Origin of the sequence: Brevundimonas sp. UBA2416 (assembly GCF_002343105.1) — a bacterium.
Taxonomy (GTDB): domain Bacteria; phylum Pseudomonadota; class Alphaproteobacteria; order Caulobacterales; family Caulobacteraceae; genus Brevundimonas.
Map to the genome: position 1 here is coordinate 201,657 of NZ_DDRM01000019.1, position 45,637 is coordinate 247,293.

46 protein-coding genes are annotated in these 45,637 nt (G+C 68.4%); 22 read left to right on the top strand and 24 right to left on the bottom strand.

What is annotated here, in order from left to right; all coding sequences use genetic code 11:
• Positions 1-1,324, bottom strand: a 1,324-nt coding sequence (gene aspS, locus B3E43_RS07415) for an aspartate--tRNA ligase (protein WP_292028035.1), incomplete at its 3' end; no start/stop codon positions are given.
• A 388-nt stretch (positions 1,325-1,712) separates the two neighbouring features.
• Here aspS and B3E43_RS07420 point away from each other — a divergent pair.
• Both B3E43_RS07420 and B3E43_RS07425 read left to right on the top strand, forming a co-directional pair.
• Positions 1,713-2,396: a DnaA ATPase domain-containing protein gene (locus tag B3E43_RS07420; RefSeq protein WP_292028037.1), complete on the top strand. Its 684-nt coding sequence runs from the start codon at positions 1,713-1,715 to the stop codon at positions 2,394-2,396.
• Between the two features lie 105 nt (positions 2,397-2,501).
• A complete protein-coding gene (locus tag B3E43_RS07425; protein ID WP_292028039.1) occupies positions 2,502-3,116 on the top strand; it encodes a hypothetical protein in 615 nt (204 codons plus the stop codon).
• Between the two features lie 6 nt (positions 3,117-3,122).
• On the opposite strand, the gene B3E43_RS07430 is transcribed toward B3E43_RS07425, so the two are convergent.
• Together B3E43_RS07430 and gatB are read right to left on the bottom strand one after the other, a co-directional pair.
• Positions 3,123-3,731 (bottom strand): hypothetical protein, encoded by a 609-nt coding sequence (locus tag B3E43_RS07430; RefSeq protein WP_292028041.1) that lies wholly within the window; start codon positions 3,729-3,731, stop codon positions 3,123-3,125.
• Between the two features lie 298 nt (positions 3,732-4,029).
• Complete coding sequence (gatB, locus tag B3E43_RS07435) at positions 4,030-5,532, bottom strand: Asp-tRNA(Asn)/Glu-tRNA(Gln) amidotransferase subunit GatB (RefSeq protein ID WP_292028043.1); 1,503 nt, start codon at positions 5,530-5,532, stop codon at positions 4,030-4,032.
• Between the two features lie 181 nt (positions 5,533-5,713).
• On the opposite strand from gatB, the gene B3E43_RS07440 reads away from it, so the two are divergent.
• Complete coding sequence (locus tag B3E43_RS07440; RefSeq protein ID WP_292028045.1) at positions 5,714-7,330, top strand: leucyl aminopeptidase; 1,617 nt, start codon at positions 5,714-5,716, stop codon at positions 7,328-7,330.
• A gap of 16 nt (positions 7,331-7,346) precedes the next feature.
• Here B3E43_RS07440 and gatA read toward each other — a convergent pair whose 3' ends face one another.
• From gatA to B3E43_RS07455, 3 genes are all read right to left on the bottom strand, one after another.
• A complete protein-coding gene (gatA, locus tag B3E43_RS07445; protein WP_292028047.1) occupies positions 7,347-8,825 on the bottom strand; it encodes an Asp-tRNA(Asn)/Glu-tRNA(Gln) amidotransferase subunit GatA in 1,479 nt (492 codons plus the stop codon).
• A 1-nt stretch (position 8,826) separates the two neighbouring features.
• A complete protein-coding gene (gene gatC / locus B3E43_RS07450) occupies positions 8,827-9,114 on the bottom strand; it encodes an Asp-tRNA(Asn)/Glu-tRNA(Gln) amidotransferase subunit GatC (protein WP_292028049.1) in 288 nt (95 codons plus the stop codon).
• 81 nt (positions 9,115-9,195) lie between these two features.
• On the bottom strand, positions 9,196-9,711 hold the full coding sequence (locus tag B3E43_RS07455; RefSeq protein WP_292028051.1) for a hypothetical protein: 516 nt from the start codon (positions 9,709-9,711) through the stop codon (positions 9,196-9,198).
• 72 nt (positions 9,712-9,783) lie between these two features.
• Between B3E43_RS07455 and ruvX the strand changes: the two genes are divergently transcribed.
• The 7 genes from ruvX (at position 9,784) to topA (ending at position 17,938) form a co-directional block, all read left to right on the top strand.
• Positions 9,784-10,248: a Holliday junction resolvase RuvX gene (gene ruvX, locus B3E43_RS07460; RefSeq protein WP_292028053.1), complete on the top strand. Its 465-nt coding sequence runs from the start codon at positions 9,784-9,786 to the stop codon at positions 10,246-10,248.
• Positions 10,245-11,165 carry an AEC family transporter gene (locus B3E43_RS07465; protein ID WP_292028055.1) on the top strand — a complete coding sequence of 307 codons (921 nt, stop codon included), beginning with the start codon at positions 10,245-10,247 and terminating at the stop codon, positions 11,163-11,165. The genes ruvX and B3E43_RS07465 overlap by 4 nt, the downstream gene beginning before the upstream one ends.
• Positions 11,166-11,227: 62 nt before the next feature.
• Complete coding sequence (locus B3E43_RS07470; protein WP_292028057.1) at positions 11,228-12,211, top strand: aspartate carbamoyltransferase catalytic subunit; 984 nt, start codon at positions 11,228-11,230, stop codon at positions 12,209-12,211.
• Positions 12,208-13,494 (top strand): dihydroorotase, encoded by a 1,287-nt coding sequence (gene pyrC / locus B3E43_RS07475; RefSeq protein ID WP_292028059.1) that lies wholly within the window; start codon positions 12,208-12,210, stop codon positions 13,492-13,494. Before B3E43_RS07470 ends, pyrC begins: the two co-directional genes overlap by 4 nt.
• Positions 13,495-13,508: 14 nt before the next feature.
• Positions 13,509-14,150 carry a glycerol-3-phosphate 1-O-acyltransferase PlsY gene (gene plsY / locus B3E43_RS07480; RefSeq protein ID WP_292028060.1) on the top strand — a complete coding sequence of 214 codons (642 nt, stop codon included), beginning with the start codon at positions 13,509-13,511 and terminating at the stop codon, positions 14,148-14,150.
• Positions 14,147-15,238: a DNA-processing protein DprA gene (dprA, locus tag B3E43_RS07485; protein ID WP_292028062.1), complete on the top strand. Its 1,092-nt coding sequence runs from the start codon at positions 14,147-14,149 to the stop codon at positions 15,236-15,238. Before plsY ends, dprA begins: the two co-directional genes overlap by 4 nt.
• Positions 15,239-15,319: 81 nt before the next feature.
• Complete coding sequence (gene topA, locus B3E43_RS07490; RefSeq protein WP_292028064.1) at positions 15,320-17,938, top strand: type I DNA topoisomerase; 2,619 nt, start codon at positions 15,320-15,322, stop codon at positions 17,936-17,938.
• Here topA and B3E43_RS07495 read toward each other — a convergent pair.
• From B3E43_RS07495 to B3E43_RS07505, 3 genes are all read right to left on the bottom strand, one after another.
• Positions 17,935-18,354 carry a molecular chaperone DnaJ gene (locus tag B3E43_RS07495; protein WP_292028065.1) on the bottom strand — a complete coding sequence of 140 codons (420 nt, stop codon included), beginning with the start codon at positions 18,352-18,354 and terminating at the stop codon, positions 17,935-17,937. The genes topA and B3E43_RS07495 overlap by 4 nt on opposite strands.
• Before the next feature lie 4 nt (positions 18,355-18,358).
• Positions 18,359-19,198 (bottom strand): division plane positioning ATPase MipZ, encoded by an 840-nt coding sequence (locus tag B3E43_RS07500; protein WP_292028066.1) that lies wholly within the window; start codon positions 19,196-19,198, stop codon positions 18,359-18,361.
• A gap of 117 nt (positions 19,199-19,315) precedes the next feature.
• The gene (locus B3E43_RS07505; protein WP_292028067.1) at positions 19,316-19,966 is read right to left on the bottom strand and encodes an SPOR domain-containing protein; all 651 of its coding nucleotides are present in this window, start codon (positions 19,964-19,966) and stop codon (positions 19,316-19,318) included.
• Between the two features lie 75 nt (positions 19,967-20,041).
• Here B3E43_RS07505 and panC point away from each other — a divergent pair, with 75 nt between their 5' ends.
• Positions 20,042-20,914, top strand: a complete 873-nt coding sequence (panC, locus tag B3E43_RS07510) for a pantoate--beta-alanine ligase (protein WP_292028068.1) — start codon at positions 20,042-20,044, stop codon at positions 20,912-20,914.
• A gap of 9 nt (positions 20,915-20,923) precedes the next feature.
• On the opposite strand, the gene B3E43_RS07515 is transcribed toward panC, so the two are convergent.
• From B3E43_RS07515 to B3E43_RS07540, 6 genes are all read right to left on the bottom strand, one after another.
• Complete coding sequence (locus B3E43_RS07515; RefSeq protein WP_292028070.1) at positions 20,924-22,621, bottom strand: hypothetical protein; 1,698 nt, start codon at positions 22,619-22,621, stop codon at positions 20,924-20,926.
• 64 nt (positions 22,622-22,685) lie between these two features.
• Positions 22,686-22,952 (bottom strand): peptidase inhibitor I78, encoded by a 267-nt coding sequence (locus B3E43_RS07520; protein ID WP_292028072.1) that lies wholly within the window; start codon positions 22,950-22,952, stop codon positions 22,686-22,688.
• 2 nt (positions 22,953-22,954) lie between these two features.
• On the bottom strand, positions 22,955-23,251 hold the full coding sequence (locus tag B3E43_RS07525) for an I78 family peptidase inhibitor (RefSeq protein WP_292028074.1): 297 nt from the start codon (positions 23,249-23,251) through the stop codon (positions 22,955-22,957).
• 22 nt (positions 23,252-23,273) lie between these two features.
• The gene (locus tag B3E43_RS07530) at positions 23,274-23,579 is read right to left on the bottom strand and encodes a hypothetical protein (protein ID WP_292028075.1); all 306 of its coding nucleotides are present in this window, start codon (positions 23,577-23,579) and stop codon (positions 23,274-23,276) included.
• Between the two features lie 5 nt (positions 23,580-23,584).
• Positions 23,585-24,046 carry a DNA polymerase III subunit chi gene (locus tag B3E43_RS07535; protein ID WP_292028077.1) on the bottom strand — a complete coding sequence of 154 codons (462 nt, stop codon included), beginning with the start codon at positions 24,044-24,046 and terminating at the stop codon, positions 23,585-23,587.
• 22 nt (positions 24,047-24,068) lie between these two features.
• Positions 24,069-25,544, bottom strand: coding sequence for a leucyl aminopeptidase (locus tag B3E43_RS07540; protein WP_292028079.1), 1,476 nt, complete (start codon positions 25,542-25,544; stop codon positions 24,069-24,071).
• Positions 25,545-25,678: 134 nt separating this feature from the next.
• On the opposite strand from B3E43_RS07540, the gene B3E43_RS07545 reads away from it, so the two are divergent.
• The 7 genes from B3E43_RS07545 to B3E43_RS07575 all read left to right on the top strand — a co-directional run bounded on the left by B3E43_RS07545 (position 25,679) and on the right by B3E43_RS07575 (position 34,447).
• Positions 25,679-26,812 (top strand): LptF/LptG family permease, encoded by a 1,134-nt coding sequence (locus tag B3E43_RS07545; protein ID WP_292028081.1) that lies wholly within the window; start codon positions 25,679-25,681, stop codon positions 26,810-26,812.
• Positions 26,809-27,939 carry an LPS export ABC transporter permease LptG gene (lptG, locus tag B3E43_RS07550; protein ID WP_292028083.1) on the top strand — a complete coding sequence of 377 codons (1,131 nt, stop codon included), beginning with the start codon at positions 26,809-26,811 and terminating at the stop codon, positions 27,937-27,939. The genes B3E43_RS07545 and lptG overlap by 4 nt, the downstream gene beginning before the upstream one ends.
• Positions 27,940-27,996: 57 nt before the next feature.
• Complete coding sequence (locus tag B3E43_RS07555; protein ID WP_292028085.1) at positions 27,997-30,417, top strand: LPS-assembly protein LptD; 2,421 nt, start codon at positions 27,997-27,999, stop codon at positions 30,415-30,417.
• Positions 30,418-30,516: 99 nt separating this feature from the next.
• Complete coding sequence (locus B3E43_RS07560) at positions 30,517-31,854, top strand: peptidylprolyl isomerase (protein ID WP_292028087.1); 1,338 nt, start codon at positions 30,517-30,519, stop codon at positions 31,852-31,854.
• Entirely contained in the window at positions 31,854-32,858 is a 1,005-nt protein-coding gene (gene pdxA / locus B3E43_RS07565; RefSeq protein WP_292028089.1) for a 4-hydroxythreonine-4-phosphate dehydrogenase PdxA, read from the top strand. Before B3E43_RS07560 ends, pdxA begins: the two co-directional genes overlap by 1 nt.
• 130 nt (positions 32,859-32,988) lie before the next feature.
• Entirely contained in the window at positions 32,989-33,867 is an 879-nt protein-coding gene (gene rsmA / locus B3E43_RS07570) for a 16S rRNA (adenine(1518)-N(6)/adenine(1519)-N(6))-dimethyltransferase RsmA (protein WP_292028091.1), read from the top strand.
• Between the two features lie 181 nt (positions 33,868-34,048).
• On the top strand, positions 34,049-34,447 hold the full coding sequence (locus B3E43_RS07575) for a host attachment family protein (RefSeq protein WP_292028093.1): 399 nt from the start codon (positions 34,049-34,051) through the stop codon (positions 34,445-34,447).
• A gap of 36 nt (positions 34,448-34,483) precedes the next feature.
• On the opposite strand, the gene gmk is transcribed toward B3E43_RS07575, so the two are convergent.
• The 8 genes from gmk to fabD form a co-directional block, all read right to left on the bottom strand.
• Positions 34,484-35,125 (bottom strand): guanylate kinase, encoded by a 642-nt coding sequence (gene gmk, locus B3E43_RS07580; protein ID WP_292028095.1) that lies wholly within the window; start codon positions 35,123-35,125, stop codon positions 34,484-34,486.
• The gene (locus B3E43_RS07585; RefSeq protein WP_292028098.1) at positions 35,115-35,999 is read right to left on the bottom strand and encodes a YicC/YloC family endoribonuclease; all 885 of its coding nucleotides are present in this window, start codon (positions 35,997-35,999) and stop codon (positions 35,115-35,117) included. Before B3E43_RS07585 ends, gmk begins: the two co-directional genes overlap by 11 nt.
• Positions 35,996-37,135, bottom strand: a complete 1,140-nt coding sequence (gene mltG, locus B3E43_RS07590) for an endolytic transglycosylase MltG (RefSeq protein WP_292028099.1) — start codon at positions 37,133-37,135, stop codon at positions 35,996-35,998. The genes B3E43_RS07585 and mltG overlap by 4 nt, the downstream gene beginning before the upstream one ends.
• The gene (gene fabF, locus B3E43_RS07595) at positions 37,135-38,415 is read right to left on the bottom strand and encodes a beta-ketoacyl-ACP synthase II (protein WP_292028100.1); all 1,281 of its coding nucleotides are present in this window, start codon (positions 38,413-38,415) and stop codon (positions 37,135-37,137) included. The genes mltG and fabF overlap by 1 nt, the downstream gene beginning before the upstream one ends.
• Positions 38,416-38,522: 107 nt before the next feature.
• A complete protein-coding gene (locus B3E43_RS07600) occupies positions 38,523-38,762 on the bottom strand; it encodes an acyl carrier protein (protein ID WP_055830235.1) in 240 nt (79 codons plus the stop codon).
• 149 nt (positions 38,763-38,911) lie between these two features.
• The gene (locus B3E43_RS07605; RefSeq protein WP_292028101.1) at positions 38,912-39,112 is read right to left on the bottom strand and encodes a hypothetical protein; all 201 of its coding nucleotides are present in this window, start codon (positions 39,110-39,112) and stop codon (positions 38,912-38,914) included.
• The gene (gene fabG / locus B3E43_RS07610) at positions 39,112-39,852 is read right to left on the bottom strand and encodes a 3-oxoacyl-[acyl-carrier-protein] reductase (protein ID WP_292028102.1); all 741 of its coding nucleotides are present in this window, start codon (positions 39,850-39,852) and stop codon (positions 39,112-39,114) included. The genes B3E43_RS07605 and fabG overlap by 1 nt, the downstream gene beginning before the upstream one ends.
• 172 nt (positions 39,853-40,024) lie before the next feature.
• Entirely contained in the window at positions 40,025-40,969 is a 945-nt protein-coding gene (gene fabD, locus B3E43_RS07615; RefSeq protein ID WP_292028103.1) for an ACP S-malonyltransferase, read from the bottom strand.
• Between the two features lie 175 nt (positions 40,970-41,144).
• On the opposite strand from fabD, the gene B3E43_RS07620 reads away from it, so the two are divergent.
• Entirely contained in the window at positions 41,145-41,948 is an 804-nt protein-coding gene (locus B3E43_RS07620) for a helix-turn-helix transcriptional regulator (RefSeq protein WP_292028105.1), read from the top strand.
• Between the two features lie 69 nt (positions 41,949-42,017).
• The gene (locus B3E43_RS07625; RefSeq protein ID WP_292028108.1) at positions 42,018-43,118 is read left to right on the top strand and encodes a serine hydrolase domain-containing protein; all 1,101 of its coding nucleotides are present in this window, start codon (positions 42,018-42,020) and stop codon (positions 43,116-43,118) included.
• Here the strand turns inward: B3E43_RS07625 and B3E43_RS07630 are convergent.
• A complete protein-coding gene (locus tag B3E43_RS07630) occupies positions 43,115-44,521 on the bottom strand; it encodes an FAD-binding oxidoreductase (RefSeq protein WP_292028110.1) in 1,407 nt (468 codons plus the stop codon). The two genes, B3E43_RS07625 and B3E43_RS07630, sit on opposite strands and share 4 nt — an antisense overlap.
• Positions 44,522-44,577: 56 nt before the next feature.
• Between B3E43_RS07630 and B3E43_RS07635 the strand changes: the two genes are divergently transcribed.
• Positions 44,578-44,988, top strand: coding sequence for an NUDIX hydrolase (locus B3E43_RS07635; protein ID WP_292028112.1), 411 nt, complete (start codon positions 44,578-44,580; stop codon positions 44,986-44,988).
• A gap of 94 nt (positions 44,989-45,082) precedes the next feature.
• Positions 45,083-45,637: SPFH domain-containing protein (locus B3E43_RS07640; RefSeq protein ID WP_292028114.1), on the top strand; the 555-nt coding region annotated here is incomplete at its 3' end.

Here is a 45,637-nt window from a genome sequence, read left to right on the forward strand (position 1 = left end):
TCCACTCGAACATCGGGAAGTCGACGATCCAGCAGAATTTGAACTCGTCGTCGGAGATCAGGTTGAGGTCCTGGCCCAGTTTGGTGCGGGCGTTGCCGGCGAATTTGTAGAAGACGGCCGGGTCGCCGGCGGCGAAGAAGGCGGCGTCGCCCTTGCCCATGGCCAGGGACTTCATCAGGGCGTCGGTCGCCTCGGCGCCGAGGTTCTTGGCGATCGGACCGCCCCAGGCGCCCTGGTCCTCGGACCAGAAGATGTAGCCGAGGCCCGGCTGGCCCTCGCCCTGGGCCCAGGAGTTCATGCGGTCGCAGAAGGCGCGCGATCCACCCGTGGGGGCCGGAATGGCCCAGACGGCGTTCTTCGCGTCAGCTCCGAGGATCTTGTTGAAAAGACCGAAGCCGCCATCGCGGAAATGGTCCGAGACGTCCTTCATCTCGATCGGGTTGCGCAAGTCCGGCTTGTCGGTGCCGAACAGGCTGATGCTCTCCCGGTAGGGGATGCGGACGAAGGGATAGGGGTCGACCTTCTTGCCGTCGGCGAACTCCTCGAACACGCCGTGCATGACGGGCTCGATGGCGGCGAAGACGTCTTCCTGGGTGACGAAGCTCATCTCGACGTCGAGCTGGTAGAATTCCAGCGAGCGGTCGGCGCGCAGGTCCTCGTCGCGGAAACAGGGGGCGATCTGGAAATACCGGTCAAAGCCCGAGACCATCAGCAGCTGTTTGAACTGCTGAGGCGCCTGGGGAAGAGCGTAGAATTTGCCGGGATGCAGGCGCGACGGCACAAGGAAGTCGCGCGCGCCTTCGGGGCTTGAGGCCGTCAGGATCGGGGTCTGGTACTCGAGGAAGCCCTGCTGAACCATCCGCTGGCGGATCGAGGAGATCACACGCGAGCGCAGGACGATGTTCTTGTGCAGGGTCTCGCGGCGCAGGTCGAGGTAGCGGTGCTTGAGGCGGATGTCCTCAGGGTATTCGGGCTCGCCGAAGACCGGCAGCGGCAGTTCGGCGGCTTCCGACAGGACCTCGACGCCGGTGACGCGCAGCTCGATCTCGCCGGTCGGCAGGTTGGGGTTCACGACCGAGGCCTCACGGGCCACGACCTCGCCGTCGACGCGGATGACGCTCTCGGCGCGCAGGCGTTCGACGGCCTCGAAGCCCGGCGTCTCCGGGTGCAGCACCAGCTGGGTCAGGCCGTAGTGGTCGCGCAGGTCGATGAACAGCAGGCCGCCGTGGTCGCGCTTGCGGTGGACCCAGCCCGACAGGCGGACATTCGAGCCCGCATCGGTCAAACGGAGGGCGCCGCAGGTGTGTGAGCGGTAGGCGTGCATGGTCGGTTCGTCTTGGATTACAGGCCGCAAGGGGCGCAATTCGGGAGGCCGGAAGGGCGCATCATCGCCCCGGAAAGTCAAGGTTTGCGGGCCTGACAGGGGTCAAAAGACACGCCCCGTCCGAAAATCCCGAAAAGCTGTCTTGTCGATACATTCGCCCCTGCCCCGCGCTGCTGATTGACCGAGGCTAGCGGAACCGTGCGTCAGGAACGGACGCAGGCCCTGTTCGGGCCGGGGCTGGACCGGCTTGAGGGGCGAGACGGCAGGATCGGGGGTCGGGAAGACGCGGAAGATCGGGGTCCGGAAGACAGTCCGCGCGTCCACAGGCGCGCAAGCTTGTCCACGGGCATACGAGCCGTGCCGGTCCGCGTCTGCTATGAGGGGCTCAATGACCGCCCGCCCCTCACCCGCCGACCAGATGCGACTGCCGCTGCAACGCGACCTGCCCGACGGGGCCGAGGGCTTCGTCGTATCCGACTGTAACCGTGCGGCGGTCGAGGCGCTGGCGGACTGGCCCAATCTGATCGGCGGGGTCATGGCGATCTGCGGGCCGGCGGGCTGCGGCAAGAGCCGGCTGGGGCAGATCTGGGCCGAGCGGGTCGGGGCGGTGGCGATTCACGGCGCGGAGGCCGCGCTGATCGATCCGCTGGAGCTGGACGGACGTCCGGTGCTGCTGGACCCGGCGCGGGAGGTCGATGACGAGACCCTGTTCCACCTGATCAACCTGGTCCACGCCCCGGGCGGGGCGCTGCTGCTGGTCGCGCGTTCGGCACCGTCGAGCTGGGACGCCGCCCTGCCCGACCTGCGTTCGCGGCTGGACGCGGTCCTCAGCGTGCCGATGGAGGTTCCGGACGACGCCGTCCTGTCGGCCATGCTGGAGGCGCGGTTCGCCGAACGTGGCATCCGTCCGCAGAAGGACGTCATTCCGTATCTGCTGCGCCGGATCGACCGGTCGGCCGCGGCGGCGGCGGAGGTCGTCGAGCGGCTGGACGCCCTGCACAGGCCGGTGACGCGGTCGCTGGCGCGGGAAGCTGTGGAGGGGGCGGAGGAGAGCGGGGAGTTGTTTGAATAAGCAACCCTGCACTGACGGCCGCTTCTGTATCCGGTCGAGGTTAGTGCGAAGAGCAACTCTGCATCGCGGCCATCTCCGCATAGACTTAGCGCTAGAGGTTAGTGAATGGATTCGCCAAGTCCCGATATCGTCTTTGCCTATGAGGGCAGCCCCTATAGCGACGAGGTATGCGCGGAATTCCGAGAAGCCGTAGCAGCGGAAGGACTTGACCTAGCCTTCCAGCGATTGCCCTCAACCCGTGTATGGGCAGGACTGGACTGGCTGCTGCCCACGGCTTTTATGGTCTGGGTCGCCAAGCCCTATTTTGACGGCTTCCTAGAGGAAGCTGGCCGCGACCACTACGTCGCCTTGAAGAAGGGCATCAAGCTGGTCGCTGAGCGCTTGAGCCGCGTGACGGTCACCAAGATCGGAACGCCGGGCAAAGTCGCGCCCATCCAGCCTTATTCACTGGTCTTTTCTGTTTGGTTCAAACGGGATGAGGAGTCGCAGTTCAAGTTCCTAATCCCGAACAGCTTGTCACCCGAGGAAACCGAGACGGCGCTGGAAAGCTTCTTCGCCTTCCTTGATGGATGGCATGCGGGCACGCTAGCCCAAGCCGAACGTGCTGCTTTTGAGACGGCGCGTGGAATGGGCCGCGTCGTCCTTTTGGCCTACTCCGCCGAGACGAAACAAATTGAAGTCGTGGATCCGATGGCTGCTCATAGCGATCAGCCGATATGAGGTCCGTCATCCCCTGATTTGGCCGACGGCTACATGGTAGGTTGGCATCTCTAGTACGCCAAGTATTCGAACCCTAACCGCCAGGATGGACGGATCAACCGACGCTGCTGGATCAAAGGCGAGTTCATGAACATCGATGCTCGCCGGTTGATTTCCCCTTCCGCCTCCAATGAAGTCTGCCCGGTTAGAAAGATCGCGGTCCCGGATCACGGGATTTAGAAAGGGCTCGAACCCACCAAGGCCAAGTTCAGCAACAGCGAAAGCATGCGCTACCTTGGCCACGGTCAGGCAAACCGCTTTCGTGGTCATATGTGCTGTTGGCATAATCTCAACCGCTCCAAGCGCTTGACAGAGCCATTCCATGTGAGCGTCACGGTCACGCCAGAAGCCACCGCCCCTGATCCACATTTGGCTGCATCCGTCGCCACGCTCGGCGGACGCTGTTTGTCCGGTAAGCCTGTCAGGCAAAGGGTAGAGCGGCATCCCAATCAGAAACGGACAGATTGCCCTGTCGACATACGCAATCTCCCAATCTGTGCTGTGTGGGTATTTCACCTTTAGTTCTAGATGTTTCGGGCGGTCCTTCTGCCGGCGCGTCGGCATATCGTAGAGCATTCGAAGAGGGCCAAGGACCGTCCTCGAAAGCTCGCCTTCGAAGGCACTCGTCACCGCACTGCATCGCCCACAACTGGCTTTTGGGAGAATCCAGTTTCCTCCAAGGGAACGGGGAATGATGTGCTCATCGCCGAGACCATCTTTCGCCCCGCAATAGATGCACTGTCCGACGGGGTCATAACGTCGGGCTGTATGCGCTGGCAGCTTCAAGGAGGTGTTTCTGGTCAAGGCTGTAAGCCAAGTCTGTTGAGCGGAAGCGGTAAGATGAGCCGCCCCAATTACTCACCCAAGGTCGCAGTTACACCCCCAGCTTCGCCTTCAGGATGTCGTTGACCGCGGCCGGATTGGCCTTGCCGCCCGTGGCCTTCATGACCTGGCCGACGAACCAGCCGAGGGACTGGGGCTTTTCGGCGACGCCGGCGGCCTTGTCGGGGTTGGCGGCGATGATCTCGTCGATGGCCTGTTCGATCGCGCCGGTGTCGGTGACCTGTTTGAGGCCGTGCTTCTCGACCACCTCGGCGGGCGAACCCTCGCCGTTCCAGACGTGGTCGAAGACCTCCTTGGCGATCTTGGACGAGATGACATTGGTCTCGATCAGCTCGACCAGCTGGGCCACGTGGGCGGCCGGGACCGGGCTCTGATCGAAGTCGAGGTGGTCGGCGGCGAGACGGGCCGACAGCTCATTGGTCACCCAGTTGGACACCAGCTTCGCATCCCTGCCCTTGGCAGCGGCTTCGAAATAGTCGGCCTTGGCCTGTTCCGAGATCAGGACCACGGCATCGTATTGCGACAGGCCGTAGTCGGCCATCAGCCGGCGGCGCTTGGCGTCGGGCAGTTCCGGCAGATTCGCCTTGATGTCGTCGATCCAGGCCTGCTCCAGCTCGAGCGGAAGCAGGTCGGGGTCGGGGAAATAGCGATAGTCCATCGCCTCTTCCTTGGACCGCATCGAGCGGGTCTCGCCGGCCGTCGGGTCGTAGAGGCGGGTCTCCTGGTCGATCTTGCCGCCATCCTCGAGGATCTCGATCTGGCGCCGGGCCTCGTAGTTGATGGCCTGGGAGATGAAGCGGAACGAGTTGACGTTCTTGATCTCGCAGCGCGTGCCCAGATGGCTGAAGTCGCCTGTGGCCTTGTATTTGGCGTACTGGCCCTCGCGGCAGACGGAGACGTTGACGTCGGCGCGCAGATTGCCCTTCTCCATGTCGCCGTCGCAGGTGCCGAGATAGATCAGGATGGTGCGGATCTTCTTGACGTAGGCGACCGCCTCTTCCGGCGAGCGGATGTCGGGCCGCGAGACGATCTCCATCAGGGCCGTGCCGGCGCGGTTCAGGTCGACGTAGGATTCGGTCGGCGACAGGTCGTGGATCAGCTTGCCCGCGTCCTGTTCCAGGTGCAGGCGTTCGATGCCGACGTTGAAGAAGGAACCGTCCTCGGCCTCGACCTCGACGACGCCCTCGCCGACGATGGGGAAATAGAGCTGGCTGATCTGATAGCCGGTCGGCAGGTCGGGGTAGAAATAGTTCTTGCGGTCGAACTGGCTGCGCCTGTTGATCTGCGCATTGAGGCCGAGGCCGGTGCGGACGGCCTGTTCGACGCAGTATTTGTTGAGCGTCGGCAGCATGCCGGGGAAGCCGGCGTCGACGAGGCTGACCTGTTCATTGGGGCCCGCGCCGAAGCCGACAGCGGCCCCCGAGAACAGCTTGGCCTTCGACGCCACCTGGGCGTGGATCTCCAGCCCCATGACGATTTCCCAGGCGCCGGTGCGGCCCTGGATGAGTTTGGAGGTCGTGGTCGTGTCGGTCATGGACTTCACATAGCGGCTGTCGAGCCAGGGTGGGAGGGCAAAGCGGCGCGCGCGGCGCGGAATTGTTGCGGATCGTTCATGTGCAGCGCGACGCACTTGGTCGCATTGTCCCGGCCGGACGCCGCATCGCAAAGTCGGCGAACACCGCGCATTCATCCACCCATCAGAGAGTGTTCCCGACATGACCCGCCCCCGCTCACTCGTCGTATCCGCCGCCGTCCTGGCGGGCGTTCTCATGATGACCGCCCCCCAGGCGGCCTCCGCCCAGACCAACGCCCGCGCCGCCCAAGCGGCCGCGACCCCGTCACGCGCGGTGACCTTCGCGGAAAGCGCGCCCGAGGCCGGTGGAACCCTGGTGCTGCCGCTGGGCGCGGCGGGGGATCTGGCGACGCGGGGCGCCGGACTGGACGAGGCGACGCGGCAGGGCGTTGAGCGAGCCGCCGCTTCCGCCGAGTTCGGCTATCGCGCGCGTCAGACCATGACGCTTCGGGGCATCGGCGCCTGGGATCGCATTCTGCTGGTGGGTCTGGGCGCGGCCCCGGACGCAGGCGAGGCCCAGTGGAGCGGCGCCGTGGCGGGGCGGGCGTTGATGAGCGACGACGGGCCGATCACGGTGCTGGCCGGCGGTCTGCCGGCGGAGACCGTCGCCGGCTTCGCCACAGGGATGGGCATCGGCCACTATCGTTCGGACCTGTACCGCTCGACGCGGGAGGCGACGGCGACGGGCGGGACCGTGACCTTCGTCTCGGACGCGGCCGGCGCGGCGCGGTCCGCCTTCGAAGGGCGTGGCGCGGCGCTGGTCGAGGCCATGACCTGGACGCGCGACATCGCCAATGAGCCGGCCAATGTCGTTTATCCCGAGACCTTCGTTGATCGCGCGCGGGCCGCCTTCGCCGGGGTTCGCGGCGTGACCATCGAGGTTCTGGACGTGCCGGCCATGGAGCGGCTGGGCATGGGCGCCCTGCTGGGCGTCGGCCAGGGGTCGGAGCGTCCGCCCCGGCTGCTGGTGATCCGCTATCGCGGCGCGGGGGCGCCCGAGGGCGGCCCGATCGCCCTGGTCGGCAAGGGCATCACCTTTGACTCCGGCGGGATCTCGATCAAGCCGGGCGCCGGCATGGGCAATATGAAGATGGACATGTCCGGGGCCGCCGCCGTCACCGGCGCGGTGCTGGCCCTCGCCCGGTCCGGGGCCCCGGTGAACGTCGTCGCGGTCTCGGCCCTGGCGGAAAACATGCCCGACGGCGGCGCGACGCGTCCGGGCGATGTGCTGACGGCCATGAACGGCAAGACCATCGAGATCGTCTCGACCGACGCCGAAGGACGGCTGGTCCTGGCCGACGCCCTGGTCTGGACCGAGCGCAACCTGAACCCGGCGGTCGTGGTGGACGTGGCCACCCTGACCGGATCCGTCGGCGGGGCGCTGGGCGACGACTATGCGGGACTGTTCAGCCGGCACGACGCCCTGGCGGAGCAGCTGGACGCAGCGGGACGGAGCACCGGCGAACTGTTGTGGCGACTGCCGCTGCACGCCAGCTATGCGCAGGACACCTCGTCGACCATCGCCGACATCATCAACTCGGGCGCGGGCGGCGCGGGCGCGGGGACGGGCGCGTGGTTCATCGGGGAGTTCATCAGCCGCGACATCCCGTGGGCGCATCTGGACATCGCCAACATGGCCTATGGCGGTCCCAACGACTGGAAGCCCGCGGGCTCGGCCGGGTTCGCCGTGCGGCTGCTGGAGCAGTTTGTGCGCGACTGGCGGCCGGTCGCGCGCGGGGCGGGCGACGGCGGAGGGTGATCCCTCCCTCAGCCAATCACCACCACTTCTCAGGCTTCGCCACAAACCCCGCCGCGTCTTCCAGCGCGCTCGCCACCTGGAAGACGGTCGCCTCGTCCAGCGCCTTGCCGATGACCTGGAGGCCCAGCGGCAGGCCGCCCTTGTCGACGCCGGCGGGCACCGAGATGCCGGGCAGGCCGGCGAGGTTGGCGGTGACGGTGAAGATGTCGTTGAGGTACATCTGCAGCGGATCGATCTGCTTGTCGCCCAGCGCGAAGGCGGCAGAGGGTGTTGAGGGCGTCACAATGGCGTCGACCTTGTCCCAGACGGCGTCGAAATCCATGGCGATGCGGCGGCGGACCTTGAGGGCGCGGACGTAGTAGGCGTCATAGAAGCCGGCCGACAGGACATAGGCGCCGATGGTCAGGCGGCGCTGGACCTCCTTGCCGAAGCCCTCGGCGCGGCTGGTCTCATAGAGGTCGGCGAGCGAGGTCGTGCCCTCGGCGCGGTGGCCGAAGCGCATGCCGTCGTAGCGGGCCAGGTTGGACGAGGCCTCGGCCGGGGCGATGATGTAATAGGCCGGCAGGGCGTATTTGGTGTGCGGCAGGCTGATCGGAACGATCTCGCAGCCGGCGGCCTTGAGCCATGCGATGCCCTGGTCCCACAGGGCCTGGATCTCGGCGGGCATGCCGTCGACGACATATTCCTTCGGCACGCCGATGCGCAGGCCCTTGACCGACTGGCCGAGCGATCGGGTCCAGTCGGGCGTCTCGACGTCGAGGCTGGTGGCGTCCTTCGGGTCGTGCGAGCACATCGAGCGCAGCAGGATGGCGGCGTCCTCGACCGTCTTCGTGATAGGGCCGGCCTGGTCCAGCGAACTGGCGAAGGCCACCATGCCGAAACGGCTGGCGCGGCCGTAGGTGGGCTTGATCCCGACGGTCCCGGTGAAGGCGGCCGGCTGGCGGATCGAGCCGCCGGTGTCGGAGGCGGTGGCGGCCAGGCAGAGATCGCCGGCCACGGCCGACGCCGAGCCGCCCGAGCTGCCGCCAGGAGTCAGGTCAGCGTTTGAGGTCGTTGATTTCCAAGGATTCACGACCGGATCGAAGGCGCTGGTTTCGTTCGACGAGCCCATGGCGAACTCGTCCATGTTGAGCTTGCCCAGCATGACCGCGCCGTCGCGCCACAGGTTGGCGGTGACGGTCGATTCATAGGGCGGGACGAAGCCGCGCAGCATGTTGGAGCCGGCCGTGGTCTGGACGCCGTCGGTGCAGAACAGGTCCTTGATGCCCAGCGGCGCGCCTTCGAGAGCGCCGCCCTCCCCTTTCGCCAGCCGGGCGTCGGAGGCGCGGGCCATGGCGAGGGCCTTGTCCGTGGTCTGGACGACATAGGCATTCAGGCGCGGGTTGGCGGCGTCGATATTGGCGACGAAGGCGCGGGTGATTTCCTCGGACGAGAAGTCGCGGGCCTTGAGGCCGTCGAGGGCGGCCTTGAGGGTGAGTTTGGTCAGGTCGGACATTCTATTCGACCACCTTGGGCACGACGAAGAAGCCATCGGCGGAACGCGGGGCGTTGCCGAGCACGTCGGCGACCCTGTTCCCGTCGGTGACGACGTCGTCGCGAAGGCGCATGGGCTGGGCGACATTGGACGTCATCGGCTCGACGCCCGTGACGTCGACCTCGTTGAGCTGTTCAATCCAGGCGAGGATGCCGTTCAGCTCCGCGGCGAGCGGCTCCAGCCGGTCTTCCGGGGTCTTGATGCGGGCGAGGTGCGCCACCCGGCGCACGGTCGCGGCGTCGATGGCCATGCGGCCCTCCAATGCGAAACCAGAACGGGCGGGATTAGCCGCCCAGCCCCGGTTTCACAAGGATTCTGACGCGCTTCGCCGCTATCGCGCGGGTGTGACCGTCACCGTGGCCGGGACCGAGCCGTCGGTAGCGACGGCCCAGCCGACGATCACCCGACGCGTACGGCTGCCGATATTGCCCGTCGCCTCGTCCATGGTGCTTTCGTCGATCTCCAGATCGACGCGGCCGGGCGCCTCGGACAGGACGCGATAATCGAGGAAGTCGCCGATGCGGAAGATGCGCCACCCCTCGGCCGGCGAATCGAAGAAGGCGACGTGGGTATAGAGGCCGTTCATGGCCGGATCGCCGCCGGCGGTGCCGAACAGTTTGACGGTGCGGTCGCCCTGACGCGTCAACTCGGTCAGCTCGACCACGGCGGCGGCCCACTGATTGCCCTCTTCGGCGTCGGGCTGGACGGTGGCGGCGGGCCCGGCGGCGGTCAGGGGCGCGGCGGCGGGCGCGGCGTGTTCGGCCGGCAGAGCGGCCTTGCGGCTCTCGACCTGGGCGTCGCAGGCGGTCAGTCCGAGCAGGGCGGCGAGGAAGGTGACGGGCTTCATCGGAGATTCTCCCAACAGCAACGGCGCAGCTTGCACTTTGACAGGGCGGCTCGCCAGTCCTACCGCCAAGCCGTGACAGTTCTATCGCTCGAAGACCTCGCCGCCTCCACCCCGCCGGGCACGCCCTGGCTGGGGCTGGATCTGGGCGAGAAGACCATCGGCGTGGCGGTCAGCGACACGACGCGGATGATCGCCAGCCCGCTGTCGCTGGTCCGCAAGACGAAATTCACTGACGACGCCCATGCGGTGCTGAAACTGATGGACGGGCGCAAGGCGTCCGGACTGGTGATCGGCCTGCCGCTGAACATGGACGGCAGCGAGGGGCCGCGGGCGCAGTCGTGCCGGGCCTTCGCGCGCAATCTCCAGCGCATCCGGGCCGTGCCCTGCGCCTTCCAGGACGAGCGGCTGTCGACCAGCGCGGTGGAGCGGTTCCTGATCGAGGAACTGGACCTGAACCGCAAGCGGCGCGCCAATGTGATCGACCGCACCGCCGCCGCCTGGATCCTGCAGGGCGCGCTGGACCGGCTGAGGATATGACCGCCCTGCTCACCGGGGTCGTGCCGGTCTTCGCCATGATCGCCCTCGGCTGGGGGCTGAAGTGGCGGACGTTCCTCGATGACGACGGCTGGCGGGCCATCGAGCGGCTGACCTATTTCGTCTTCTATCCGGCCTTTCTCATCCCGGCGGTGTGGCGGGCGGATTTCGCCGGCGGCGCGGCCGGGCCGGTGGCGCTCGGGACCGTGGGGGCGGCAATGGTCGTGGCCGGGCTGACGGTGCTGGCCAAGCCGGCGCTGAAGATCAGCGACCCGGCCTTCACCAGCGTGTTTCAGGGGGTGATACGCTGGAACGGCTTTGTCTTCCTGCCCGTCGCGGGGGCGGTGTTCGGGCCGACGGGTCTCGGCATCGCGGCGGTGGCGTTCGGGGTCCTCGCCCCGGCGTTGAATGTGGTGTGCGTGCTGGTGCTGGCGCGCTGGGGCGCCGGTCAGGGCGGCGGCTGGCGACTGGCGCTGTCGTCGCTGCTGAGGAACCCGATCATCTGGGCCTGCGGGATCGGGGCGGCGCTCAATCTGGCGGGGGTTCCGAAGCCCGATCTGGTGATGGGTGTGTTCGATCTGATGGGGCCCGGCGCGATCGCGCTGGGGCTGATAACGGCGGGCGCGGGGCTGAGCTTCCGCTATGCGGCGTCGCGGCCGGTGCTGATGCTGAGCGTGACGGTGATCAAGCTGATCCTGCTGCCGATGGGCATGTTCTGGCTGACCGGCGTGCTGGGCGGGGACCGGATGGCGCAGGGGCTGGCGCTGCTGGCAGGCGCCTCGCCGGGGGCGGCGGCGTCGTACGTCATGGCGCGGCAGATGGGCGGCGACGCGCCGCTGATGGCCGGGGTCGTGGCGCTGACCACGGTGGTCAGCGCCTTCACCATTCCGATCCTGCTGGCCGCGTTCGGCTATATCTGAACACAGGATGTGAACATGGGCCGCTTCCGTTCGGGCGCGAGCGGCCCTATAGGCGGGCCTCGATGAGCCAGCCTGCCGCACTCACCGATCTGATTCTCGAGCGGCTGGCGCCGTTTCCGCGCAGCCATTTCCTGTCGGCGGGCGATCTGAACGCCGCGACCACGCCGCCATTACTGGATCTGGCCGACGCCTTCGTCGACTTCAATCGCCAGTCGTCGAAGTCTCTGGACCTGATGCGCGGGCGCACGGTCATGAACCTGTTTTTCGAGAATTCGACGCGGACCAGCGCCTCGTTCGAGATCGCGGCCAAGCGACTGGGGGCAGATGTGACGGCGCTGAGCCCCCGCACGTCGTCCACGGCCAAGGGCGAGACCCTGATCGACACGGCGGCGACGCTGAACGCGATGAAGCCGGATGTGCTGGTGGTGCGCCACGGAGCCTCGGGCGCGGCGGCCCTGCTGTCGCAGAAGGTCGGTTGCGCCGTGGTCAATGCGGGCGACGGGCGGCATGAACATCCGACCCAGGCCCTGCTGGACCTGTTGAGCCTCCGCCGGGCGTTCGGGGATGTGGGCGGGCTAACGGTCGCCATCTGCGGCGACATCGCCCACAGCCGAGTGGCGCGGTCGAATGTGTCGATGCTGCAGATGATGGGCGCGCGGGTGCGGCTGATCGGGCCGCCGACCCTTGTGCCGGGCGACGCCGACCGCTGGGGCTGCGAGGTCTTCCACGACATGCGCGAAGGGCTGAAGGGCTGCGATGTCGTGATGATGCTCCGCCTGCAGCTGGAGCGGATGGAGGGGGCGCTGGTCCCCTCGACCCGCGAGTATTTCCGCTTCTGGGGGCTGGACCGCGAGAAACTGTCATGGGCCAACGCCGGGGCGAAGGTGATGCACCCGGGGCCGATGAATCGCGGGGTCGAGATCGATTCCGACGTAGCCGACGATCTGACCGTGTCGCTGATCCAGGATCAGGTGGAGATGGGCGTGGCGGCGCGGATGGCGGTGCTGGCGGCGCTCTCCGCAAGGCTGGATGGAGACGCGGCATGAGCGCCATCGCCATCCTTAACGCCCGGCTTCTGGACCCGGCCACGGACTATGACGGTCCCGGCGCGGTGCTGGTCGAGGACGGGCGGATCACCGAGGTGATCCACGGCGGTGGCGCGGTCGCGCCGGCCGGAGTCACGGTCATCGACGCCGCTGGCCTGTGCCTGTCGCCCGGCCTGATCGACATCCGGGTCAAGACCGGCGAGCCGGGGGCCGAGCCGAAGGAGACGCTGAAGTCGGCCAGTCTGTCGGCGGCGGCGGGCGGGGTGACCACCATCGTCATCCAGCCCGACACCGACCCGGCCATCGACGATCCGGCGATGATCGAATTCATCCTGCGGCGCGGCGCGGCGCTTGGGCTGGTCAATGTCCGGGCGGCGGGCGCGGCGACCCGGGCCCGCGACGGCGTCCACATGGCCGAGCTCGGCCTGATGGACGAGGCGGGGGCCCTGTATTTCACCGACGTGGACCGGGTCATTGCCAACACCCGCACCCTGCAACGGGTGATGAGCTACGCCGCCGCCTTCAATGCCCTGATTTCCTGCCGTCCGGCCGATCCGTGGCTGAGCGAGGGCGCGGTGGCGACCTCGGGCGAACTGGCCACCCGGCTGGGGCTGGCCTCGGCGCCGGCCATCGCCGAACGCATCCAGCTGGAGCGCGATCTGGCGCTGGTCGAACAGACGGGCGCGCGGTTCCTCGTGGACCAGGTCTCGACCGAGGGCGCGCTGGAGACGCTGGCGCGGGCCCGGGCCAAGGGGCTGGAGGTCGCCGCCTCGGTATCGATCAACCACCTGTGCTTCAATGAGATCGACATCGGCGACTACCGCACCTTCTACCGGCTGGATCCGCCACTGCGCCCCGAGAGCGACCGGCAGGCGCTGATCGAGGCGGTGCGCGACGGACTGATCGACGCCATCACCAGCGCCCACGCCCCGGCCCCGGCCGAGGACAAGCGCCGGCCGTTCGCGGAGGCGACGCCGGGCGCGGTCGGGCTGGAGACCCTGCTGCCGGCCGCCCTGACCCTGCATCATGAGGACGGGCTGGAGTTGCTCGATATCCTGCGGCCCCTGACCCAGGGGCCTGCGACCCTGCTGGGGCTGGAAGCCGGGGTGCTGAAGGCCGGGGCGCCGGCGGACCTGATCCTGTTCGATGCGGGCGCGCCGGTGGTGATCGACGCGGACGCACTGAAGTCCAAGTCGAAGAACTCGCCCTTTGACGGACGGCGGCTGCAAGGCAGGGTCTTGCTCACGGTCGTCGGCGGACGCATCGTCCACGACACACGTTAAGAGGGACGAATCACTTGCAGGATCTGGTCGGCCCGACCTTGGGGACGCTCGCGCTCGCAGCGACGGGCGGATACCTGCTGGGTTCCATCCCGTTCGGGGTGATCCTGACCCGTCTGGCGACGGGCGAGGATGTGCGCAGCATCGGCTCGGGCAATATCGGCGCGACCAACGTCCTGCGGACGGGACGCAAGGACCTGGCCTTCGCGACCCTGATCCTCGACGCCGGCAAGGGCGCGGCGGCCTTCCTGATCGCCCAGGCGCTGTTCCCCGGCGTGCCGGCCATCGCAGCCATCGCCGGCGGCGCGGCCTTCCTCGGCCACCTGTTCCCGGTCTGGCTGGGTTTCAAGGGCGGCAAGGGGGTGGCGACCTTCTTCGGCCTGCTGCTGGCCGCGGCCTGGCCGCTGGGCCTGATGGCCGGGGCGACCTGGCTGATCGTGGCGGCCCTGTTCCGCATGTCCTCGTTCGCCGCCCTGATCGCAGCGGTGATGGCGCCCCTGTTCGCCCTGCTTCCCCTGCCCGTGATGGGCCTGCCCGCCCCGGGACCGATTCTCGCGCTGGCGGCGGCGACGGCGCTGCTGATCTGGATCCGGCATCATGAGAACATCGCCCGCATCCTGAAGGGGACCGAACCCCGGATCGGCGCGAAGAAGGGGTGACCCTTCCGGACGCAGAGCGTTTTGCGCGCCTGCGTCTGGCGCGGACCGACCAGGTCGGTCCGGTGACGTTTCAACAGTTGCTGGAGCGGTTCGGCTCAGCGGAGCGCGCGCTCGAGGGCCTGTCCGACCTGATCCGGCGCGGCGGCGCTCATGGATACGCCGTGCCGCCGGTCGAACGGGTCGACGCCGAGATGGCGGCCGGAGAGCGCGCCGGGGCCCGGCTGATCGTTCTGGGCGACGCGGACTATCCCGACATGCTGGCGGCGGTCGATCCGCCGCCGCCGCTGCTGTGGACCCTCGGCGACGCCAGCCTCATGGCGCGCCCCTGCATCGCCGTGGTCGGCGCGCGAATCGCCTCTGCCGGCGGCCAACGGATCGCGCGCGGCCTGTCGCAACAGTTGGGCGAGGCCGGGCATGTCGTGGTGTCGGGACTGGCGCGCGGCATCGACGCCTCGGCCCATACCGGGGCCTTGCCGACCGGGACCGTGGCGGTGCTGGGCGGCGGGGTGGACGACATCTATCCGCCGGACAACGCCGACCTCTATGCGCAGATCGTGGAGCAGGGCTGCGTCATCTCGGAGAGCCCCATGGGCGCGCGGGCGCAGGCCAAGGATTTCCCGCGCCGCAACCGGATCATCTCGGGCCTGTCGCGCGGGGTGATCGTGGTGGAGGCCGAGCTACGGTCGGGCTCGCTGATCACCGCGCGGCTGGCGGGCGAGCAGGGCCGGGACGTCTTCGCCGTGCCGGGTTCGCCACTGGATCCGCGCTCGCGGGGCCCGAATGAACTACTGCGGCAGGGCGCCATCCTGTGCGAGGGCCCGGAGGATGTGGAGCGGGCCTTCTCGACCCTGCGGACGCTGCGCGAGCCGGCCCCGGACAATCCGTTCGAGGGCGCGCCGGACGAGATCGAGGCGGCCGTGATCGAGCGGGTCGCGGCCCTGCTGTCGCCCACGCCGACGCCGCGCGACGAATTGGCCCGGGCGCTGGGTCTACCGATCGGGACGGTGGCCGCCGCCCTGCTGGAGCTCCATCTGATGGGTCGCGCCGAGCTTCTGCCGGGCGGCCTGGCCGCCGCGCGATCACCCTGAATTCCAGTCCCGATTGACAGCGGCGCTCGCGCCAACCACGTTCCGCCCCCTTTCCGAGCCCGCGCAAGGCCCCCTCCCCGCATGAACCTCGTCGTCGTCGAGAGCCCCGCAAAGGCCAAGACCATCAACAAATATCTGGGCCCGGACTTCACCGTCCTGGCGTCCTACGGCCACGTCCGCGACCTGCCGTCGAAGGACGGGTCGGTGCTGCCGGACGATGATTTCGCCATGAGCTGGGAAGTCGACGCCCGCGCCTCCAAGCGGATGTCGGAGATCGCCGAGGCGGCCAAGAAGGCCGACCGCGTCATCCTGGCGACCGACCCCGACCGTGAGGGCGAGGCGATCAGCTGGCATGTGCTTGAGATCCTGACGAAGAAGAAGGCGCTCAAGGACACCGCCGTCGAGCGCGTCACCTTCAACGCCATCACCAAGTCGGCCGTGCTGGAGGCCATGGCCAATCCGCGCCAGCTGGATATGGAGCTGGTCGAGGCCTATCTGGCCCGCCGCGCGCTCGACTATCTGGTGGGCTTCACCCTGTCGCCTGTGCTGTGGCGCAAGCTGCCGGGCGCGCGCTCGGCCGGTCGGGTGCAGTCCGTCGCCCTGCGCATCGTCGTCGACCGCGAGATGGAGATCGAGGCGTTCCGGGCCCAGGAATACTGGTCGGTCGAGGCCGATCTGGCCGCCGACAGCCCGCCCTTCACCACCCGGCTGGTCAAACACGCCGGCAAGCGGGTGCAGCGGCTGGACATCACCTCCGAGGCCATGGCCAACGCCGCGCGTGACGCCATCAAGGCCGGCAGTTTCACCATCCGGTCGATCGAGAAGAAGCCGGTCAAGCGCAGCCCGTCGCCGCCCTTCACCACCTCGACCCTGCAGCAGGAGGCGGCACGCAAGCTCGGCTTCACCGCCCAGCGGACCATGCAGGCGGCGCAGAAACTGTACGAGGGCGTCGACGATACAGGCGGCCTGATCACCTATATGCGGACCGACGGCCTGTCGGTCAGCCCCGAGGGCATCGCCCAGGCGCGTGAGGTCATTTCTGACCGGTTTGGTCCGGCCTACGTTCCGGAACAACCGCGATATTACAAGACCAAGGCCAAGAATGCTCAGGAAGCGCACGAAGCCATCCGGCCGACCAACCTGACCCGTCATCCCGACAGTCTGCGGCTTGAAGGCGATCTGTCGCGCCTGTATGAGCTGATCTGGAAGCGGATGATCGCCAGCCAGATGGAGTCCGCCCGGCTGGACCGGACCACGGTCGATGTCGAGACGCCGGACGGCCAGACCGGTCTGCGCGCCACCGGCCAGGTCGTCGCCTTCGACGGCTTTATCGCGGTTTACGAAGAGGGCCGCGACGACAAGCCCAAGGACGGCGTCGACGACGAGGACGACACCACCCGCCTGCCCGCGCTGAAGGAAGGCGCCGTGGCCAAGGTCGAGGCGATCCGCACCGACCAGCATTTCACCGAGCCGCCGCCGCGCTTCTCGGAAGCGACCCTGGTCAAGAAGCTGGAAGAACTGGGCATCGGCCGGCCGTCGACCTACGCCTCGATCCTGACCACCCTGCGCGACCGCGAATATGTCCGCATGGACAAGAACCGGTTCATCCCGGAGGACAACGGGCGGCTGGTCACGGCCTTCCTCGAACAGTTCTTCACCCAGTGGGTCCAGTACGACTTCACCGCCGCACTGGAGACCCGGCTGGACGAGGTTTCCGCGGGCGATCTGGACTGGAAGGTCGTGCTGCGCGACTTCTGGAGCCAGCTGAAGCCGGCGACCGACGCCGTCACCGCGCGTCAGGGCGTGATCGATGAGCTGGACACGGCGATCGGGCCCTTCCTGTTCCCCGACACGGGCGACGGCACGGACGCGCGGCTGTGCCCCCTGTGCAAACAGGGCCGACTGCATCTGAAGGCCAGCTTCAAGATGAAGTCGTCCTTCATCGGCTGCTCCAACTATCCGGAATGCCGCTACACCCGCGGCTTCGGCGCCGCGACCGGCGTCGAGGACGGCGGCGACCGCGATCTGGGCGTCGATCCCGTGACCGGCGCGCCGGTGGCGCTGAAGATCGGCCGCTTCGGCCCCTATGTGGAGACCACGGTTCCCGGCGAGGAGAAGCCGAAGCGCTCTTCCCTGCCCAAGGGCTGGTCGCCCGCGACCCTGGCGCTGGAACAGGCGCTGCGCCTGCTGGCCCTGCCGCGCGAGGTCGGAATCCATCCGGAGGACGGCAAGCCGATCACCGCCGGCCTCGGCCGCTACGGGCCGTTCGTGCTGCACGCCGGCACCTACGCCAATGTCGCCGACATCGATGAGGTGTTCGACATCGGGCTGAACCGCGCCGTCGTGCTGCTGGCCGAGAAGCGGGCCGGCAAGTTCGCGGGACGCGGAGCGGCGACGGCGCCGCTGAAGGACCTCGGGGCTCACCCGGAGACGGGCGAGCCGGTGCATGTCATGGCCGGGCGCTTCGGGCCTTATGTGAAGTCGGGCAAGATCAACGCCACCCTGCCCAAGGGCACGGCGCCCGAGGATCTGACGATGGAACAGGCCATCCCGCTGCTGGCCGCTCGCGCGGCCGCTGCGCCGAAGGGCAAGAAGGCTCCAGCTGCGAAGAAGGCGGCTCCGAAGGCAGCGGCGAAGAAGCCGGCCGCGAAGAAGAAGGCTCCGGCGAAGAAGGCGGTCGCGAAGAAGTCCCCTGCCTAAGGCTTCAGCAACCGGTCCCGCGCCGCGTTGAGCCGCGAAGCCAGGCCTTCCGTGCCGCCCTGGTCGGGGTGGGCGCGGCCCATAAGCCGTTTCCAGGCGGTGTTGATCTCCTCCGGCGTCGCATCGACCGGGACGCCGAGGAGCGAGCGGGCCTCGGCCGGGCTCATCGCCTCCGTCCGGGGAGCCGGCGCGCGCTGACGCGAGGACAGGGTCAGCCAGGCCCCGGCCCCGGCGAGGGCGGCGGCGGGCAACCATGTACCCCGGGCCGCCAACAGGACCGCGCCGGCGATCAGCACCGCGCTGAACAGGGTGGCGGCGACGCGCCAGTGGCCCCGGCCCCGGCGCTCGGTCTGACGGCCAAGCCGCACCAGCGCCCAGACGGCGATTGCCGCCAGCGCCAGCCAGACGAGGCTCAAGACGTCACGCCGCCGCGTCCAGCGGGGCGTCCAGGGCGCTGCCGTCCAGACCGAGGGACAGCATCAGGTTGCGCATCTCCTGCCGCGCCGCGACGTGAGCCAGCGAGACGGCGACCGGGCGGACCTCATTGGACAGGTCGGCGACGGTCAGGCCGAACGGGAAGAGCTCGCGATAGATGACCCGGTCGCGCAGGCCGGGGCCGATGCGGAAGCCGACCCGACGGGCCAGCTTCTCCATCCGCTCCTCGAGCCGCTGACGGTTGCGGGCGGCGGCGACAGCCATGCGGTTGACGACCACGATCCAGTCGATGGTCGCCTGCCGGCCCTCGGTGATCGCGCGGTGCTTGCGCGCTTCCCAGACGCTTTCGGAATAGATCGAAGGCTTGAGCAGTTCGAGGGTGACCGGGTCGATCTGACCCAACAGGTCGAAATCGACGAAGCTGTCGTTCATGGGGGTGACGATCTGGTCGGCGAGGCCGTGGGCGGTGCGCGACAGCAGGGTGTCGCCGCCGGGCGTGTCGATCAGGATGACGTCGGCCTCGGCGCGGGCCTGGGCGAACGCAGTCTGGAAGCGGGCCAGCTGGACCTGCTCATCGGCCTTGGCCAGCGCCTTGCCGTCACCCATGTCGGGCTCGATCGGCATCGGCAGGACCTGATCATTGCCGGCCATCCAGGCAGCCCGATTGGCGAAGAATTTGGCCATCGACCGCTGACGCAGGTCCAGATCGATGATGGCCACGCGCCGGCCCGCGTGCAGCAGGCCGCAGACGATGTGGATGGCGAGGGTCGACTTGCCCGCCCCGCCCTTTTCGTTGCCGACGACGATGACCGAAGGGTCAGCCATGGATGTTCACGCCCCGTTGGCGACCGCCGACTCAGACACGCGACCGCAGGCTCGCAGAATCGCGTCCGCGGGGGCGGACGTCAACGACAGGATGGACGGCGGCTGTGGATGCGCGGGTCAGGCGACCCGATTGCACCAGGGATCGTCTATACCGGCGGCGGCGCAGACGGCGGCGGCCCCGGCGGCCGGCGCCGTGACCTTGAGCCGGGTCAGCCGGCGACCACCGACCTCGACGCCCTCATAGACGGGCGACAGGCCGTTCAACGCCCAGGCGGCCTTGCCGGACTTCAGACGGGCCCAGGCGGAACGGGCGGCGGCCTCGCTGGAATAGGCGCCGAGCTGGACCAGACCCCGACTGGCGCGCGGGGCCGTCGGGCGGGAGGGTGCAAGCGCGGGACGCAGGCCGGCGCGGGACGAGGCCGCGTCAATGCGGTCGGACACCTGTTGCACGACAGCGTCGGCGACAGCGGGCGCGGCGGCGGCGACCAGACGGGAAGCGGCGCGTTCGCCGGCGCTGTCCAGCCCGTCGCGAGCGTCCCAGAGCGCGTGCGGGTCCATGACCTCGACCCGCAGCGCCGGACGCAGGCCGGCCTCCGCGGCGGTGCGCGGCGGCGGCGCCCCGGCGCGCTTGCCATCCACGTCGATGGCGGCGACGGAATTGGCCAGGTTCTCGAAACGATGCGGATCGCTGTCGATCATGCCGCAGGCGTTCAGGGCGACGGCCGACACGAGGACCACGACTGGACGAATGATGAGGCTGGGCGTCATAAGCCGATACTGGCACGGCAAGATTTGCCGCCCGGTTCACAAGCAGGCTTAAGCCGAAAGGTTAATCCGTTCATCATGGCCGAGACTGACGCCCTTCCCGTGGTCCGCAGCATTGCGGCGCTGCGCCAGACCGTAAGCGACTGGCGTCGGCAAGGGTTCACCGTCGGCTTCGTGCCGACCATGGGCGCCCTGCACGAAGGCCATCTGACGCTGGTGCGTGAGGCCGGTCGCCGGGCGAACCGGGTCGTGGCCAGCGTCTTCGTCAATCCGACCCAGTTCGCCGCCCACGAGGACCTAGGCACCTATCCCCGGCAGGAGGCACGCGACGCTGAATTGCTGGCGGGGGCCGGCTGCGACCTGCTGTTCGCGCCGTCGGTCGAAGAAATGTATCCGGCGGGCGCGACCACAACTATCAGCGTCGGCGGCCCGGCCGAAGGACTGGAAGGCGAGTTCCGGCCGCAGATGTTCGGTGGCGTGGCTCTGGTTGTGTCGAAGCTGCTGAACCAGGTCCAGGCCGATGTGGCCGTGTTCGGGGAGAAGGACTGGCAGCAGTTGATGGTCGTCCGGCGGCTGGTCCGTGACCTCGACATCCCGACGCTGATCGTCGGATCGCCGACCATGCGGGACGGGCACGGCCTCGCCCTCTCTTCACGCAACGCCTACCTGTCGGAGGCTGAGCTGGACGTCGCACGACAGCTCAACGGCGTGCTCGCCGAGGCCGGGGCGGCGGCCGCATCCGGGACTCGGCTGGACGCCATCGAGCAGGACGCGCGGGAGGCGCTGCTGCGGGCGGGCTTCAGCCATGTCGACTACGTCGCCGTCCGCCGCGCCGATGATCTGGCTGTCTTCGAGGGCGGCGTGGCGGACGCGCCGGGGCGGATTCTGGCGGCCGCCTGGCTGGGGCGCACCCGGTTGATCGACAATATGGCCGTCGCTTCGCCGTCCTGAGGGGCCGCGTCAGGCCAGTTTGAGTTCCATGGCGCCGCCGATCCACTCGATGCGCGAGCGGCGGTGCGCCTCGGCGGCGGCGGCGGAGTCACCGAGGGCCGCTTCGGCCTCGGCGAGGACGAAATAGCTGTAGGGGTCGTTCGGCCAGTCCTCGATCAGCTCAAGCACCTTGGCCCGCGCGCCGGCGGCGTCGCCTTTCAACAGCAGGGCGGCGGCCAGACTGCGCCGCGTCGGATACCAGATGATGGGCGGATCGCCGCCCTCCTCGCCCTGTCCCTGGATTGCCGCGGCGCGGGCGAAGGCGGCGATGGCCGCATCGGCGTCGCCCGCGAGCATCGCCGCGCGCCCTTCGAGCACGCGCTGGGAGACCTCTGTGAACTCGTTGCGCATCTCGCCGTTGTCGCCGGCGGCGAAGCCGGTCTGCGAGCGGATAGCGGCGATGGCTGCAGCCTCGGCCCGCACCGCCGCGGCGTTCCCGGCGCGCGCCGCCGCCTCACCGCGGGCGAACCGCCAGCTGACCCGCAGCATGGGATGGGTTTCGGGCGGTTCGGTTAGGCCCGCGACCTGTTCCGTAGAACCGTAGCGGCCGAAGAGGGCGTAGGCGTTGTTGGCCATGGCTTGCCGCCACATGTTGTCGGCGGGGATGTCCGGATAGGTGGCCAGGAACCAGTCGGCGAGCTTCAGCCCTTCTTCGGCCCCGCCGGCCATCAGGGCGCCCCCCATGCCGAAATGGATGTTGTGGGCATGCAGGGCCATGCCGGGCACCCCGCCGGGCGGCCGCGCAAGGCTGTCATACTTCAGGTCCAGCGCCACGGCGTTGACGTTGGACATCATGGCGTCCCGGTAGCGGCCGACGCGATAGAAGGTGTGCGAGGGCATGTGCACCAGATGGCTGGCCCCCGGCGCCAGCGCCGCCAGCCGTTCGCCGTAGGGAATGGCCTTGTGCGGATCGTCCGACCATTCGGTCAGGTGGATATAGAGGTGGATGGCCCCCGGATCGTCCGGCGCCATGGCCAGAGCCTGTTCCAGGATTCCCATGGCGCGGGTGATGCCCGGATCCTTGGCCTTGCCGTCGTCGTCCCACCATTCGTCTGCCTTGAGCATCCAGGCGTCGGCAGTGATGGCCGCGACGGTGATGTCCGACGGATTACGGCGGGCGATTCGGTCCATGGCCGAAGCAAAGCGGCGGTCCCGCGATCCCTTTAGGCCCGAATAGCGCTGGACCAGGGCGTCGATCATCTGGCGCTGCATGGGGGTCGCGCGGCGCGCCAGCCGGCGGGCTTCGCGCGCGGCCGTCAGAGCGGCGGCCTGGCTGGCGTCGTCATTGCCGCCGCCGTTCAGATTGGGGCCGAGCGCCCAGGCCTCGCCCCAGGCGCACATGCCGCACGTCGGGTCGAGCAGGCGCGCCTTGCGGAAGGCCCGCACCGATTCCTTGTGTTCGAAGGCCCAGCGCAGCCGGACGCCGTGGTTGAACCAGGCCTGGGCCTCGGGGACGGCCGTGTCGATGGCGAAGCCGCCGGTTCCGAAGCCCTCGACCATGACCATATCCGCCACGGGTGTGCCGGCATTGGCCGAGACAGCGGGACCGCAGACCTGGGGCCGTTCGATCCGATCGAGCATCGCGCGCTCGGCTGTGGCGTCCGCGACCGCAGCGGGACCAATCAACGAGACAGTCAGGGCGACGCCGGCCATCAGGATGGTGCGCATGAACGGGGCCTCCCCTGCCCTCGCCGTCACCTTGGCGCGAAAGCGCGGGGTCGCCAAGACCGCTTCAGCCGCAGTCCACGCTCTCGACGATCCCGGTGGCCTCGTTGAATCGCACGTTCAGACGGTCGGGCCGCAGGTCCTTGGTCGCAGGACAGGTTGTGCAGACGACACGGACATTGGCGCCTTGGGGAAAGGTCACCGCGCCGACGTGCGCACCGATCAGCGAGCGGGCGGCCGCTGCGTCGCAGCGCTGCGGGATCGGGGTCATGTCCGGCGTTACTTCCACAGGCGCGCAGGCCGCGAGCGCGAGGCCGGCGGCGGCGATGACCACCCTCATCCGCATTTGACCTCGCGGATCACGCCGGTGGACTCCTCGAACAGGATGTTCAGGCGATTGGGGCTGTAGTCCATGGTCACCGGGCAGGTGGTGCAGGTCACGCGCCACACCTCACCCGACGGGCGCGCCGGCAGTTCCGAGCGGTTGCGGCCGACGTAGCGCTCATACTGGTCCGCCTTGCACTGGGTCGGACCGTCTTCGGGCGGCATCGGCGCCGGGTCGCCGGCGTCCACGGGTGCGCATGATAGGACCAGCAGGGCCGTGGCGGCGAGGGTGAAGGCCTGAAATTTCATCGGCTCGTCTCCTGGGAGGGGCTCAACCGCAGCGGACCTGTTCGACGACTTCGGTCTGCTCGTTGAAGAAGATGTTCAGGCGGGTCGGCGAATAGTCCTCGGTGACCGGGCATGTCGTGCAGGTGACCCGCCGGTTCACCACATCAACGGGAACGGGGATGTCGGTCCTGGGTTTCCCGACCAGCCATTGAAGTTCGCCCGCGCGGCACATGTCGGCCGTGGGGTTCGACGGGCGCGAGCCGGTCGGCTGGTTGATCTGGGCTTCCTCGATGGTGCGGGGCGCCAGGGCCTCGGAAGCCGGCGCCGCGCAGGCGGCCAGCGCCAGCAAGGCGATCAGGCCGCCTTTTCCCAGCGTCCTTCCGGAGACTGTTTCCAGTAGGCCAGCGTCGCGCCCGCGTCCCTGAGCGTCTTCCATCGAACCCGCGCGCCGCTCAGCGCCGCCTCGTCGCGTCCGTCGAAGATGATGAAGCATCGTTCGAAGCCTTTCGTGTCGCCCAACTCTGAGCCGTCCACGATGAACAGCGCCTGAGCGGCGTTCGGGTTCTCGTGCGATTCGGTCAGCAGTATGGGCTGCCGCGCCGCGTCGGGCCCCGACGCCCGGCCATGAGCCAGAAAGCTGTCGTCACGATACGTCCAGAGCCGCTCGTCGATATCGTCGAGCAGGCGGGCGTCGGCGGCGCGGATCAGCGCCCGCCAACCCCGCTCGCGCGTCTTCTCCATCAGGCCGGGCAGCACCTGTTCCAGGGTCGACCGCTCGAGGTGGTAGAACCAGATTTCCGGTTTGGCGTCAGACACCCGGTTCTACCTTTTCAGAGACTTACGACTCGTAGCTGTCAGCCACCATCCGGTCGAGCGTGCGCACGCCCCAGCCGACGGCGCCGTCCGGGACGGTCGGGTTTCGGCTGTCCTTGACCCATGCGGTCGGGGCGATGTCGATGTGGGCCCAGGGGACGCCATTGGTGAAGCGCTGCAGGAACAGGGCGGCGGTGATCGAGCCGCCGGCGCGGCCGTTGCCGGTGTTCTTCACATCGGCGATCGGGGTGTCGATGTGGCGCTCATAGAAGGCCGGGATCGGCATCCGCCAGGCGTTCTCGCCGACCTTGGGACCCGCGGCCAGGAAGTTGTTCGCCAGTTCGTCGGAGTTGGAAAACACCCCGGCGTATTCCAGCCCCAGAGCCACGATCATGGCGCCCGTCAGGGTGGCCAGGTCGAGCATGAATTTCGGCTTGAAACGGTCCTGCGTGTACCAGAGGCAGTCGGCCAGAACTAGGCGGCCTTCGGCGTCGGTGTTCAGGATTTCGACCGACTGGCCGGACAGCGACATGACAACGTCGCCGGGACGCTGGGCGTTTCCATCGGGCATGTTCTCGACGAGGCCGATGACGCCGATCGCATTGACCTTCGCCTTGCGACCGGCCAGCGCGTGCATCAGGCCGACCACGGCGGCCGAGCCGCCCATGTCCCACTTCATCTCTTCCATGCCGTCCGCCGGCTTGATCGAGATGCCGCCGGTGTCGAAGGTCACGCCCTTGCCGACGAAGGCGATGGGCTGTTCGCCCTTCTTGCCGCCGTTCCACTTCATGATGACGACCTGGCTGTCGCGCACGCTGCCCTGACCGACGGCCAGCAGGGTGCGGAAGCCGAGCTTCTCGAGCTCCTTCTCGCCGAGGACCTCAACCTCAAGGCCCAGCTTCTCAAGCGCTTTCACGCGCGTCGCATAGGCTTCCGGGTAGAGGACGTTGGCCGGCTCGGCGACGAGATCGCGGGCGAACTCGACCGCGGTAGCGACCGCGGCATGGGTCGCCCAGGCGGCTTCGGCGGCCTTTGGATCGGCGGCGACGACCCTGATGGTCTCAATCGACGGCGTCTTCTCCGGCTTCAGCGTGGTGCGGTATTTGAGGAAGCGGTAGCTCGCGAGACGGGCCGCGAAGGCCGCACGGGCGGCCTGGTCGGCGGTCAGGTGCGAGGCGTCGAGGGTCAGGGCCGTCGCGCCCGACAGCTTGACCGCGTGATAGGCGGCGCCGGCGGCGGCCTCGAGCGCCAGATCGTCGAATTTGGCGGGATCGCCCGCGCCGCTGAGCAGGATGGTCGCAGCGTCGACTCCGGCCGGGGCGGCGACGATCAAGGTGCTGTTCGAGCCGCCGGTGAAGCGGCCGGCGTTCATCGCCTTCATCAGGGCGCCGGAGGTGGCCGTGTCGAGCTGGGGGCCCATGCCGGAGAGGACCCGACCTTCATGGACCAGAACGGCCAGAACCTCAGCGGCGCCCGCGGACGCGACGAACTCGATCTTCATTTACTGCTCCCGCCGGGCCATACGCCCCGGCTCTGTGTCGATGGGATGAGCGCGCGCGGTTTCACCGGCGCGTTCGGGTGTGTATTAGATGCTCCCGCTCGCCGCCGCCCGCAACGGGTGATTTCCCGCCTCATATGACCCTGATTCAAGGCTATCTTTTCCGGCAGATCGCCCGCCCCGTCGTGGGCGCGTGCGCCGCGCTGGCCGGAATCGGCATCCTGAGCCAGAGCCTCGACCAGCTCGAAGTCATCGTCGAGCGCGGCCAGAGCGTCTGGGTCATGGTCAAGCTGACCCTGCTGGCCGTGCCGCAGTTGCTGGCCGTCATCATTCCCATCGGACTTTTCGTGGGCGCCCTGATCGCCCTGACGCGGCTGCAGCGCGAACAGGAGCTGACGGCGGTCTTCGCCTCGGGCGTCACCCGCTGGTCGGCCATTCGCCCGGCCGTGAGGATCGCGGCCATCGCGGCCGTGCTGACCCTGATCATCACGACCGTGGGCCAGCCATGGGCGCAGCGGCAGTCCCGGGCCGAGGCCTTCGCCGTCCGCACCGACCTGGCCGCCCTGCTGGTCGAGGAGGGTCAGTTCGTCGAGGGACCGAACGGTTTGACGGTCTATGTCCAGCAGATCGAGCAGAACGGCCTGCTCAAGAACCTGTTTGTCTATCTCGAGGAGGGAGACAGGGTCACGACGTGGGACGCCGCCGAGGCGCGGTTCAGCACGGTCGACGGCCAGCCTCGGCTGTCCCTGATCAACGGATCGTGGCAGCGATATTCCTCACGCGGGGTGCTGGAGTATCTGTCCTTCGACCGTCAGGACGTCCTGCTGACCCAGTACACCGAGGTGACGGAGCGGGTTCGCTACAAGCCGTCGGACCTCTACCTGACGCAGTTGTTCAATCCCTCGCCCGGCGACCTGGAGCGGGTCGGTACGGCTGGCGAGTTGATGGCCGAGGGGCATTCGCGACTGTCGGCGCCGCTGTATGCGCTCATGGCCATGGCCATGGCGTTGACGGCGATCCTCGGCGGGCCGTTCAGCCGGACCGGCTACAGCATGCGAATCGCCAAGGTCGCAGGCGCGTTCCTGGTTGTCCGTATCGCCGGCTATGGCGTGGTCTCGGCCAGCGCCTGGAACGGGTGGCTGAACATATTCCAGTATCTGCTGCCGATCGTGGCGACCGTCATCGCCCTGAGGATGCTGTTCCAGGCGCTGAAGCCCCGCCGGCGTCCGGTCTGGCCCGCCTATGAGCGGCTGAAGGCGCGGTTCGCATGATGAGCCGCGCCGCCCTGCCCGTGCCATGGCTGAGACTCGGCCGAATCGAACGCTATGTGCTGGTCCAGCAGGCCCGGTCGCTGGGCATCGCCCTCGGCGTCATCGCCGCCCTGATCATGCTGATCGACTTCGTGGAAATTTCCCGGGGCGTCGGCTCCGACGTCGATCTGTCCGGCGTACGCATTCTCGGCCTGATGCTGCTCAAGTCGCCGCAGGTGATCATCCAGCTGCTGCCCTTCGTCTTCCTGTTCGGGACCCTGGCGGCGTTCGTGGGCCTGAACCGCCGCAGCGAGTTGATCGCCATGCGGGCGGCGGGCGTTTCGGCCTGGCGGTTCGTCCTGCCGGCGGCGGGCGCAGCCCTGATCTTCGGCGTGGTCACGGTCGCCGCACTCGGTCCCCTGGCGGCGTCTGCGGACGGTCTCTTCCAGCGAGAGCGCGCGCGCCTGTCGGGCTCCGCCGCCGGGGCCGAGGCCAGCCCGACGGTGTGGATCCGCGAGGGCGATGATACCCGCCAGATGGTCATCAGGGCCGAGCGTCAGGACCGGTCGAGCGCGCGGCTGCTGGACGTGACCTTCTTCATCTACACCAACGACGCCGAGGGTATGCGGACGTTCTCCGAGCGGATCGACGCCGACACGGCGTCCCTGTCCAACGGTAGCTGGAGGTTGGTGAATGCGGTCGGGGCGGAGATCGGCCAACGCGCCGTGCGCTACGCCACTCTCGACCTGCCTTCCAGCCTGGCCGACGAAGAGGCGTTTGAACGGTTCGCACGTCCCCAGGCGACCTCCTTCTGGTCGCTGCCGGCCCAGATCGACCGGGTCGAGGCCGCGGGCTTCTCATCGACCGCATACCGTCTCCGGCTGCAGCAGTTGTTGGCCACCCCGCTGATGTTCGCCGCCATGTCGATTCTGGCCGCGGCCTTCTCGCTGCGGCTGATGCGGCTGGGCGATCTTGCCCGGATGAGCGTGGCGGCGGTGGTGCTGGGGTTCGGCTTCTTCTTCGTCAATCAGGCGGCGTCCGCCTTCGGCTCGGCGGAGGTGATCCCGCCCTGGCTGGCGGCCTGGCTGCCGCCCTTGCTGACGGCGCTCGCCGCCTTCACCTTGCTGTTCTATACCGAAGACGGCTAAGCGATCCGCCCTTCCCCCGGCTTGCCGGACCGTCCGTCCACCAGAGTGAACTCTTGTATGCAGCGTGACCGCCGCGCGCCCGATTTGGGAGCCTTGCGCTACCGGCTTCTGGCCGGTGCGGCTGCAATCGCGCTGACCTCTCTGGCTGGAGCCGCCCAGGCGCAACAGACGCCCGCGCCGGTCGGACCGGCCGCCGACGGACTACCCCCTGGCGCGGTCTATATCGAGGCTGAGTCCGCGGCGCGGACCGGCGACGTCATATCCGCCGAAGCCGCGGGAGCCGATCGCGTGCTGGCCCGCTTCCGGGGCGCGACGCTCAGAGCCGGCGCCGTCAGCTATGACCTCGGTCTCGGCATCGCGACAGCCGACCGGCGGGTCGAATTCACCGACCCCGAGGGGAACGTCGTCTTCGCGAGCCACCTTGAACTCGACTCGGATCTGAAGGCCGGCGTGGCGGTCGATTTCGCCACCCGCTTCCGCAATGGCGCGAACCTGATGGCCGCGACGGCGGTACGCCGCAGCGAGAACGTCAACGAGCTGAACTACGCCCGTTTCACACCCTGCGCGATCTGCGACGCCGAAGGAAATCCCAGGGAACCCAGCATCGCCATCCAGGCGGAGAAGGTCGTTCAGGACGAGGACCTCCGTGCCGTCCTGTATCGCAATGCCGTGTTCCGGGTCGGCGGTGTGCCGGTCTTCTACCTGCCGTTCTTCGCCCATCCCGATCCGACCGTCGACCGGGCGTCCGGCTTTCTGGTGCCCATTCCCAGCTACGATGAAGGGCGGGGTCTGAGCCTTGAAATTCCCTATCTTCGCGTGGTGTCACCGTCCGAAGACTGGTTGATCAGCCCGCAGTTCAACACCGATGTCGCGCCGCTGCTGAACCTCCAATGGCGTCGCCGGTTCGCCGACGGGACGGTCGTCGCGCGCGGCGGCTATACCTACGAGCGCAGCTTCGGCGACTTTGACCTCGATGGCGACGGCGACGCCGAGAGCAACGTCAAATACGGCGACCGCACCAGCCGCAGCTATTTCCTGGGTCATGGCCGGTTCGATCCCGACGGGCCCTGGCGCTGGGGCTTCACGATCGAACGGGTGTCGGACAAGACCCTGTTCGACCGCTATGACATCCGCGATCCCTATCAGGACAACGGCCTCTACTACGGCGACCAGCGGCGGCTGATCAGCCAGTTGTACGCCGAGCGGCAAACCGCCCGGTCCTATCTCTCGGTTACCGCCTTTGACCTGCAGAGCCTGCGGGTCACCCGGTTCGATCCGGTTACGCCGGCACTGAACGAGTTCGAAGCGGACGGCGCCCTGCCCGTGGTCGCGCCCCTGGTCGAGGCGCGTTGGGAACCGGCCGGGCCGGTTCTCGGAGGCCGCCTGCGGCTGCGAGGATCGGCTGTGTCGCTGTATCGCGACGACTACGTCGGCGGCCCGGTCTTGCGCCCCCAGATCATCCCGACGGGAGCGACCCTCGGCCTGCCGGGCGTCGACAGCCGCCGGGTCTCGGGTCAGGTCGAATGGCGACGGACCCTGATTTCACCCCTCGGCGTGCGTTGGGAGCCGTTCGTTGACGTGCGCGCCGACCTCTATTCCGTCGGCGACCTGCCCCCGATGCTGGGGCTGGAGGATGAGGCCATTTCCCGCGGCCGCGCCACGGCCGGCCTCGACATCAGCTATCCGCTGTTCCGCAGCGTCGGCCCCGGCGCCGATCTGATCCTGGAGCCGATGGCGCAGCTGTCGGCCTCGACCAGTTCGGACCTCGATCCGCGAATTCCGATTGAGGACAGCCAGACGCTGGAACTGGACGAGAGCTCCTTGTTCCGGACCGACCGATTCCCCGGCTATGATCTTTATGAGGGCGGTCCCCGTCTGACGATTGGCGCCCGGGCGACACTGCGCTGGAACGAGGGCCGGCAGGCCAGCCTGTTCATCGGCCGCAGCTACCGCGCCGAGGAGGAGCCTGCCTTCCTGACGCCGGTCCCGGATTTGCCAACCCAGCTCTACGATCCAACCGGCCTGGCCTCGCAGACGTCCGACTGGGTCGTGCAGGGCAGCTTCTCGCCGTCCGACCGGATTCGCGGCTGGGGCCACGCCACCATCGACGCCTCGGGTGAAATTCGCCGGGCGGAAACAGCGGTGGACGGCCGCTGGGGCCGGCGCAATCTCGCGACCGTCAGCTACATCATCGACCGCTCGAACCCGCTCGCCGGGCCGCTGAACCGAAACTACGCGTTCGTCCAGCTGTCGGGACAACAGTTCGTCTACGGCAACTGGGGCATAGCGGCCTCGGGCATCGCGGATCTGGAGCGGGACATCATCACCCGGTCCGAAGTCGGCCTGCTTTTCGACGACGACTGTTTCCGATTCGAGATCGGCTATCGGCGCGACAACACGCGCGTACGCCCGACAGGACCGTCCGAAGGCGTCTATGTGCGCCTAAACCTCGCCACTTTCGGCGGTACAGGGTATTGACGCAGCGACGGGCGCTGACGGCCGCGCGGCCCGGGGGTGCGCGGTTCGCAAATCCGGGACGAAAACCGGACCAGCGCCGCTTGAGGAACCAGGACTGACATGGGTTTGCAGCGTTACATGACGGGCGTGGCGATCGCCGCCCTCCTGGCCGGTTCGGCCATGGCCCAGACCGCGCCTCCGGCGCAGCCGGCCGCCGCCGGCAATCTGAATCCGGCGGCTGAGTCGGCTCCGGTCGCGCCGCCGGCCGCCCCGGCCTTCCAGATGTCGGATGGCATCCTGGCCACGGTCAACGACAGCGTCATCACCGGGTTCGACCTGCGCCAGCGCATGCTGCTGCTGATCGCCATGACCCAGGTCCAGCCGACGCCCGAGAACATTCCGGCCATCCAGCAACAGGCCCTGAACGCCCTGATTGATGAGCGACTTCAGGTGCAGGAACTGGCCAAATACGAGGATCTGGTCGTCAGCGACGAAGAGGTATCGGCCGAAATCGCCGCCATGGCCCAGGAAGTGGGCGCCGCGCCCCAAGCCTACATCGACTTCCTCGCCCAGGGGGGCATCCGGCCGAGCACCCTGCGCGAGCAGCTTCGGACCCAGATCGGCTGGTCGCAGCTGGTCGGCGGCCGGTTCCAGAGCCGCGCCCGCGTCAGCCGCGCCGCCGTGGCCGCGGCGTTGCGTCAGGTCTCTGAGGCCGCCGCCAAGAAGCAGTATCTGATCGGCGAAATCTACATTGAGTCCGCCCGCGTCGGCGGCCAGCAGGCGGCGCTGAACGGCGCCAACCAGCTGGTGCAGCAGATGGTCCAGGGCGCGCCCTTCCAGGCCGTGGCCCAGCAGTTCTCGGCCGCGCCGTCCGCAACGCGCGGCGGCGACGCGGGCTGGGTCGTTGAAGGCACCATGCAACCGGCGTTGCAGCAGGCGCTGGACCAGCTTCAGGTTGGGCAACTGTCACGACCGATCCCCGTCGATGGCGGGGTCTATATCGTCTACATGCGCGACAAGCGGGACGGCGCCTCGGCCAGTCTGGTGCAGATCAAACAGGTGATGATCGAACTGCCGGAAACGGCCACCGACGCGGACGTGGCCGCGGCGACCCAGCGGCTGGAAACCCTGCGTCCGCAGCTGACCTGCGACACCATGCTGGCTCGCGCGACGTCCGAGCAGGGCCTGCTCGGCGCCGATCTGGGCGAGGCCGATGTGCTGAACCTGGCCCCGCAGTTCCAGCAGGTCGCCCGATCCGCGGAAATCGGCTCGGTGAGCACGCCCGTGCGCACCCCGCTGGGCGTTCACTTGCTGGGCGTCTGCGGTCGGCGGGTCGGCGGCACCGAAGCGCCCAATCCGCAGGAAGTCGAGAACACCCTGTTCCGCCAGAACCTCGCCACTCTCGGCCGCCGCTATATGCGCGACCTGCGCGAGGACGCCCTCATCGAGATGAAGTGATGACCGCCGTCCCCGCGCCGCTGGCCCTGTCCATGGGCGAACCGGCGGGCGTGGGGCCGGAGGTCATCTCCAGGGCCTGGGCCGCGCTCAAGGGCGAGGGCCCGGTCTTCGCCGTGATTGGGGACGCCGCCCTGCTGAGATTGCAGGGGCAGCCGGTCGAATCCGTGCTCGCGCTTGCCGACGCCTCCGCCGTCTTCGGTCGAGCCATTCCCGTACTCAACAATCGCTTGCCGGGGCCCGTTACACCCGGCCGTCCCGAAACCGCCAATGCGGGCGCCGTCGCCAACTGGATCGAACAGGCCGTCAACCTGGCGCTCTCCGGCGAAGCCTCGGGCATCGTCACCGCCCCCATCGCCAAGGCGCCGCTCTACGCGGCCGGCTTTCGCTTTCCGGGACACACCGAGTTCATCGCCGAACTGACGGCTGACGTCCCCTTCGCCGGGACTCGCGGGCCGGTGATGATGCTGACGGCCAGAGACCTGCGGGCCTGTCTGGTGACCATCCACGCCCCTCTGGCCGAGGTGCCGGAGCTGGTCACGGCCGACCGTGTCTGCCGCACCGCCCGCGTCGTCCATGAGGCGATGAAGCGCGACTTCGGCATCCCCGCGCCCCGGCTGGCGCTGGCGGCCCTCAATCCGCACGCCGGCGAGAGCGGCTCGATCGGGCTGGAGGAGATCGCGGTGCTGATCCCCGCCGCCGCGGCCCTGCGCGCAGAGGGAATCGCCATCACCGATCCCCGGCCCGCCGACACCCTGTTCCACGACGAGGCCCGCACGACCTATGACGCGGTGTTATGCCTGTACCACGATCAGGCCCTGATCCCGGTCAAGACGCTGGACTTCTGGGGAGGGGTCAACACGACCCTAGGCCTGCCTGTGATCCGCACCTCGCCTGACCACGGCACGGGCTTCGACATCGCCGGAAAGGGCGTCGCCCGGGCCGACAGCCTGATCGCGGCGATCCGTCTGGCAGGGGTGATGGCGGTTGCGAGGGCGAGCAAGTGATTAGTGGTTAGTGGTTAGTGGCTGGCCGACGCCGGGGCGATGGCGCGGTCCGCGCCGCCCTTCCGCTGACGACGAGGCCGCAATCACTAACCACTAACCACTAACCACTTCTCCCGGCTATGACACGCAGGTGAACCCCACCGACCTCCCCTCCCTCCGCGAAACGCTCGACGCCCACGGCCTGCTGGCGAAGAAGAGCTTCGGCCAGCACTTCCTGCTCGACCTGAACGTCACGCGAAAGATCGTGCGCCTGGCCGGACCGTTCGACGGGCGGGCGGTGATCGAGGTCGGCCCCGGCCCCGGCGGACTGACGCGGGCGCTGCTGGAAAGCGACGCGGGCAAGGTCGTTCTGGTCGAGAAGGACCCTCGCTTCCTGCCCCTGCTGGCCGAACTGGACGACGGCTCGGGCAGGCTGACCGTGGTCGAGGCGGATGCGCTGGGTGTGCGCGAGGCTGAACTGGTCGAAGGCCCTGCCCATGTGGTCTCCAACCTGCCCTACAATGTCGGCACGCCGCTGCTGATCAAATGGCTTACCGGGCCGTGGACGCCCCATGCCCTGACCCTGATGTTTCAGAAGGAGGTGGCCGAGCGGATCGTGGCCGCGCCCGGGGACGACGCCTATGGCCGGTTGGCGGTGATCGCCCAGGCGGTGTGCGAGGCGAAACTGGTGATGCATCTGCCCGCCGCCGCCTTTACGCCGCCGCCCAAGGTGGCCAGTGCAGTCGTGCATCTGGTCCCGCGCGAGGACCGGCCGGAACGGGCGCTGCTGGCGGCGCTGGAGCGGGTGACGGCCGCAGCCTTCGGCCAGCGGCGCAAGATGCTGCGATCCAGTCTTAAGCCGCTGGGCGGGGCCGAACTGTGCGAGGCGGCCGGGCTGAGTCCCGAGGATCGGGCCGAAGTCATCGACCTGGCCGGCTTCCTGCGGCTGGCGCGGGCCGTGACGGGTGACGTGCAGCCGACCGCGCCCGACAGTGGCGGGGCGACGATGATGCGGCGCAAACGCGGCTGAAAGCCTTCCAGACCGCCCGGCGCCTGCGCTGAATCGGGCCGGCATTGCTTTCAATCAAGGCCCGGACGGTTCGGGCGGCCCAAGGTGCGAGGCTTCACAGAGGGTTCGGCCCTGTCACGCGCCCGGCAACCGCGCCGAACGCGAGGCGTTAGCCAAGCCCCAGACAATCGGAGACCACCAGATGATACTTTCCGCAGGCACGCTCGTGGCCGTGGTCGATGGCGAGAAACTGGCGCTGTTCCACAACACCGGGCATCAGTCCGTCGAGCTCACCCCCCGGCCTGCGCCGGAGATCGCCGAGCGCGCCTCGGGCGCCGCGGGCCGCATCTCCAGCGGGGCCAATCCCGACAACGACACCCAGGCCGAGGACGGCTTTGCGCTCGGCGTGGCCCACGTGCTGAACAAGCTGGTGCTGGACCACAAGGTCGAACACCTGCTGGTCATTGCCGCGCCCAAGACCATGGGTCAGCTGCGCAAGGGCTGGCACAAGGAGACGGCGGCGCGGCTGGTCGGTGAAATTTCCAAGGACCTGACCGGGCATACCCCGGCGCAGATCGCCGCGGCGATCGACAAGGCCTGATCCAGGCCCCGCCTGCCTCCGGGCAGGCGGGCGGCGTCAGACCGCCTCGTTCAGCAGGGCGTCCTTGTAGGCCTCGATCCAGATATTGCGGAAACGCCTGGAACGCTCGGCGTGATAGATGTGGGCCAGTTCGGCGTAGCTGCGGTCGAAGTCGTCATTGACGAAGACGTAGTCGAACTGGCCGCAGTGCTCGATCTCGCCCTTGGCGTTCTGGATGCGGCGTTCGATGACCTCGTCGGCGTCCTGGGAGCGGGTGACCAGACGGCGGCGCAGTTCCTCGAGACTGGGCGGCAGGATGAAGACGCGGACGGCGTCCTCAGGGCATTTTGCGGCGATGTCGCGGGCGCCTTGCCAGTCGATGTCGAAAAGGACGTCGCGGCCCTCTGACAGGGCGCGGTCGATGGGCGCGCGCGGGCTGCCGTAGCGGGCGCCGTGGACGTCGGCCCATTCGAGGAAGGCGTCGGCGTCGATCAGGCGCTGGAACTCGGCGTCATCGACGAAATGATAGTCGCGGTCGGCGACCTCGCCGGGGCGGATGCCGCGGGTGGTCATGGAGATCGACAGTTCCAGCCCGCCATGGTCGGCCATCAGGCGGCGGCACAGGCTGGTCTTGCCGGCCCCCGAGGGGCTGGCGACGATCAGCAGGACGCCGCGGCGGGGATGGCGTTCATTCAACATTCTGGACCTGTTCGCGCAGCTGTTCGATCACGGCCTTGAGCTCCAGGCCGATTCCGGTGAGCGCGGTCGTAGCCGATTTCGAGCAGAGGGTGTTCGCCTCCCTCATGAATTCCTGCATCAGGAAGTCGAGTTTCCGGCCGGCGGGGGGTTGCCGCAACAGTTCGCGGGCCGAGGCGACGTGGGCGGCGAGCCGGTCCAGCTCCTCGCGGACGTCGGCCTTTGTGGCCAGCGAGGCGGCCTCGAGGAAGATGCGGTCCTCAAGACCCGGCGCATCGGGGGCCAGTTCGGTCATCCGGCGGGTGAAACGCTCGCGGATGGCGTCGGTCTGGGCGGCGGCTTCGGTCTCCGCCTGGGCGACGAGGGCGGCGATGCGGACGATGAAGTCGGTGACGACGGGCAGGAGCTGCGAGCCCTCCCGGTCGCGCGAGACCTTGAGGGCGTCGAACGCCTGATCGATCGATGCGGCCATGGCGGCTTCGACGGCAGCGCGTGCCTCGGGGTCGTCGATTTCTTCCGGGGCTTCGAGGACGCCGCGCAGGGACAGCAGGCCGTCGGCCGAGGGCGGCGTGGCACCCTCCTCCGCCAGCTGGTTGGCAAGCGCCAGGTAGCGGGCGAGGATGTCCTGATTGACCTTCAGCGAGGCGGCGCCGGGGTCAGCACGCTTGGCCTGGACTCCCAGCGTCACCTGACCGCGATTGAGGCGGGCCTGGGCGGCGGTCTTGGCATGGCGCTCGAGGCCGTCGAAACCGGGCGGGCCGCGGAAGCGGACTTCCAGATTGCGGCCGTTGACCGAACGGGCCTCGACCGACCAGGTCCAGTCGCCATGGGCGCCGTCGGCCCGGCCGAAGCCCGTCATGCCCGAGATGGCGCTCATCCGGCGGGAGCCGGAGCAGGAATGGCGATCACCCGGGCGCCAGGGGACACAGTCACGCCGGGCGGCACGCCGTCGGAGGCAGGCGCGGCCGCATCGGGTGCGGCGGGAGCCGGCTCCGGCGCGGCGGGCGGCGGGCCGGCGCGGCGGCGCTCGATCTCGCGCCAGCGAGCGACATTGGCGAGATGCTCTTCATAGGTCCGGGCGAAGGCGTGGCCGCCCGAGCCGTCGGCGACGAAGAAGATGTCCGCAGTGGAAGGCGGATTGAGCACGGCGGCGACGGCGTCCCGGCCCGGATTGGAGATGGCCGTCGGTGGCAGGCCGTCGATCTGATAGGTGTTCCACGGATTGGGCCGGTCGAGTTCGGACCGACGCAGCCCCCGGCGAAGGGGTACGCCGCGGGTAAGGCCGTACTCGATGGTCGGGTCGCTCTCCAGCCGCATGCCGGCGCGCAGGCGGTTGGTGAAGACGGCGGCGACACGGGGGCGTTCGTGGGCCACGCCCGTCTCCTTCTCCACGATGGAGGCGAGGATCATGGCTTCCTCGGGCGTTCGGACCACGGTGGCGGAGCCGCGCGCGGCCCACAGGCGGGCGAGGTTCTCGTCGCGGGCGCGACGCATGCGGGCGATGACCGAGGCGCGGGTCTCGCCGCGGCTGATCTCATAGGTGTCGGGCCACAGGCTGGCCTCTTCCGGAACAGCGTCGATCGTCCCGGTCAGAATGGTCTGGTTGTTGAGGATTTCCACCGCCTGGGCCGAGGACCAGCCTTCGGGCAGGGTGACGTAGTGGCGGACCACCCGGCCCTCGACCAGCAGGACGAGGACGGAGCGGAGCGAGGCCTTGCTGGGCACCTCATATTCGCCGGCGCGCAGCTTGCGGTCGGCGCCGGTCAGGGTGGCGGCGGCCTTGAACATGTCGGTCGAGCGGATCACCCCGGCGGACTTCAGGGTGGCGGCGATGGCGCTGACGCCCGCGCCGCTGGGCAGGCTGACGACGGTCGATTCGCCCTCGCGGGCCGCGGGGCCCGGGGCGTAGAAGACGCTCCAGGCGGCGATGAGGGCGATGATCAGGAAGGTGCTGAAGGTCGCCGTGGCGGCCAGAAACGCGGTCTTGCGGCCGGAGCGCCGCTCCACCGACATCAGCCGACCTTCCGGAAGATGACCGAGGCGTTGGTGCCGCCGAACCCGAACGAGTTGGACATGGCCACGTCGATCTCTATCGGCTGGCCCTTGCCGCGTACCAGATTCAGGGCGGTGTCACGCTCGGGATTGTCGAGATTGATGGTCGGAGGCGCGATCTGGTCGCGGATGGCCAGGATGCAGAAGATCGCCTCGATGGCCCCGGCCGCGCCCAGCAGGTGGCCGGTCATCGACTTGGTCGAGGACAGCGCGACGTTGGGGGCGTGATCTCCCATGAGTTTCTCGATGGCCCCGGCCTCGATCCAGTCGGCCATGGTCGAGGTGCCGTGGGCGTTGACGTAGTCGATGTCCGCGGGGGTGATGCCGGCGCGCTTTACCGCCATCTGCATGGCGCGATAGCCGCCGTCGCCGTCCTCGGCCGGGGCGGTGATGTGATAGGCGTCGCCGCTCATCCCGTAGCCGGCGACCTCGGCGTAGATGGTCGCGCCGCGGGCTTTCGCGTGCTCGTACTCCTCCAGCACCACAATGCCCGCGCCCTCGCCCATGACGAAGCCGGAATGGTCCTTGTCCCACGGCCGCGAAGCCTTTTCGGGCGCATCATTGTAGGCGGTGCAGAGGGCCTTGCAGGCGAGGAAGCCGGCGATGCCGATGGGGACGATGGAGCTTTCCGCCCCGCCCGCGACCATGACGTCGGCGTCGTCCAGCATGATCATCCGGGCCGCGTCGCCGATGGCGTGGGCGCCCGTGGCGCAGGCGGTGACGACCGAGTGATTCGGCCCCTTGAGACCGTGGCGGATCGAGATCTGGCCGCTGGTCAGGTTGATCAGGGCCGACGGGATGAAGAAGGGGCTGACCCGGCGCGGACCCTGTTCCTTGAGAATGATGGCCGTGTCGGCGATGGGGCCGAGGCCGCCGATGCCGGAGCCGACCATGACGCCGGTGCGCTCGCGCTGCTCCTCGGTCTCGGGCTTCCAGCCGGCGTCGGCCAGGGCTTCATCGGCGGCGGCGATGGCGTAGACGATGAAGTCGTCGACCCGCTTGCGGTCCTTGGGCGACATGACCTTTTCGTGGTCGAAGACGCCCGGCTGGCCGGGTGCGCCGCCGCCGCGACCGTCGACCGACGGAATCTCGCCCGCAATGGTGCAGCCATAGCCTTCGGTGTCGAAATTGGTGATCGGGCCGATGCCCGAGCGGCCCTCGAGGATGCCCTTCCAGTTATGCTCCACGCCCCAGCCGAGCGGGGTGAGCAGACCGAGGCCGGTGACGACGACACGGCGCATGTGCGCTCCTCGTTACAGAATCCTGACCACAAACAGTAATGGCCGCCGGGCGGCCCCGCTAGGGGCGCGCCACGGCGGCCATCAAAGCCGTTCGAAAAGGGCGGCGATCAGCCGGCCAGCTTCTCGTCGATGAACTTCACGGCGTCGCCGACCGTCTGGATGTGTTCGGCGGCGTCGTCCGGGATTTCGATGTCGAATTCTTCCTCGAAGGCCATGACCAGTTCGACGTTGTCGAGCGAGTCAGCGCCCAGGTCGTCGATGAAGCTGGCCTTTTCAACGACCTTTTCCGGATCGGCGTCCAGGTGGTCGATGACGATCTTGCGGACGCGTTCCAGGGTGTCGGACATGGGTGTCTCTGCTTTCAGGGCCGCCACGGCGGCTGTTGTCTTGATTGCTGCCGTATGACGGCGGCGACGGCGACGCAAGCCTTGAACGCAGACTCAGGCCAACCGGCTGTTCAGGGTTTAGCACGGCGGCGCGGGCAGGAAATAGCCCGTTACCGGGTTTGAACGCCCCGGTTGACCCACCAGACCAGCCCGCCGCCCGCCAGGGCCAGGGGCGCGCCGTAGATCGCCCAGATGATCTGGCCGGTCATGAAGCTGCCCGGCAGGATGTTGAGCCCCTGCAGGACCCAGATGATGCCGATCAGCAGCATCGGGCCGCTCAGGATGGTGGCGAGGATGCGGAGGGTTTTCATCAGATCATCGCCATGCCGCCGTTCACGTGAAGGGTCTGCCCCGTGACATAGGCGGCTTCGTCGGAGGACAGATAGACGGCGGCGGCGGCGATCTCGTCGCCCGTGCCGAGGCGGCCGGCGGGGATGTTCTTCAGGATGGTCTCGCGCTGCTGGTCGTTCAGGACGTCCGTCATCGGCGAGGCGATGAAGCCCGGAGCGATGCAGTTCACCGTGATGCCGCGCGAGCCGACTTCCTGGGCCAGCGACTTGGAGAAGCCGATCATGCCGGCCTTTGAGGCGGCGTAGTTGGTCTGGCCGGGGTTGCCGGTGACGCCGACCACGGAGGTGATGCCGATGATCCGGCCCGAACGGCGCTTCATCATTCCCTTCATGGCCGCGCGCGAGAGGCGGAAATAGCTCTCGAGATTAACCCGGATCACGTCCTGGAAATCCTCGTCCTTCATTCGCATCAGCAGGCCGTCCTTCGTGATGCCGGCGTTGGCGACGAGGATGTCGAGCGGGGCGCCGGCGGCTTCCTCGGCCCGGGCCAGCAGGCCGTCGACCGACGCAGCGTCCGACAGGTTGGCCGCGGCAGCGAAGGCGCGCTCGCCCAGCTCCTTAGCCAGGTCCTGCAATACCGCTTCGCGGGTGCCGGAGAGGACCACGGTTGCGCCCTGGGCGTGCAGCGCGCGTGCGATGGCCCCGCCGATGCCGCCGGTCGCGCCGGTCACGAGGGCGGTCTTGCCGGTGAGATTGAACATCTGTGTCTCCTCTTCCTTCTCCCCTTGCGGGAGAAGGTGGCCCGGAGGGCCGGATGAGGGGTCGCGCGGACCTCTCAAGTTGAAGTTGGAGACGCCGCGCCGGTTCCGCCGGTGCGACCCCTCATCCGTCAGGCTGCGCCTGACACCTTCTCCCGCAAGGGGAGAAGGGAAGTCAAAAACTCTTCGCGAACGCTTCCAGATCTTCCGGCGTGTTCAGGGACAGGCTTTCCGCGTCCGGCGCGATACGCTTGGCCATGCCGGCCAGCACCTTGCCGGAGCCGATCTCGGCAAAGCGGGTGACCCCGCCCTCCCCGGCCATCCATTCCATGCTCTCGCGCCAGCGGACGCGGCCGGTGACCTGTTCGACCAGCAGGCGGCGCAGGACTTCGGGGTCGCGCTCGGGGCGGGCGGTGACATTGGCGACGACGGCGACCGAAGGCGCGACGATGGTCGCGGAGGCCAGGGCCGTGGCCATTTCGTCGGCGGCGGGCTGCATCAGCGGGCAGTGGAAGGGCGCCGAGACGTTCAGGGGAATGGCGCGGGCGCCCAGTTCCTTGGCCTTTTCGATGGCTCGGTCGACGGCGGCCTTGTCGCCCGAGATGACGATGTTGCCGGCGTTGTTGTCATTGGCGACGACGCAGACGCCGACCTCGGAACCCGCCGCGGCGGCGGCCTCGGCCAGGGCCAGGTCGGTATTAGGCCCGATCAGGGAGGCCATGGCGCCGCGGCCCACGGGCACGGCGCGCTGCATGGCCTGACCGCGCAGCTTCAGCAGGCGGGCGGTGTCGGCCAGGGTGATCGAACCGGCGGCGCACAGGGCCGAATATTCGCCCAGCGAATGCCCGGCGACGAAGCCGGCGCGGCTGACATCGACGCCGAACTCGACCTTGAGCACGCGGGCGGCGGCCAGCGAAACGGCCATCAGGGCCGGCTGGGCGTTCTCGGTCAGGGTCAGTTGGTCCTCAGGGCCCTCGCGCATCAGCACCGACAGCTTCTGGCCCAGCGCCTCGTCGATCTCGGCATAGACCTCGCGGGCGGAGGCGAAGGCGTCGGCGAGCGCCGCACCCATGCCGACCGACTGGCTGCCTTGTCCGGGGAACAGCAGGGCGAGGGTCATGTCGGGTCTCCGGCGGTGTTGAATCGAGCCGGAGGGGTAGGACGATCAGGCCGCAGGGGCAAGACGGGCGGTCCGGAGGCTGGATCGGGATGAATGTTGGAGCGCTCTCCCGGATGACGGGTGCCGCCGATTGTTGCTAACTGGACCCGGGCCCGTCGGCCGGGGAGTCTTGACGATGACGCACAGGCGCCTGGCGCGCGGCGATTTTCTCGGAGCGCTGCGGAAGTCCGTCTCGGGCGGCGGCTTCTGCGTCGAGCTGCGCATCGCCACCCTGCCGCCCGAAGCCGTGGTCGAGCATGCCCATGACGAGGCGCATTTCATCCTGCCGCTCGACGAGGGCTACCGCAGTCTGGCCGGCCGGCACGGCCGCGGGGGCCCGGTCAGGGCCGGAGAGCTGATCTACAATCCGCCGGGCACGACCCATCAGGACTGTTTCGATGAGGCAGGCGGACGCTTCCTGTCCGTCTCGACCCCGGTGTCCTCGGAGATTGGTGGAGACCTGCCCGTCCTGCTGGACGACGCGGTTTCGACGGCGGCGGTGCGGCGACTGTTCGGCGGCTGTATCCGCTTCGAACCCGGCGACGAACTGGCGCTGGAAGACCGGGCCCTGGCCATGCTCGCGGCCGCCTCGCGGCCCCGGCCGGCGCGACCGGGGGCTCCGCCGGACTGGCTCGAAAGCGCCAGAGACATGATCGCCGACCTCGCTTGCGATCAGGGGCTCGAGGTGCGCGGCATCGCGGCGGCGGTCGGCGTGCACCCGGTGCATCTCGCGCGCACCTATCGACAGCGTTTCGGCATCAGCCCGGGCGACGCGATTCGTCGTCGCAGGGCCGACATCGCCATGGCGGCCCTGGCCCAGGGGCTGCGCCCGATCGAGGCGGCGCACGCGGCTGGCTATGCGGATCAGAGCCATATGACCCGCGAGCACGGCCGCATCTACGGCGTCAGTCCGATGACCAGCGCGGCGGCGCTGGCCTGAGAATGTTTCACCGGTTCAAGACAGTGGGGCCCTGATTGCGTCATGGAACCCGTGAAACCGGAGTGTCTCATGCGTAGTCTCGTCCTCACCGCCTGCCTGTCCCTGATCGTCGCTTGGCCCGTCCGGGCGCAACAGACGAATGACTGGCCGATTGTCGTCCCGGCCGGGAGCACGGAGACCGCCGTCGCCTTCGCCCGGATGGACACGGCGGTACGGGCCGGCGAGTTCCACAAGATCACCAGCGTTCTTGTCGCCCAGGGCGGCCATGTCATCCATGAGACCTATTTCGATGAGGCCGGGGCAGAGGGCCGGCGCAATACCCGTTCGACCACCAAGACCGTGACCGCCATGCTGATAGGGGCGGCCATCGCGGAGGGATCGATCCGTGGTGTCGACGCCCCGGTCATGCCGTTCATCGCCGGCTATGGGCCGTTCGAGAATCCGGACCCACGCAAGGCACAGATCACGGTCGAGGACCTGCTGTCGATGAGCTCCCTGCTCGAATGTGACGATCAGAACCAGTTCTCGCGTGGCAACGAAGAGCGGATGTATCTGATCGAGGACTGGGTGAAATTCGCCTTCGACCTGCCGATCCGCGGCTTCCCCGCATGGGTCCCCCGGCCGGAGGACTCTCCCTATGGCCGGTCATTCAGCTATTGCACGACCGGGGTGACAACCCTGGGGGCCGTCGTCCAGTCGGCGACGGGCAAACCCCTGCCGACCTTTGCCAGTGAGGCGCTTTTCACCCCACTCGGCATTTCGGGCGAGGAATGGCAGTTCTCGCCGACCGGTCTGGCCCAGGGCGGTGGCGGCCTGGGTCTGCGCAGTCGGGATCTGCTCAAGCTGGGCCAGCTGATGCTGGACGGCGGTCGCTGGCACGGCCGTCAGGTCCTGCCGCAGGCCTTTGTGACGGCGATGACCACGCCCCATGCCTCGGTCGGCGACGGGCGCGGCGACTATGGTTATTTGACCTGGCTTCCGTCCTACGCCGTGAAGGGCGTGAGCTATCCGGCCTGGGCCATGGCTGGTACGGGTGGAAACAAGGTCGTGGTGATCCCGGCCCTGCAGGCCGTGGTGGTGGTGACAACCGAGAACTATGACGTTCGCAACCCGCACGGCATCGCAGACACCCTGATCAGCGAGCACGCGCTGGCGGCCCTCGTCCGCTAGAACAGCACCGCCGGGTTCATGATCCGGTGCGGGTCGATGGCCGCCCTCACCGCCTGCATGGTGCGGATTTCCAGCGGTGACTTGTAGCGCCGGGCTTCGTCGGTCTTCAGCCGGCCGAGGCCATGTTCGGCGGAGATAGAGCCGTCGTAGCGGGCGACGATGTCGTGGACGATCTGCGAGCCTTCCTGCCAGCGGGCGAGGAAGGCCTTCAGGTCGCCACCGGGCGGGCACAGGACGTCATAGTGGAGATTGCCGTCGCCGACGTGGCCGAAGGCGCTGACCCGGGCGCCGGGGTGGAAGCGTTCGACGGCGGCGGTGGCCTCCTCGAGGAAGTCGGCGATGCGAGACAGGGGCACGGAGACGTCGTGCTTCCAGCCGCCGCCCTCCGGCTTCTGGGCACCGGACTGTTCCTCGCGCACCTTCCAGAAGGCGGCGCGCTGGGCGTCGTTCTGGGCGATGGCGGCGTCATTGATCAGGCCGGTCTCGAAGGCATGGGTCAGCAGCCGCTCCATGGCCGCGTCGGCGGCGCCGGGCTCGCCCGAGACCAGTTCGATCAGGACGTACCAGGGCGGGGTGCTGTCCAGCGGCTCGCGCGTGTCGGGCACGTGGGCGAGGACGAAGCTCATGCCGATCCGCTTCATCAGCTCGAAGGCCTCGACCCCGCCGCCGGTCTCGGCCTTGGCGCGGGCCAGCAGTTCGATGGCGGCGGCGGGCGCGTCCAGCCCGACCATGGCGGTGGCGCGACTGCGCATGACGGGGAACAGTTTCAGGGTCGCCGCCGTGACCACGCCGAGCGTGCCCTCGGCCCCGATCAGCAGCTGTTTCAGGTCATAGCCGGTGTTGTCCTTGCGCAGGCGTTTGAGGCCGTTGAAGACCTCGCCGTCCGGCATGACCGCCTCGATGCCCAGCACCAGGTCGCGCATCATGCCGTAGCGGAGCACGGCGGTGCCGCCGGCGTTGGTCGAGATGACCCCGCCGATGGTGGCGCTGCCCTCGGCGGCGAGGCTGAGCGGGAACAGACGGTCGGCAGCGGCGGCGGCCTGTTGCGCTTCCAGCAGGGTGATCCCGGCCTCGACGGTCATGGCGTCGTCCAGCGGGGTGACGTCCCGCACGGCGCGCAGCTTGCGGGTCGAGAGCAGGACCTCGCCATAGGGAATCTGGCCGCCGACGAGGCCGGTGTCGCCGCCCTGGGGCACGATGGCGATGCGGTGTTCGGCGCAGACGCGGACCGCGGCGGCGACCTGGGCGGTCGAACGTGGCGTCAGCATCAGCGGCGAGTGGCCATGCCAGCGATTGCGCCACTCTGTCAGCCAGGGCGCGATCTCGGCCGGATCGTCGGTCCAGCCGCCGTCACCGAGGGCGGATTTCAGGGCGACGAGGGCGGCGGGAGATGGGGCGGTCATGGAGCCCTTGTCTCAAAGTCGTGGGCGCGGCGAAAGGGCCGTGTCAGGGTCGGAGTATGAACGCCTCCCTGCCCTCACCCGTGCCCTGCGTCGGCGTCGTCTGTCTGCGCGGTGACGACGTGCTGTTGATCCGGCGCGGTACGCCCCCGCGCCAGGGCGACTGGAGCCTGCCGGGCGGGCGAATCGAACCCGGCGAGCGGGCGGTCGACGCGGCCCTTCGGGAACTGCGCGAGGAGACGGGGGTCGAGGCCGAGATCACGGGGTTGATCGACGTGGTCGACGGCCTGTTTCCCGAAGCCGGCCGCCACTATGTGCTGATCGACTACGCCGCGCGCTGGCTCGCCGGCGAGCCCGTGGCGGGCGACGACGCCATCGAGGCGCGGTTCGTGGCGCTGGATCAGGTCGAGGCTCTCATTGACTGGTCCGAGACGCTGCGGGTCATCCGGATGGCCGTCGGCCCACGTTGATGGATCGCGATTACGCGGATGTCATCCCTGGCGTGTCCGGTTTCAGTGGCGCGCCGTCTGCAGGGTGCTAACCTGTACTGGACAGGGAGATTTCATGGACACCTCATTCCTCTTCACCGTTGCGCTGGTCGTACTGGCCTTCGTGCTGCTGTTCAGCGTGGTCAAGATCGTGCCCCAAGGGCGCGAGATGACCGTCGAGCGGTTCGGCAAATACACCCGCACCCTCAGCCCCGGGATCAGCATCCTGACGCCGTTCGTCGAGCGGATCGGCCGACGCATGAACATGATGGAACAAGTTCTTGATGTTCCGCAGCAAGAGGTCATCACCAAGGACAACGCCATGGTGAAGGTCGACGCCATCGTCTTCATCCAGGTGATGGAGGCCTCGGCCGCCGCCTACCGCATCGAGAACCTGCCCTACGCCATCACCCAGCTGTGCTCGACCAATCTGCGGACCGTGGTCGGTTCGATGGAACTGGACGAGGTGCTGTTCCAGCGCGACTCGATCAACTCCCGGCTGCTGACCGTGATCGACGCCGCGACCGAGCCGTGGGGCGTGAAGGTCAACCGCATCGAGATCAAGGACCTGACCCCGCCGGCCGACATCACCAACGCCATGGCCCGTCAGATGAAGGCCGAGCGCGAGCGC

Bases quoted from the DNA above. Each gene is read 5' to 3' on its own strand.
- B3E43_RS07455 (WP_292028051.1), bottom strand. From the start codon at position 9,711: ATGAAGCCCGTCACCTTCCTCGCCGCCCTGCTCGGACTGACCGCCTGC.
- fabD (WP_292028103.1), bottom strand. From the start codon at position 40,969: ATGACCCTCGCCCTGCTGTTCCCCGGACAAGGCAGCCAGTCGGTCGGC.
- B3E43_RS07470 (WP_292028057.1), top strand. From the start codon at position 11,228: ATGAGCCAGCCTGCCGCACTCACCGATCTGATTCTCGAGCGGCTGGCG.
- B3E43_RS07525 (WP_292028074.1), bottom strand. From the start codon at position 23,251: ATGAAATTTCAGGCCTTCACCCTCGCCGCCACGGCCCTGCTGGTCCTA.
- B3E43_RS07540 (WP_292028079.1), bottom strand. From the start codon at position 25,544: ATGAAGATCGAGTTCGTCGCGTCCGCGGGCGCCGCTGAGGTTCTGGCC.
- pdxA (WP_292028089.1), top strand. From the start codon at position 31,854: ATGACCGCCGTCCCCGCGCCGCTGGCCCTGTCCATGGGCGAACCGGCG.
- B3E43_RS07500 (WP_292028066.1), bottom strand. From the start codon at position 19,198: ATGGCTGACCCTTCGGTCATCGTCGTCGGCAACGAAAAGGGCGGGGCG.
- B3E43_RS07420 (WP_292028037.1), top strand. From the start codon at position 1,713: ATGACCGCCCGCCCCTCACCCGCCGACCAGATGCGACTGCCGCTGCAA.
- pyrC (WP_292028059.1), top strand. From the start codon at position 12,208: ATGAGCGCCATCGCCATCCTTAACGCCCGGCTTCTGGACCCGGCCACG.
- gatB (WP_292028043.1), bottom strand. From the start codon at position 5,532: ATGACCGACACGACCACGACCTCCAAACTCATCCAGGGCCGCACCGGC.
- mltG (WP_292028099.1), bottom strand. From the start codon at position 37,135: ATGTCGGTGGAGCGGCGCTCCGGCCGCAAGACCGCGTTTCTGGCCGCC.
- B3E43_RS07505 (WP_292028067.1), bottom strand. From the start codon at position 19,966: ATGACGCCCAGCCTCATCATTCGTCCAGTCGTGGTCCTCGTGTCGGCC.
- B3E43_RS07635 (WP_292028112.1), top strand. From the start codon at position 44,578: ATGAACGCCTCCCTGCCCTCACCCGTGCCCTGCGTCGGCGTCGTCTGT.
- B3E43_RS07430 (WP_292028041.1), bottom strand. From the start codon at position 3,731: ATGCTCTACGATATGCCGACGCGCCGGCAGAAGGACCGCCCGAAACAT.
- fabF (WP_292028100.1), bottom strand. From the start codon at position 38,415: ATGCGCCGTGTCGTCGTCACCGGCCTCGGTCTGCTCACCCCGCTCGGC.
- B3E43_RS07630 (WP_292028110.1), bottom strand. From the start codon at position 44,521: ATGACCGCCCCATCTCCCGCCGCCCTCGTCGCCCTGAAATCCGCCCTC.
- topA (WP_292028064.1), top strand. From the start codon at position 15,320: ATGAACCTCGTCGTCGTCGAGAGCCCCGCAAAGGCCAAGACCATCAAC.
- gmk (WP_292028095.1), bottom strand. From the start codon at position 35,125: ATGTTGAATGAACGCCATCCCCGCCGCGGCGTCCTGCTGATCGTCGCC.
- B3E43_RS07440 (WP_292028045.1), top strand. From the start codon at position 5,714: ATGACCCGCCCCCGCTCACTCGTCGTATCCGCCGCCGTCCTGGCGGGC.
- B3E43_RS07560 (WP_292028087.1), top strand. From the start codon at position 30,517: ATGGGTTTGCAGCGTTACATGACGGGCGTGGCGATCGCCGCCCTCCTG.
- B3E43_RS07545 (WP_292028081.1), top strand. From the start codon at position 25,679: ATGACCCTGATTCAAGGCTATCTTTTCCGGCAGATCGCCCGCCCCGTC.
- B3E43_RS07585 (WP_292028098.1), bottom strand. From the start codon at position 35,999: ATGAGCGCCATCTCGGGCATGACGGGCTTCGGCCGGGCCGACGGCGCC.
- gatC (WP_292028049.1), bottom strand. From the start codon at position 9,114: ATGGCCATCGACGCCGCGACCGTGCGCCGGGTGGCGCACCTCGCCCGC.
- B3E43_RS07555 (WP_292028085.1), top strand. From the start codon at position 27,997: ATGCAGCGTGACCGCCGCGCGCCCGATTTGGGAGCCTTGCGCTACCGG.
- B3E43_RS07465 (WP_292028055.1), top strand. From the start codon at position 10,245: ATGACCGCCCTGCTCACCGGGGTCGTGCCGGTCTTCGCCATGATCGCC.
- gatA (WP_292028047.1), bottom strand. From the start codon at position 8,825: ATGTCCGACCTGACCAAACTCACCCTCAAGGCCGCCCTCGACGGCCTC.
- B3E43_RS07425 (WP_292028039.1), top strand. From the start codon at position 2,502: ATGGATTCGCCAAGTCCCGATATCGTCTTTGCCTATGAGGGCAGCCCC.
- B3E43_RS07605 (WP_292028101.1), bottom strand. From the start codon at position 39,112: ATGAAAACCCTCCGCATCCTCGCCACCATCCTGAGCGGCCCGATGCTG.
- B3E43_RS07625 (WP_292028108.1), top strand. From the start codon at position 42,018: ATGCGTAGTCTCGTCCTCACCGCCTGCCTGTCCCTGATCGTCGCTTGG.
- panC (WP_292028068.1), top strand. From the start codon at position 20,042: ATGGCCGAGACTGACGCCCTTCCCGTGGTCCGCAGCATTGCGGCGCTG.
- lptG (WP_292028083.1), top strand. From the start codon at position 26,809: ATGATGAGCCGCGCCGCCCTGCCCGTGCCATGGCTGAGACTCGGCCGA.
- B3E43_RS07620 (WP_292028105.1), top strand. From the start codon at position 41,145: ATGACGCACAGGCGCCTGGCGCGCGGCGATTTTCTCGGAGCGCTGCGG.
- B3E43_RS07600 (WP_055830235.1), bottom strand. From the start codon at position 38,762: ATGTCCGACACCCTGGAACGCGTCCGCAAGATCGTCATCGACCACCTG.
- B3E43_RS07575 (WP_292028093.1), top strand. From the start codon at position 34,049: ATGATACTTTCCGCAGGCACGCTCGTGGCCGTGGTCGATGGCGAGAAA.
- B3E43_RS07515 (WP_292028070.1), bottom strand. From the start codon at position 22,621: ATGCGCACCATCCTGATGGCCGGCGTCGCCCTGACTGTCTCGTTGATT.
- fabG (WP_292028102.1), bottom strand. From the start codon at position 39,852: ATGTTCAATCTCACCGGCAAGACCGCCCTCGTGACCGGCGCGACCGGC.